General features: G+C 72.4%; 53 protein-coding genes (1 of these 53 only partly in view). 26 read left to right on the top strand and 27 right to left on the bottom strand.

The genetic code is table 11. From position 1 onward, the window contains the following. The 3 genes from ACYVK7_RS07930 to ACYVK7_RS07920 form a co-directional block, all read left to right on the top strand. Nucleotides 1-1,080, top strand: a 1,080-nt coding sequence (locus tag ACYVK7_RS07930) for a zf-HC2 domain-containing protein (protein WP_460887146.1), incomplete at its 5' end; no start/stop codon positions are given. Between the two features lie 366 nt (nucleotides 1,081-1,446). Then, entirely contained in the window at nucleotides 1,447-2,247 is an 801-nt protein-coding gene (locus ACYVK7_RS07925; RefSeq protein ID WP_460887145.1) for a CHAD domain-containing protein, read from the top strand. A gap of 188 nt (nucleotides 2,248-2,435) precedes the next feature. Next, a complete protein-coding gene (locus ACYVK7_RS07920) occupies nucleotides 2,436-3,608 on the top strand; it encodes a MarP family serine protease (RefSeq protein WP_460887144.1) in 1,173 nt (390 codons plus the stop codon). Here ACYVK7_RS07920 and ACYVK7_RS07915 read toward each other — a convergent pair. Then, nucleotides 3,557-4,273: an NADPH-dependent F420 reductase gene (locus ACYVK7_RS07915; RefSeq protein ID WP_460887143.1), complete on the bottom strand. Its 717-nt coding sequence runs from the start codon at nucleotides 4,271-4,273 to the stop codon at nucleotides 3,557-3,559. The genes ACYVK7_RS07920 and ACYVK7_RS07915 overlap by 52 nt on opposite strands. Continuing rightward, nucleotides 4,270-5,331, bottom strand: coding sequence for an LLM class flavin-dependent oxidoreductase (locus ACYVK7_RS07910; protein ID WP_460887142.1), 1,062 nt, complete (start codon nucleotides 5,329-5,331; stop codon nucleotides 4,270-4,272). Before ACYVK7_RS07910 ends, ACYVK7_RS07915 begins: the two co-directional genes overlap by 4 nt. An 89-nt stretch (nucleotides 5,332-5,420) precedes the next feature. Here ACYVK7_RS07910 and ACYVK7_RS07905 point away from each other — a divergent pair, with 89 nt between their 5' ends. After that, a complete protein-coding gene (locus ACYVK7_RS07905; protein ID WP_460887141.1) occupies nucleotides 5,421-5,900 on the top strand; it encodes a MarR family winged helix-turn-helix transcriptional regulator in 480 nt (159 codons plus the stop codon). Between the two features lie 71 nt (nucleotides 5,901-5,971). On the opposite strand, the gene ACYVK7_RS07900 is transcribed toward ACYVK7_RS07905, so the two are convergent. Together ACYVK7_RS07900 and ACYVK7_RS07895 are read right to left on the bottom strand one after the other, a co-directional pair. Next, nucleotides 5,972-6,475: an SRPBCC family protein gene (locus tag ACYVK7_RS07900; protein WP_460887140.1), complete on the bottom strand. Its 504-nt coding sequence runs from the start codon at nucleotides 6,473-6,475 to the stop codon at nucleotides 5,972-5,974. Between the two features lie 13 nt (nucleotides 6,476-6,488). Beyond that, on the bottom strand, nucleotides 6,489-6,872 hold the full coding sequence (locus ACYVK7_RS07895; RefSeq protein WP_460887139.1) for an ArsR/SmtB family transcription factor: 384 nt from the start codon (nucleotides 6,870-6,872) through the stop codon (nucleotides 6,489-6,491). Nucleotides 6,873-7,014: 142 nt separating this feature from the next. On the opposite strand from ACYVK7_RS07895, the gene ACYVK7_RS07890 reads away from it, so the two are divergent. Together ACYVK7_RS07890 and ACYVK7_RS07885 are read left to right on the top strand one after the other, a co-directional pair. Further along, nucleotides 7,015-7,302 (top strand): hypothetical protein, encoded by a 288-nt coding sequence (locus tag ACYVK7_RS07890; protein WP_460887138.1) that lies wholly within the window; start codon nucleotides 7,015-7,017, stop codon nucleotides 7,300-7,302. Nucleotides 7,303-7,341: 39 nt separating this feature from the next. Next, complete coding sequence (locus ACYVK7_RS07885) at nucleotides 7,342-7,887, top strand: ferritin (RefSeq protein WP_460887137.1); 546 nt, start codon at nucleotides 7,342-7,344, stop codon at nucleotides 7,885-7,887. A gap of 7 nt (nucleotides 7,888-7,894) precedes the next feature. On the opposite strand, the gene ACYVK7_RS07880 is transcribed toward ACYVK7_RS07885, so the two are convergent. The 3 genes from ACYVK7_RS07880 to ACYVK7_RS07870 all read right to left on the bottom strand — a co-directional run bounded on the left by ACYVK7_RS07880 (nucleotide 7,895) and on the right by ACYVK7_RS07870 (nucleotide 9,661). Beyond that, nucleotides 7,895-8,740, bottom strand: coding sequence for a glycosyltransferase family 2 protein (locus tag ACYVK7_RS07880; protein WP_460887136.1), 846 nt, complete (start codon nucleotides 8,738-8,740; stop codon nucleotides 7,895-7,897). A gap of 88 nt (nucleotides 8,741-8,828) precedes the next feature. Then, entirely contained in the window at nucleotides 8,829-9,323 is a 495-nt protein-coding gene (locus tag ACYVK7_RS07875) for an SRPBCC family protein (protein WP_460887135.1), read from the bottom strand. Then, nucleotides 9,320-9,661, bottom strand: a complete 342-nt coding sequence (locus ACYVK7_RS07870; RefSeq protein ID WP_460887134.1) for an ArsR/SmtB family transcription factor — start codon at nucleotides 9,659-9,661, stop codon at nucleotides 9,320-9,322. The genes ACYVK7_RS07875 and ACYVK7_RS07870 overlap by 4 nt, the downstream gene beginning before the upstream one ends. A gap of 145 nt (nucleotides 9,662-9,806) precedes the next feature. Here ACYVK7_RS07870 and ACYVK7_RS07865 point away from each other — a divergent pair, with 145 nt between their 5' ends. Continuing rightward, nucleotides 9,807-10,208 carry a zf-HC2 domain-containing protein gene (locus ACYVK7_RS07865; RefSeq protein ID WP_460887133.1) on the top strand — a complete coding sequence of 134 codons (402 nt, stop codon included), beginning with the start codon at nucleotides 9,807-9,809 and terminating at the stop codon, nucleotides 10,206-10,208. A gap of 74 nt (nucleotides 10,209-10,282) precedes the next feature. Here ACYVK7_RS07865 and ACYVK7_RS07860 read toward each other — a convergent pair whose 3' ends face one another. Then, nucleotides 10,283-11,803 carry an MFS transporter gene (locus tag ACYVK7_RS07860; RefSeq protein WP_460887132.1) on the bottom strand — a complete coding sequence of 507 codons (1,521 nt, stop codon included), beginning with the start codon at nucleotides 11,801-11,803 and terminating at the stop codon, nucleotides 10,283-10,285. A gap of 78 nt (nucleotides 11,804-11,881) precedes the next feature. Here ACYVK7_RS07860 and ACYVK7_RS07855 point away from each other — a divergent pair, with 78 nt between their 5' ends. After that, the gene (locus ACYVK7_RS07855; protein ID WP_460887131.1) at nucleotides 11,882-12,442 is read left to right on the top strand and encodes a TetR/AcrR family transcriptional regulator; all 561 of its coding nucleotides are present in this window, start codon (nucleotides 11,882-11,884) and stop codon (nucleotides 12,440-12,442) included. Between the two features lie 37 nt (nucleotides 12,443-12,479). On the opposite strand, the gene ACYVK7_RS07850 is transcribed toward ACYVK7_RS07855, so the two are convergent. From ACYVK7_RS07850 to ACYVK7_RS07825, 6 genes are read right to left on the bottom strand one after another with little or no spacing between them, the layout of a single operon-like run. Continuing rightward, on the bottom strand, nucleotides 12,480-13,268 hold the full coding sequence (locus ACYVK7_RS07850; protein WP_460887130.1) for an HpcH/HpaI aldolase family protein: 789 nt from the start codon (nucleotides 13,266-13,268) through the stop codon (nucleotides 12,480-12,482). Continuing rightward, entirely contained in the window at nucleotides 13,253-14,038 is a 786-nt protein-coding gene (gene hpaH / locus ACYVK7_RS07845; protein WP_460887151.1) for a 2-oxo-hept-4-ene-1,7-dioate hydratase, read from the bottom strand. The genes ACYVK7_RS07850 and hpaH overlap by 16 nt, the downstream gene beginning before the upstream one ends. A gap of 11 nt (nucleotides 14,039-14,049) precedes the next feature. Beyond that, nucleotides 14,050-15,195 carry a 3,4-dihydroxyphenylacetate 2,3-dioxygenase gene (hpaD, locus tag ACYVK7_RS07840; RefSeq protein WP_460887129.1) on the bottom strand — a complete coding sequence of 382 codons (1,146 nt, stop codon included), beginning with the start codon at nucleotides 15,193-15,195 and terminating at the stop codon, nucleotides 14,050-14,052. Nucleotides 15,196-15,197: 2 nt separating this feature from the next. Next, entirely contained in the window at nucleotides 15,198-16,706 is a 1,509-nt protein-coding gene (gene hpaE / locus ACYVK7_RS07835; RefSeq protein ID WP_460887128.1) for a 5-carboxymethyl-2-hydroxymuconate semialdehyde dehydrogenase, read from the bottom strand. Next, nucleotides 16,703-17,431, bottom strand: a complete 729-nt coding sequence (locus tag ACYVK7_RS07830; RefSeq protein WP_460887127.1) for a GntR family transcriptional regulator — start codon at nucleotides 17,429-17,431, stop codon at nucleotides 16,703-16,705. Before ACYVK7_RS07830 ends, hpaE begins: the two co-directional genes overlap by 4 nt. Then, nucleotides 17,428-18,981 carry a fumarylacetoacetate hydrolase family protein gene (locus ACYVK7_RS07825; RefSeq protein WP_460887126.1) on the bottom strand — a complete coding sequence of 518 codons (1,554 nt, stop codon included), beginning with the start codon at nucleotides 18,979-18,981 and terminating at the stop codon, nucleotides 17,428-17,430. Before ACYVK7_RS07825 ends, ACYVK7_RS07830 begins: the two co-directional genes overlap by 4 nt. A 164-nt stretch (nucleotides 18,982-19,145) precedes the next feature. On the opposite strand from ACYVK7_RS07825, the gene ACYVK7_RS07820 reads away from it, so the two are divergent. From ACYVK7_RS07820 to ACYVK7_RS07805, 4 genes are all read left to right on the top strand, one after another. Next, on the top strand, nucleotides 19,146-20,525 hold the full coding sequence (locus tag ACYVK7_RS07820) for an MFS transporter (protein WP_460887125.1): 1,380 nt from the start codon (nucleotides 19,146-19,148) through the stop codon (nucleotides 20,523-20,525). Nucleotides 20,526-20,566: 41 nt separating this feature from the next. Then, entirely contained in the window at nucleotides 20,567-22,549 is a 1,983-nt protein-coding gene (locus ACYVK7_RS07815) for an FAD-binding monooxygenase (protein WP_460887124.1), read from the top strand. Next, a complete protein-coding gene (locus ACYVK7_RS07810; RefSeq protein WP_460887123.1) occupies nucleotides 22,546-24,009 on the top strand; it encodes an NAD-dependent succinate-semialdehyde dehydrogenase in 1,464 nt (487 codons plus the stop codon). The genes ACYVK7_RS07815 and ACYVK7_RS07810 overlap by 4 nt, the downstream gene beginning before the upstream one ends. Before the next feature lie 248 nt (nucleotides 24,010-24,257). Next, nucleotides 24,258-25,595 (top strand): hypothetical protein, encoded by a 1,338-nt coding sequence (locus tag ACYVK7_RS07805; protein ID WP_460887122.1) that lies wholly within the window; start codon nucleotides 24,258-24,260, stop codon nucleotides 25,593-25,595. On the opposite strand, the gene ACYVK7_RS07800 is transcribed toward ACYVK7_RS07805, so the two are convergent. After that, nucleotides 25,573-26,853, bottom strand: coding sequence for a multidrug effflux MFS transporter (locus ACYVK7_RS07800; protein ID WP_460887121.1), 1,281 nt, complete (start codon nucleotides 26,851-26,853; stop codon nucleotides 25,573-25,575). The two genes, ACYVK7_RS07805 and ACYVK7_RS07800, sit on opposite strands and share 23 nt — an antisense overlap. Before the next feature lie 101 nt (nucleotides 26,854-26,954). Here ACYVK7_RS07800 and ACYVK7_RS07795 point away from each other — a divergent pair, with 101 nt between their 5' ends. Then, nucleotides 26,955-27,836, top strand: coding sequence for a helix-turn-helix transcriptional regulator (locus tag ACYVK7_RS07795; RefSeq protein WP_460887120.1), 882 nt, complete (start codon nucleotides 26,955-26,957; stop codon nucleotides 27,834-27,836). 11 nt (nucleotides 27,837-27,847) lie between these two features. On the opposite strand, the gene ACYVK7_RS07790 is transcribed toward ACYVK7_RS07795, so the two are convergent. Further along, nucleotides 27,848-28,756, bottom strand: coding sequence for a LysR family transcriptional regulator (locus ACYVK7_RS07790; RefSeq protein ID WP_460887119.1), 909 nt, complete (start codon nucleotides 28,754-28,756; stop codon nucleotides 27,848-27,850). 166 nt (nucleotides 28,757-28,922) lie between these two features. On the opposite strand from ACYVK7_RS07790, the gene ACYVK7_RS07785 reads away from it, so the two are divergent. The 3 genes from ACYVK7_RS07785 (at nucleotide 28,923) to ACYVK7_RS07775 (ending at nucleotide 33,190) form a co-directional block, all read left to right on the top strand. Next, entirely contained in the window at nucleotides 28,923-29,969 is a 1,047-nt protein-coding gene (locus ACYVK7_RS07785; RefSeq protein ID WP_460887118.1) for an MBL fold metallo-hydrolase, read from the top strand. Nucleotides 29,970-30,024: 55 nt separating this feature from the next. Continuing rightward, nucleotides 30,025-31,377 carry an MFS transporter gene (locus ACYVK7_RS07780; protein WP_460887117.1) on the top strand — a complete coding sequence of 451 codons (1,353 nt, stop codon included), beginning with the start codon at nucleotides 30,025-30,027 and terminating at the stop codon, nucleotides 31,375-31,377. Between the two features lie 151 nt (nucleotides 31,378-31,528). Beyond that, nucleotides 31,529-33,190: a thiamine pyrophosphate-binding protein gene (locus ACYVK7_RS07775; protein ID WP_460887116.1), complete on the top strand. Its 1,662-nt coding sequence runs from the start codon at nucleotides 31,529-31,531 to the stop codon at nucleotides 33,188-33,190. Between the two features lie 367 nt (nucleotides 33,191-33,557). Here the strand turns inward: ACYVK7_RS07775 and ACYVK7_RS07770 are convergent, their stop codons facing one another. From ACYVK7_RS07770 to ACYVK7_RS07760, 3 genes are read right to left on the bottom strand one after another with little or no spacing between them, the layout of a single operon-like run. Then, nucleotides 33,558-34,493 carry a carbohydrate ABC transporter permease gene (locus tag ACYVK7_RS07770; RefSeq protein WP_460887115.1) on the bottom strand — a complete coding sequence of 312 codons (936 nt, stop codon included), beginning with the start codon at nucleotides 34,491-34,493 and terminating at the stop codon, nucleotides 33,558-33,560. Then, complete coding sequence (locus ACYVK7_RS07765; RefSeq protein ID WP_460887114.1) at nucleotides 34,490-35,425, bottom strand: carbohydrate ABC transporter permease; 936 nt, start codon at nucleotides 35,423-35,425, stop codon at nucleotides 34,490-34,492. Before ACYVK7_RS07765 ends, ACYVK7_RS07770 begins: the two co-directional genes overlap by 4 nt. Beyond that, nucleotides 35,422-36,846 (bottom strand): type 2 periplasmic-binding domain-containing protein, encoded by a 1,425-nt coding sequence (locus ACYVK7_RS07760; RefSeq protein WP_460887113.1) that lies wholly within the window; start codon nucleotides 36,844-36,846, stop codon nucleotides 35,422-35,424. The genes ACYVK7_RS07765 and ACYVK7_RS07760 overlap by 4 nt, the downstream gene beginning before the upstream one ends. 66 nt (nucleotides 36,847-36,912) lie before the next feature. On the opposite strand from ACYVK7_RS07760, the gene ACYVK7_RS07755 reads away from it, so the two are divergent. Beyond that, entirely contained in the window at nucleotides 36,913-37,062 is a 150-nt protein-coding gene (locus ACYVK7_RS07755; protein ID WP_460887112.1) for a hypothetical protein, read from the top strand. Then, nucleotides 37,059-37,628: a hypothetical protein gene (locus ACYVK7_RS07750; RefSeq protein WP_460887111.1), complete on the top strand. Its 570-nt coding sequence runs from the start codon at nucleotides 37,059-37,061 to the stop codon at nucleotides 37,626-37,628. Before ACYVK7_RS07755 ends, ACYVK7_RS07750 begins: the two co-directional genes overlap by 4 nt. A gap of 21 nt (nucleotides 37,629-37,649) precedes the next feature. On the opposite strand, the gene ACYVK7_RS07745 is transcribed toward ACYVK7_RS07750, so the two are convergent. Further along, nucleotides 37,650-39,038 (bottom strand): FAD-binding oxidoreductase, encoded by a 1,389-nt coding sequence (locus tag ACYVK7_RS07745; protein WP_460887110.1) that lies wholly within the window; start codon nucleotides 39,036-39,038, stop codon nucleotides 37,650-37,652. On the opposite strand from ACYVK7_RS07745, the gene ACYVK7_RS07740 reads away from it, so the two are divergent. The 3 genes from ACYVK7_RS07740 (at nucleotide 39,037) to ACYVK7_RS07730 (ending at nucleotide 41,251) form a co-directional block, all read left to right on the top strand. After that, on the top strand, nucleotides 39,037-39,195 hold the full coding sequence (locus ACYVK7_RS07740) for a hypothetical protein (RefSeq protein WP_460887109.1): 159 nt from the start codon (nucleotides 39,037-39,039) through the stop codon (nucleotides 39,193-39,195). The two genes, ACYVK7_RS07745 and ACYVK7_RS07740, sit on opposite strands and share 2 nt — an antisense overlap. Continuing rightward, the gene (locus tag ACYVK7_RS07735) at nucleotides 39,192-39,713 is read left to right on the top strand and encodes a PH domain-containing protein (RefSeq protein WP_460887108.1); all 522 of its coding nucleotides are present in this window, start codon (nucleotides 39,192-39,194) and stop codon (nucleotides 39,711-39,713) included. The genes ACYVK7_RS07740 and ACYVK7_RS07735 overlap by 4 nt, the downstream gene beginning before the upstream one ends. A gap of 161 nt (nucleotides 39,714-39,874) precedes the next feature. Beyond that, complete coding sequence (locus ACYVK7_RS07730) at nucleotides 39,875-41,251, top strand: PH domain-containing protein (protein WP_460887107.1); 1,377 nt, start codon at nucleotides 39,875-39,877, stop codon at nucleotides 41,249-41,251. Between the two features lie 32 nt (nucleotides 41,252-41,283). Here ACYVK7_RS07730 and ACYVK7_RS07725 read toward each other — a convergent pair whose 3' ends face one another. The 3 genes from ACYVK7_RS07725 to ACYVK7_RS07715 all read right to left on the bottom strand — a co-directional run bounded on the left by ACYVK7_RS07725 (nucleotide 41,284) and on the right by ACYVK7_RS07715 (nucleotide 43,686). Next, nucleotides 41,284-41,607: a DUF5808 domain-containing protein gene (locus ACYVK7_RS07725; RefSeq protein WP_460887106.1), complete on the bottom strand. Its 324-nt coding sequence runs from the start codon at nucleotides 41,605-41,607 to the stop codon at nucleotides 41,284-41,286. 107 nt (nucleotides 41,608-41,714) lie between these two features. Further along, nucleotides 41,715-42,662 (bottom strand): diacylglycerol/lipid kinase family protein, encoded by a 948-nt coding sequence (locus tag ACYVK7_RS07720; RefSeq protein WP_460887105.1) that lies wholly within the window; start codon nucleotides 42,660-42,662, stop codon nucleotides 41,715-41,717. A gap of 28 nt (nucleotides 42,663-42,690) precedes the next feature. Further along, nucleotides 42,691-43,686, bottom strand: a complete 996-nt coding sequence (locus ACYVK7_RS07715; protein ID WP_460887104.1) for a helix-turn-helix transcriptional regulator — start codon at nucleotides 43,684-43,686, stop codon at nucleotides 42,691-42,693. Between the two features lie 102 nt (nucleotides 43,687-43,788). Between ACYVK7_RS07715 and ACYVK7_RS07710 the strand changes: the two genes are divergently transcribed. Further along, nucleotides 43,789-44,238 (top strand): SRPBCC family protein, encoded by a 450-nt coding sequence (locus ACYVK7_RS07710; protein WP_460887103.1) that lies wholly within the window; start codon nucleotides 43,789-43,791, stop codon nucleotides 44,236-44,238. A gap of 8 nt (nucleotides 44,239-44,246) precedes the next feature. On the opposite strand, the gene ACYVK7_RS07705 is transcribed toward ACYVK7_RS07710, so the two are convergent. Continuing rightward, nucleotides 44,247-44,819 (bottom strand): dihydrofolate reductase family protein, encoded by a 573-nt coding sequence (locus ACYVK7_RS07705; RefSeq protein ID WP_460887102.1) that lies wholly within the window; start codon nucleotides 44,817-44,819, stop codon nucleotides 44,247-44,249. 184 nt (nucleotides 44,820-45,003) lie between these two features. On the opposite strand from ACYVK7_RS07705, the gene ACYVK7_RS07700 reads away from it, so the two are divergent. After that, nucleotides 45,004-45,687 carry an alpha/beta fold hydrolase gene (locus tag ACYVK7_RS07700; RefSeq protein ID WP_460887101.1) on the top strand — a complete coding sequence of 228 codons (684 nt, stop codon included), beginning with the start codon at nucleotides 45,004-45,006 and terminating at the stop codon, nucleotides 45,685-45,687. Between the two features lie 31 nt (nucleotides 45,688-45,718). Next, entirely contained in the window at nucleotides 45,719-46,153 is a 435-nt protein-coding gene (locus ACYVK7_RS07695; protein ID WP_460887100.1) for a VOC family protein, read from the top strand. Between the two features lie 69 nt (nucleotides 46,154-46,222). On the opposite strand, the gene ACYVK7_RS07690 is transcribed toward ACYVK7_RS07695, so the two are convergent. Beyond that, on the bottom strand, nucleotides 46,223-46,816 hold the full coding sequence (locus ACYVK7_RS07690) for a hypothetical protein (protein WP_460887099.1): 594 nt from the start codon (nucleotides 46,814-46,816) through the stop codon (nucleotides 46,223-46,225). Nucleotides 46,817-46,952: 136 nt separating this feature from the next. Here ACYVK7_RS07690 and ACYVK7_RS07685 point away from each other — a divergent pair, with 136 nt between their 5' ends. Then, nucleotides 46,953-47,162, top strand: a complete 210-nt coding sequence (locus ACYVK7_RS07685) for an EF-hand domain-containing protein (RefSeq protein WP_460887098.1) — start codon at nucleotides 46,953-46,955, stop codon at nucleotides 47,160-47,162. 27 nt (nucleotides 47,163-47,189) lie between these two features. Here ACYVK7_RS07685 and ACYVK7_RS07680 read toward each other — a convergent pair whose 3' ends face one another. Further along, on the bottom strand, nucleotides 47,190-48,041 hold the full coding sequence (locus tag ACYVK7_RS07680; protein ID WP_460887097.1) for a class II fructose-bisphosphate aldolase: 852 nt from the start codon (nucleotides 48,039-48,041) through the stop codon (nucleotides 47,190-47,192). Beyond that, a complete protein-coding gene (gene melA, locus ACYVK7_RS07675; RefSeq protein WP_460887096.1) occupies nucleotides 48,038-49,354 on the bottom strand; it encodes an alpha-galactosidase in 1,317 nt (438 codons plus the stop codon). Before melA ends, ACYVK7_RS07680 begins: the two co-directional genes overlap by 4 nt. 99 nt (nucleotides 49,355-49,453) lie before the next feature. Between melA and ACYVK7_RS07670 the strand changes: the two genes are divergently transcribed. After that, nucleotides 49,454-49,726: the beginning of a DeoR/GlpR family DNA-binding transcription regulator gene (locus tag ACYVK7_RS07670; RefSeq protein ID WP_460887095.1), read on the top strand. The gene runs 534 nt beyond the window's last position; 273 of the gene's 807 nt are visible here — the first part of the coding sequence; it begins with the start codon at nucleotides 49,454-49,456; its stop codon lies beyond the right edge, outside the window.

Below are 49,726 nucleotides of genomic sequence, written 5' to 3'. Positions count from 1 at the left end.
GCCGACCTCGCCGACGACGACCGCAACATCCTCCTCGAACGCCACGTCCACGACCGCGCCGTCAGCGACATCGCCACCGGCCTCGGCGTACGCCCCCACGCCGTAACCATGCGCCTACGCCGCGCCGAAGAACGCCTCGCCGGAGCATTCGCCGCCGCCCACGCACACGCCGTCAACGAACCCGAGTGCCGCACCACCCGCGCCGCCATGCACGACTACCTCAAGGACCGGCTGCTCCCCCGGCGCCGAGGGCGGTTCGAGGCCCACATGGACGCCTGCGCCGAGTGCACCCGCGCGTTCGTCGACGTGCGCGAGGTCTCCTGGATGCTGCGCGACCTCGGCCAGCACGTCGTCGCGGGCGCCATCGCCACCGGGGCGCTCGGCGCGGCGGCGGGTGCGGTCGCCGCTGGTGGTGCGGCAGGCGCCGGTGGTGCGGCAGCCGGAGCGAGCGCGCCGCGCTCGTTCGGCAAGAAGGAGGCGGCCATCGTCGCGGGGGTCCTCGCGATGCTCGCGATCGGTGGTGGCGCGGCGGCGCTCGTCGCGGGTCAGGCCGACGAGCCGCCCGCCGCGGAGTCTGTCGCCGACCCCGGCGCGGGCGGCGGCACGGAGGGCGGCGCGGGAACCGGTGGTAGCGATGGTGGCGGTAGCAGCGGGAACAGCGGCGACGGTGAGGGTGGTGACGGCGGTGGCGGATCCCGAACGGACAGCGACCCCGGCACGGACGTCGCGGACTGGCTCGCTCAGCTCGGTATCGGGAACGGCCCGTCGGACGGCGGCGCGGGCGGCTCCTCGGACACCGCACCCGAAGGCAGCGACGTAGAAGGCAGCGACGTAGAAGGCAGCGACGCTGACGGCGGCAACGTAGACGGCAGCGAAGCCCGCGACGAGCCGGGTGGTGGCAGGGCGAGCGACGGCGACACGGGCGGCGACGGGCCCGCGTCCGCCGACGGCGCGCGCCCCGGCGTCGGTGCCGAGCTGACGGACTGGCTTGCCGGGCTCGGCGCCATCGGGATACCCGGGTTCCTCCTGATCGTCTTCCTGCTGTGGCTCTGGGAGCGCTGGTCCCGGGCCGAGGAGTGAGCGCGTGTCCAACCGGCAGCACGTGGCCAGGCTTGGGATGCCGTGCGCAGGCCGTGGGCGCCACCTTGGCTGAACGACGTTCGCCCGAGACCCCGTGATGCGGGCTGAGCTGGACTGTTCAGCCAGGCCAGCCTGCATCCGGCCACGGTGGACGAAAATCACCTGACCCGGCACCTCCTGCCGACGCTTACGTCACCCCCTGCTCGTGGTCACCTCGCACTGCCGGACGCCGCCGTTCAGGCGAACCGCGCAGACGTGGACCCGCCGACCCGCGCGACGGCCGGACCTGCGAGATAGCCTGGCCGCATCGCCGCCGACACCACCACCACACCTCCCGAGACCGCGGGCGACCTGCTGACCCTCGCGGTGACCGACCTCGTGCGCCGGATCCACGACCGCGTACCACCGGCGCTCGCCGACGAGCCGGACGGCGTGCACCGCCTGCGCACCTCCGTCCGCCGCCTGCGCAACGTGCTCGCCGCGTTCCGCAGGTACCTCGACAAGGAGGCGACCGCGGAGCTCAGATCCCTGCTCAAGGAGTGGGGCAGCGTGCTGGGCCACGCCCGTGACCTGGAGGTGCGCGCCCTGGAGGCCTCTGCCGCCGCCGAGGCGGCCGGCCTCGGCGACGCGGACCGGTCCGCCCTGATCAGCCCCCTGGAGCGGGAGCGCGGCCGCGCACACGCCGACGTGGTCGACTGGACACGGTCCGACCGTTGGCGCGACCTCGATCGGTTGCTGAGCAGTTGGGCCGCCGAGCCACGACTGGGCGAACGAGCGTCGCAGGCGGCCAAGAAGGCGGCCCGTCGCGCCGTCCGCCGGCAGGCGGAGCGCACCCTCGGTCGCACCGGCGAGCTCACGGACCTCGAGAGCGCCCACGAGCTGCGCAAGGCGGCCCGCCAGCTGCGACACACCGCAGAGGCCATCACCCGCAAGCCGGTCGACCTGCTCGGCCGCCGGACCAAGGACCTCGGCGCGGCGGGACACCGGATCCAGGCACTGCTCGGTGACCATCGCGACGCCCTGCTCCTCGCCGAGCACGTCCAGGCCCGCTCGAACGGCTCCGCGGCGCACGACGCCGTCGTCGGCCGGTGCCACGAACGAGCCCTCGCCGCGCTGGCGGACCTGCCTGCCGCGCTGGGCGAGCTGGAGACGCGCACGCGGCGTTAGCCGGCAGGCTCCGTCCCGCATTCGAGTACTACCGCGCGTTCCTGGCGTGACCCGTGAACTTCTGGGGCATGTGTCGGCGGATCGCGTGATGGAGGCGGGTCGCGGGCCGCATCGCTCAGGTTGAGCGCATACCGTCATCTCGTCCTGCCCGATACCGCCGACCACCTACCGTTCCCGAAGGAGCCCCCGTGCAGCTGTTCGACCTGGTGCTTCTCGTGGTGCTGTTCCTCGCCCTCATGGCCGGTCTCAGCCGGGGCCTGCTGGCGACGCTCGGCGGCCTGATCGGCCTCGTCGTCGGTGGCGTCGCGGCGTTCTGGGCAGTTCCGGCCGTCAACGACATGCTGCCCACCTCCGAGTGGCGCGCCCCGGTGTCCGTCGCCGTGGCCGTCCTGCTGCCGCTGTTCTGCGCCTCCGTCGGCGCGGGGCTGGGCCGCAACCTGCGCCAGGGAGTCGACCGCACGTCGCTCCGGCCGCTCGAACGCCTGCTCGGCGGGGTCGCGAACGTCGGCGTCGTCGCCCTGGCCCTCTCGTTCGTCGGCAACGCGGTCAGCGCCACGGGCGCGCCGGGCGTCGCGTCGGCGGTCTCGTCGTCCGCCGTCCTGCGCACCATCGACGACCTGACGCCGCCGGCCGTGGGGCGTCCGCTCGCCGAGATGCGCTCGATCGTGCTGGACGACGGGCTGCCGCGCCTGAACATCCTGATGGTGCCGCGGCAGACGCCGGTGGTGCCCGCCGTCGATCTCGACAACGCGCAGCTCGAGGCGTCGGCGCAGTCCGTGGCCCGGATCTCGGGCATCGCGTACGCGTGCGGCAAGAGCTCGACCGGGTCCGGGTTCGTCGTGGCCCCCGACCGGCTGGTGACCAACGCGCACGTCGTGGCCGGTGTGGACCGGCCGGTCATCGAGCTTCCCGGCGGCACGGTCCGCGAAGGACGGGTCGTCTACTACGACCCCGAGGACGACCTCGCCGTGGTCGCGGTCGACGACCTCGGCGCGGACGCGCTGGGCATCGCACCGACGCTCTCCGTCGGCGACCGGGCCGTCGTCCAGGGATACCCGTACGGTGGCCCGTTCACCTCCGGCAGCGCCGGGGTGCTGAGCGTCAGCACCACACGCGTCCCGGACTCCTACGGCGCGGGCGGCGCCGACCGAGAGGTCTACTCCCTCGCGGCCGTCGTCCGCCCGGGCAACTCCGGCGGGCCGCTGCTGACGACCGGCGGCGAGGTGGCCGGCGTGATCTTCGCGCGCGACGACTCCGACCGCGACATCGGCTACGCCATGACGACCGCCGAGCTGATGCCGGTCGCCGCTCAGGCTTCCGACCTGGAGGCCGCTGTGTCGACCGGCCGGTGCGCGAGCTGACGGTCGGGTACCGACACCCCCAGCAGGTCGCCCAGGTCCCGGGCGCCGACGTTCGCGCCGAACGCCGGGGAGCCGGGCTCCATGCGGACCCCTGCCGCGAGCGCGCCGACGACCACCGGGTCGAAGCCGAGCGCGTCCACGACGCCGGCCGCCGCCGCGACGTCGGCCGGGTCGTCACCGGCGATCCCGATCGCCTTGCGGCCCGGCGACCCGGACGGCCGGGCCTCGCCCTCGAGGTCGTGGTAACCCATGTGGTTGAACGCCTTGACGACCCGGGCACCGGGCAGCGCGGCCCGGACCAGCTCGCTCGTCGACTCTCCCGCCCGCAGGATCCCGTCACGCGGGCCGTCGATCTCCCACCAGTGGTTCATGGAATCGAGCACCAGCTTGCCGTCCAGGGCCTCACCCGGGATGGTCCGGTACCTGCCCAGCGGCAGGGCCAGGACGACGGCGTCCGCCTCGCGGGCCGCCGTCTCCGCGTCGACCGCGTGCGCGCCCGGGGCGAGCACCTCCACCGTGAGCGCTATGCGCGCCGGTTCGCGGGAGCCCGCCACCAGGACCCGGTACCCGGCCGCGACAGCGAGACGGGCCAGCACGGTGCCGACCTTGCCGGCACCCAGGATGCCGAGCGTGCGCACGGCGCCCGTCATCGCGGTGCCCGTCATCGCGACACCGCCAGCTTCGCCGGCTCGTCGGCCAGCAGCTCGCGAACCATCGGTATGACCCGCGTGCCGTACAGCTCGACGGCGCGCAGCCGGTCGCTGGCACGCAGGGCGCCACCTGCCGAGTAGATGAGGTCGAACCGGCCGACGTCCAGGGCCCGGATGGCCGCGGCCATCTTGCGCGCGACGGTCTCGGGCGATCCGATGTAGAGGGAGCCCTGGGCGACCTCGGCCTCGAACTCCTCCCGGCGCAGGGGCGGCCAGCCGCGCAGGGCGCCGATGCGGTCCCTGACCACCTTGTAGCCCGGGTAGAACAGCTCCATCGCCTCCTCGTCCGTGTCGGCGACGAAGCCGGGCGAGTGCATGCCCACGGGGTGGGCGGTGGTACCGACCTCCGCGGCCGCCCTGCGGTACAGGTCCACGTAGGGCGCGAACCGCTCCGGGGCGCCACCGATGATCGCCAGCATGAGACGCAGCCCGTAGGTGGCGGTCCGGAGCACCGACTGCGGCGATCCGCCCACGCCCACCCAGGTGGTCAGCCGGCCCGAGTCGGTCTTGGGGAAGACGTCGGCGTTCTCCAGCGACGGCCGCAGGGTGCCCTCCCACGTGACGGGCTTCTCGTCCAGGAGGTGGACGAACAGGTTGATCTTCTCCTCGAAGAGCTCGTCGTAGTCGCGCAGGTCGTACCCGAACAGCGGGAACGACTCGGTGAACGAGCCGCGGCCGAGGATGACCTCCGCCCTGCCGTTCGACAGCGCGTCGACGGTCGCGAAGCGCTGGAAGACCCGCACCGGGTCGTCCGAGCTCAAGACGGTCACCCCTGAGGCGAGCTTGATGTTCGAGGTCCTGGTCGCGATGCCGGCGAGCACCGTCTCCGGCGTCGAGATCGCGAACTCGGGCCGGTGGTGCTCGCCGACCGCGATGACGTCCACGCCCGCGTCGTCGGCGAGTACCGCCTCGTCGACGGTGCGGCGGATCGCCTCGCCGTGGGACACGACCTCGCCACGGTCGTTCCGCGGCAGGTCGCCGAAAGTGTCGATGCCGAACTCGATGCCGCCCATGAGGACTCCTCCACGACTCGCCTACACATCTGATTGACGTGTCAATCATGCCTCCGATATGGTTGATACGTCAATCACTGGAGGTCGTCGTGACAGAGCACACGCCGCTCCGTTCCCGGCAGTCGCCGACGGCGGACGAGCTACGCGTCTGGCGAGGGTTCATCGAGACCGCGCAGGCCCTGAACGCGCGGCTGAGCAGCCGTCTGCACGAGGAGTCGGGCCTGTCGCCCGGTGACTACGCGGTCCTGCTCGCCCTCAGCGAGGCGGACGGACGCCGCATGCGCTCCTCCGAGCTCGCGGACGCCGTGGGCTGGGAACGCAGCCGTCTGTCCCATCACATCCGGCGCATGGAGGGGCGCGACCTCATCCGCCGCGACGACTGCGCCGTCGACTACCGCGGCGCCGAGGTGGTCCTCACCGACCACGGGGCGCAGGCTTTCCGGAGCGCCTCGGTACCGCACCTGCGGGCGGTGCGGGAGCTGTTCGTCGACGCCCTGACCCCGGAACAGCTCGCCGAGGTGGAGCACCTGACCGCGGCCCTCCGGACCCGCCTCACCCCTCTGCGCTGAGTGCTGGATATTTGTCGGCTCGCAGGCCGAGGAACGACGAATACCCAGCACTCAGCGAAGGGACGAGTGGGTCAGGACTCGTCAGCCAGGCCGGCCGCCAGCTCCTCCAGCAGGTCGTAGGCCTCCTGCATGCCACCCTCCATGCCCGTGGCGATGATCCCGTCCCTGACCTCCTTGCCGGACACCACGGTCCGGACGGTCAGCGTGGTGCGGCCGTCCAGTTCGGTGAGCGTGTAGTGGTTCAGGCTCGGCTCGGAGTCGCCCTCGGGCATGCCCTCGAAGATCTCCGTCTGCACCATGCTCGCGGGCGCGTCGATCTCGCGGAACTCGCCGTGGAACGCCACCTCGAACCCGCCGTCGGCCGTCATGACGTAACGCCACGCACCACCGACGCGCAGGTCGACGGCGACGTCGGTCACGGTGCCGCGCCGCCCCGCCCACCAGCGCTTGATCAGCTCGGGCTCGGTGAGCACCTTCCACACGAGGTGGCGCGGGGCGTTGAACTCCCGCGTGACCAGGATCTCGGTGTCGCTCGGCAGCGTCAGCACTGCGCTGCCCTTGGTCGTCGTAGCCATGTCGGTCTCCTCTTCAGGCTTCAGGTCCGGATCGGGTTTCAGTTCCGGCCGCTGCCTGGCTCTCGGCATCGGCACGGGTGAGCTCGTCGAGCACGTCGTCGACCAGGTCGAACCGCTCGCTCCAGAGGCGTTCGTACCCGGCGACCCAGTCGTGCACCGCACGCAGCGGTGCGGCGTTGACCCGGTAGAGGCGGCGACGACCGTCGTCGCGCACCTCCACCAGCCCGACCTCTCGCAGGACCCGCAGATGCTTGGACACCTGCGGCTGGGTGATCCCGAGCAGCTCGGTGAGGTCGCCCACCGCGAGCTCGCCGCCGGCCAGGGCGTCGAGGAGCTCGCGACGGCGCGGCTCGGCCACCGCGTTGAACGCGTCAGTCGTGGTCGCTGCTCGTGCCATGAGTCAAACATATGCCCATATGGGAATACGTCAAGAGGCAGTGCCAGGACGGCGGCGTGCACACCCCGGGTTGCGAGCGGCTCCGGGCGGCACTTGCCTGGACGAGCGCCCGACCGAGCGCGCGAGACGTGGAGATGCCGACATGGAGAACTACCTCATTCCTGTGACCTTCCCTGACCTGGACTCGGCCCAGCGCGACGCCGCATCGCTCGTGGACGCGTTGCGGGCCGCCGGCCTGCAGGTCCGGATGATCGACGACCCCGGCCTGGAGTCCCCCGACGACTCGGCACGGCCCGACCCGGGCCCGACCACCAGGGAGCTGCGCCTGCACGCGGGAAGCGCCGACGAGGCACGGCGACGCGTCCAGGAGGTGACGGACGGCCGGTTCCCGCGAGGGATGGTGCTGCTGGGCGAGCCGACACCCCTCTGACACGGGGTGCGCACGGGACCGGAGCGGTAGCGTGGGCGCATGACGACGACCTCGGAGAACTCCCAGTATCTGCGGCTGCTGGGCGAGCAGGTGGGCCACGAGCTGGCGGCGCACCTGCAGTACATGGCCATCGCTGTCTGGTTCGACAGCCACGACCTGCCGCAGCTCGCCGCGCACTTCTACCGGCAGGCGCTCGAGGAGCGCAACCACGGCATGATGATCGTCCAGTACCACCTCGACCGGTCGCTGCCAGTCAAGATCCCCGCGACCCCCGAGGTGCGCAACGACTTCGACGACGTGATCGAGCCGCTCCAGCTCGCACTCGACCAGGAGCAGGAGGTCACGCGCCAGATCGAGGCGATCTTCCGGGCCGCGCGCGCCGAGGGCGACGCCCTCGGCGAGCAGTTCCTGATGTGGTTCCTCGAGGAGCAGGTCGAGGAGGTCGCCGCCGCGACCACCCTCGTCACCGTCGCCAAGCGCGCGGGCGACAACCTGTTCGACCTGGAGAACTACGTCGCGCGGGAGACGATCGGGGACGCGGGCGAGTCAGCCGCCGCTCCGCGTGCAGCAGGCGGGGCACTCTGAGCCCGGGTCACCCGGACAGCATCCTGCGCAGGGCAAGCACCTCGCCGGGGATCGGCCGGCGGCGCCGGAGCGCCGCCGGCGCTTCCAGGAGCCCCCGGAGCACGCCCGAGCGGTGACTGGGGCTGCGCGCCGCCACGCCACGGAGCTCACCGACGGCGTCGCGCCACGGCAGCCGCATCAGCGCGGTGAGGGTCGCGGCGCGGGCGATCCCGTACTGCCGCCTGCCCGGCGCCTGCCGGTTCGGCGACGGATGATGGTGCACCACCACGTCCTTGAGGTAGGACATCGCCCAGCCGGCCGCCGCGAGGTCGAGCGCCAGCCGCTCCTCCTCGCCGGGAAACCGCACGACGGGATCGAACCCTCCCGCGGCGAGGAACGCGCTGCGGCGGACCATCGTCGCGCAGGCCACGAAGCCGAGCAGCGCCGCACCGGGCACCGAGTCGGCGTGCGGCAGCGGCGATACCGCCATCAGATCGCTCACCGAGTCCGTACGCTCCTCGGGACCGACGAGGATCCTGGCGCAGACGAGACCGAGCCGGGGATGTTCCGCCAGCACCTCGGCCGCCTCGTGGAGCGCGCCCGGCGCCCACCACGAGTCGTCGTCGGCGAAGGCGACGAAGGGCGTGGTCGCGGCCCGCACCCCGACGGTCCTCGCCACGGCGCCCACGTTCCGCGACAGGCGGATGACACGCACCTCTGGGCGAACCGCCGCGACTGCGTCGGCGCTGCCGTCGGTCGAGTCGTTGTCCACCAGGATCACCGGCCCCCGATGGACGGGCAGCGTGGCAAGCAGGTCGTCCCGGCGGTTCCGGCTCGCAACCACGACGGTGACGCGGTCGTCCTCGACACCCATCGGATCCTCCCCGCACGTCGACGTCGTCGGGCCCTCCCAGCGTGCGGTCGGCCAGGTCCAGCCGCATCCGGGCAGGGCAGCCGGCGATTCAGCGGCCCGCCGCGTACCGCTCCGCGACGGCGCGGTAGCGCTCGAGGTAGAGGGGCCAGCCGTTTCCCACGCCGAGGCTCGTGAAGCCCTCCCAGCCCGCACCGTGCCGGTCGAGGTGGCGGTGCTCCAGCACGACCCTGGTGCGGTCCGGCGCCTCGGCGACGAACCGCACCTCGACCTCGCTCGCACGCTCGGGGTCCGGCTCCACCTCCCACCGTGGAGTGATGTCCCAGGAGATGACGAGCCGGCGGGGCGGCTCGTGCACGAGGACGCGCGCCCAGGTGCAGACGCTGCCGTCCACACCGACGTCGTAGACGGTGCCGCCGGGGCGTGGTTCGAGGACCGTGCGCTCGATCGGCACGGACAGGAGGTTGTGCTCACGGGGCTTGATCTCGTCGAACCGTTCGGTGAACACGCGGAAGGCGTGCTCCACCGGTACGTCGACGACGATGTCGACCTGCAGTCGGGTCTGGTCCTGCGACGTGGTGCTCATCGGGATGTTCCCTCCGGTGTCGAGGCGGCCGGCTCGTAGCTCTGCTCGGCCACGTTCTTGAAGGTGGACAGGGTCTGGCTCCAGTAGGACTCCAGCTCGCGCCGGAGCCCTTCGAGGCCGCTGAGGCGAGGCTGGTAGAGGCGCTCGCGGCCCTGCTGGTGCACGTCGACCAGCCGCGCGTCCAGCAGTACCCGCAGGTGCTGGGACACGGCGGGCCGGCTGACCGGCAGGTCACGGGCGATCTCCGTCACCGAGCACCGTCCACGGGCGACACGTGCGAAGACCTTGCGGCGCGTCGGATCAGCGAGCGCGTGCCACGGGTCGGCAGCCTTCTCCATAACCCGTAAGTTACTACTTACGCGTTGCTCTGTCGAGAGACAGCCGAACCTCGCACGTATCACGCCCGCGTTCCGTGGCTCCCGACCAGTAGTGAAAACTGGTGCCCACGAGCGGGCCGGCCGACGCGGAGAGGAACGGGTACGCGTGATCAGCAGCGGCGACCAGCGCGTCGACGACCGGCGCGTCGCCCAGGTCACAGACCGCCGGGACGGCGTCTCGACGCTCCGTTCCGTTCTCGCCGGTCTCGCCGACCTGGACGACGCCGGCGCACCCACGCTCGCCCCCGGCCGAGGCCTGGACCGGCCCCGGTGCCGCGCCACCCGCGCCGCCCTGCACGACTACCTCGCCGGCCGCCTGCTCCCCAGCCGACGGCGCCGCGTCGAGGCCCACCTGGACGGCTGCGCCGAGTGCACGCGCGCGTTCATCGACGTCCGGGAGGCGTCCTGGGCCATCGCCGGCACCTGGCGGCGGCTCGCGGCCGAGGGCCACCGTGGCGGGCGGCACCGCCGGCCGGCCCGCCGTCGTGTCGTGGCGGCGGGCGCCTGACGCCTCCGTCAGCCTCCCGTCACGTCCGGCGCGCCGGGACCGTCAGCCCATCGACACGACGATCCCGGCGGATCTCACCGGTCACGGTCGCGCCTTCCGTCGTCCGGGATGAGGCGCCAGGCGACCACCGCGGCCACGGCGGTCAGCACGGCCGCGACGACGCACGCCACTTGCAGGGCGGCGACGAACGCCTCCTGCGCCGCCGCCAGCACGTCCGCCCGCTCGCCGGCCACCGCCACCGCCGACGCCAGCGAGTCGGCGGCCTGCGCCCGCACCTCCGCCGGCACGCCGGCGGGAAGCGCGATCCGCGCCTGGTAACCGAGCGTGACCAGTGATCCCAGTACCGCGACACCGAGCGCGACGCCCAGCTCGTAGGCCGTCTCGGAGATCGCGGACGCCCCACCCGCCTTGGCCGGCGGTACGGCGGAGACGACCGCGTCCGTGGTCAGGGTCATCGCCAGCCCCACGCCCAGCCCGGCGGGGACCAGCGCGAGCGCGAGCCAGCCGTAGTGGTCGGCACCCTCGGCAGCCGCGATGGCCACCATCCCGAGCGCGGTGACCGCGAGGCCGAGCGCGATCGCGGGACCGCGGCCGAACCGCGTGATGGACCAGCCCACCACCACGACCACCACGATGGACGCGATGGTGGCCGGAAGCTCGGCGACGCCCGCCAGCAGCGGCGAGTACCCGCGCACGAGCTGCAGGTACCGCGAGAAGAAGAACAGCATGCCGGTGAGCGCGAAGATCGCGATCAGGTTGGCGGCCACCGCACCGCTGAACGCGGGGATCCGGAACAGCCCGACGTCGAGCAGCGGACCGCGACCGTCGGCGACGAGCCGGGCCTGGCGCCTGACGAACCCGAACCCCGCGAGCACCGCCAGCACCAGCACCCCGACCGCGAGCAGGTCGACGCCCTCGGAGGCCGCGTGCTTGATGGCCCACACCAGCGGCATCACCGCGGCGAACGACAGCACCACGGACAGCACGTCCAGGCGGCCCGGGTCCGGGTCCTTGGCCTCCGGAAGGAGCACCGCCCCCGCGACCACGAGCACCACGACCACCGGGACGTTCACGAGGAAGACCGATCCCCACCAGAAGTGCTCGAGCAGCGCGCCACCGACCAGCGGGCCCACAGCGGCGCCACCGCCGGCAGCCGCCGACCACACCGCGATGGCGCGGCTGCGCTCTCCGGCGTCCGGGAACAGGGTCCGGATGAGCGACAGCGTCGACGGCATGATGGTCGCGCCGGCCACACCGAGCAGCAGGCGGGCGGCGATGAGCACCTCGGCGCTCGGCGCGAACGCCGCCAGCACCGAGGCTGCGCCGAACGCGCTCGAGCCGATCAGCAGGAGCCGCTTGCGCCCGATCCGGTCGGCGAGGGTGCCCATCGCGACGAGCAGGCCGGCGATGGCCAGCGAGTAGATGTCCCCGATCCACAGCACCTGGGTGGCTGTGGCCGCGAGGTCGCGGGTCAGCGACGGGACCGCCAGGTACAGGACGGTCCCGTCGATGGCGAGGAGGCCCACCGCCAGCACGAGGACCGCGAGCGCGGCCCAGCGGCGACGTGTGGAGAGGGCGGGAGCAGAGACGTTCACCGCACAACTGTACCGTCCAGCCGGTACAGTTCGGTACGCCTGGCTCTATAGTGCGAGCCGAGGGAGAGGTGATGGCGAGTGGGGCGAACGGCGGGCAGAGACCCGGAGCAGACGCGGTCCGCGCTCCTGCAGGCCGCGGGTCAGCTGGTCCGCGAGCGCGGGATCTCGGCCACCCTGGACGACGTCGCCCGCCGTGCGGGGGTGTCCAAGGGTGGGCTGCTGTACCACTTCGGGAGCAAGCAGGAGCTGCTCCTCGCGATGGCGCACGAGTGGCTCGAACGCTTCCGGTCGGCTGTCCTCGACGCGGTCGACCCGGAGGACGAAGCCCCCGGACGCCTGGTGCGTGCCTACGTGCGCACGTCGATCGACGACGCGCTGGACGCGGCGGCGACGCGCGACGCCCTGGTGGTGATCGCGCACCTGTCCACCGTCGAGGCGGTCACGGAGCTCGCCCGCGCCGACGCGCTGCGCTGGCAGGAGGACCTGCGGGCCGACGGCCTGCCCGACGACGTGCTGCTGCTCGTCCTCGCCGCGGCGGACGGCGCCAGCGCGCAGCCGGTGTGGGGCATGGAGCCCGCTCCGGAGGAGCTGGAGCGTCTCCGCGAGCAGCTGCTCGCGCTGACGGTCGTCGACGGGTAGGGACCGTCCTCGATCGGTAGGTGGGGGCGGCTGTCGCCTACTCGCCGTCGCCGATCCAGCGGTCCGCCAGTGCCTCGGAGCCCCGGGCGAGCAGCGCGACGTCCGCCCCGACCAGGACGAAGGACGCCCCGGCATCGAGATAGGCCTGGGCCACCTCCGGGTCGAAGGCGTTGACTCCGACGGGCTTGCCCGCGGCCCGCACCGCCTCGAAGGTCGCGCGCACCGCCGCGGTGACGTCAGGGTGGGTCTGCTGCCCGAGCAGGCCGAGCGACGCGGCCAGGTCGGACGGTCCCACGAAGACGCCGTCCACGCCGTCGACGGCGGCGATCTGCGCGGCGTTCTCCACGCCGGTCGCCGACTCGACCTGGACGAACAGCGAGACGTGCCGGTCGGCGTCGGCCATGTAGCCCTCGACGCGGTTCCAGCGCGCCCCGCGGGACAGCGCGCTGCCGACGCCGCGGACCCCGCGCGGCGGGTAGCGCACGGCCCGCACCACGGCGCGGGCCTGCTCGGGCGTGTCGACCATGGGGACCAGGACGTTCTGGGCGCCCAGGTCGAGCAGCTGCTTGAGCCCCACCGCGTCGCCGGACGGCGCCCGTACCACCGGGGTGACCGGATAGGGCGCCACTGCCCGCAGCAGCTCCGACGTGGTCTCCAGGCCGATCGGCGAGTGCTCGCCGTCGATCAGGAGCCAGTCCAGGCCGCCGCCGGCGCAGATCTCCGCCACCACCGGGCTGCCGCTGCACACCCACATGCCCAGCTGCGGCCGGCCGGCCCCGGCGATGCGGTCGCGGAAGGTGGGCGGGAGGGTCAGACGAATCGGCACGATACGGTCCCCAGCTCTCGGTAGTCGGCCAGCACGGTGTCCCCGGGCCGCACCCACACGGGCCGGGTGAAGGATCCCGCCAGGATGATCTCGCCCGGTTCCAGCGCGTCGTCGTGCTGGGCCAGCTTGTTCGCGAGCCAGGCGACGCCGGTGGCGGGATGGTTCAGCACGGCGGCCGCGACGCCCGACTCCTCGATGGCCTCGTTGCGGTACAGCAGGGCGGAGACCCACCGCAGGTCGGTCTCACCGATCTTCACGGGGTTGCCGCCGTAGACCATGCCGCCCATCGCGGCGTTGTCGCTGATGGTGTCGACGATCGTGCGACCGGCCATCTCGATGCGGGACGACAGGATCTCCAGGGCCGGCACCACGAACTCGGTGGCGCGCAGCACGTCGAACACCGTGACGTCCGGTCCCTTGAGGCCCTCGCGCAGCACGAACGCCAGCTCCACCTCGATCCGCACGTTCGAGAACCGCGAGTGCTCGATGACCGACCCGTTCTCGAACACCATGTCGGAGAAGATCGCGCCGTAGTCCGGCTCCGTGATGCCGGTGGCGGCCTGCATGACCTTGGAGGTGAGCCCGATCTTGCGACCCACGGGGCGGCGCCCCGCCTCGATGCCGCGCCGGCGCCACGTGTTCTGCACGGCGTACGAGTCCTCGACGGTCATGCCGGGGTGCCGCGCCGTCAGGAGCGGCACCGTCGTCCGCTCCGCCTCGGCGCGGGCCAGCTCGTCGGCGATCGTCGTGATCGTCGCGTCGTCCAGCATGCGCTCCCCCATCAGAGCTGGTGTCCCAGCTTGTACTCGCCCTGCTTCCAGGAGGGCAGCGCGTCCGCGTCGTCCTCGGGGCGGGTGTACGAGAACCCGTCCGCGCCGATGGTCACCGCCATCTCGGAGGTGTCCGTCCGGGCGACGACCGGCTGCGGGTTGCCGTCCAGGTCCAGGACGAGGGACGCCTCGGTGTACCAGGACGGCACCACCGGGTTGCCCCACCAGTCGCGACGCTGGTTGTCGTGCACGTCCCAGGTGACCACGGGGTTGTCGGGGTCGCCCGTGTAGTAGTCCTGCGTGTAGATCTCCACGCGGTGCCCGTCCGGGTCCCGCAGGTAGAGGTAGAAGGCGTTGGACACGCCGTGCCGGCCCGGTCCGCGCTCGATGTGGTCGGACAGCCGCAGCGCGCCGAGCTTGTCGCAGATGGCGATGATGTTGTGCTTCTCGTGCGTGGCGAACGCGACGTGGTGCATGCGTGGGCCGTCGCCGCCCGTCATCGCGGTGTCGTGAACCGTCGGCTTGCGGCGCATCCAGGCTGCGTAGGTGGTGCCCTCGGCGTCCTGGATGTCCTCGGTGACCCGGAAGCCGAGGTCCTCCATGAACTGCACGGCACGCGGCACGTCGGGGGTGACCTGGTTGAAGTGGTCCAGGCGCACCAGCGCTCCGGGCGTGTGCAGGTCGTAGCGCCACGCGAGCCGCTCGACGTGGTCCACGTCGTAGAAGAACTCGTAGGGGAAGCCGAGCGGATCGGTCACGCGCACGGAGTCGCCGACACCGCGGGTGAAGCCGTCGGCGCGACGCTCCACGCGGCAGCCCAGCTCGGTGTAGAAGTCGACGGCGCGGTCGAGCTCCTGCGGGCTGCGCACGCGGTAGGAGAACGCCGCCACGGCGGCCACCGGCCCCTTGCGCAGCACGAGGTTGTGGTGGATGAACTCCTCGAGGCTGCGCAGGTAGACGGTGTCCTCGTCCTCCTCCGTGACGACCAGGCCGAGCACGTCGACGTAGAAGTTCCGGGACGCGGTCAGGTCGGTGACCACGAGCTCCATGTACGCGCACCGCAGGATGTCCGGCGGCGGCGCGGCCGGCGTGGGGACCGGGTCGGTTGCGGTGATGGGCGCGTCGCTGGTCACGACGGGTCCTGTCGGGTCGGTCATCTTCAGGCTCCCTTGCCAAAGGTCGGGTTGTGGACCTTGCCGAGCGTGATGTGCACGGCCTGCTGGTCGGTGTAGAAGTCGATCGAGCGGTAGCCGCCCTCGTGCCCCAGGCCGGACGCCTTTACCCCGCCGAACGGCGTACGCAGGTCGCGCACGTTGTTCGAGTTGAGCCAGACCATGCCCGCCTCGATCGCCTGCGAGAAGTTGTGCGCGCGCTTGAGGTCGTTGGTCCACACGTAGGCCGCCAGCCCGTACCGCACGCCGTTGGCCAGCGCGAGGGCCTCCTCCTCCGTGTCGAAGGGCGTGATCGCCACGACCGGGCCGAAGATCTCCTCCTGGAAGATCCGGGCCGACGCCGGCACGTCCGCGAACACCGTCGGCGCCACGTAGTTGCCGCCGTCGAAGCCCTCGGGGCGCCCGCCGCCCGCCACGAGCCGGCCCTCGGACCTCCCGATCTCGATGTACGACATGACCTTGTCGTAGTGCTCGGGGTGCACGAGCGCGCCGACCTCCGTTCGCGGGTCCTGCGGGTCACCGACGACCACGCGCTTCGCCTGCTCGGCGTACCGCTCCACGAACTCGTCGTAGACCGCGCGCTCGACGAGGATGCGGCTGCCCGCGGTGCAGCGCTCACCGTTGAGCGAGAAGACGCCGAAGATCGTCGCGTCGATCGCGGCGTCGAGGTCTGCGTCGGCGAAGACCACGGCCGGGGACTTGCCGCCCAACTCCATCGAGAGCCCCTTGAGGTAGGGCGCGGCGTTGGCGAAGATGAGCTGCCCGGTGCTGCTCTCCCCCGTGAACGAGATGAGCGGGACGTCGGGGTGCTTGACCAGCGCGTCTCCCGCCTCCTCGCCCAGGCCGTTGACCAGGTTGAACACACCCTCGGGCAGGCCGGCCTCCTCGAAGATGCCCGCCCACAGCGACGCGGAGAGCGGCGTGAACTCGGCGGGCTTGAGCACCACCGTGTTGCCGGTCGCGAGCGCGGGGCCCAGCTTCCAGGACTCGAGCATGAACGGCGTGTTCCACGGCGTGATGAGGCCGGCGACGCCGATCGGCTTGCGGTTGACGTAGTTGACCTGGCGGCCGGGCACCTTGAAGGTGTCGTCCGACTGGGCGACGACCAGGTCGGCGAAGAACCGGAAGTTCTCGGCGGCCCGGCGCGCCTGGCCGAGCGCCTGCGTGATCGGCAGGCCCGAGTCGAAGCTCTCCAGCTCGGCCAGTCGTGCGTCGCGGGACTCGACGAGGTCGGCGATCCGGTGCAGGATCCGCGAGCGCTCGCGCGGCAGCATCCGGGGCCACGGCCCGTTCAGGAACGCGTCGCGCGCCGCGGCGACGGCGCGGTCCACGTCGGCCTTCTTGCCGGCCGCCGCCTGCAGGTAGACGTCGTTGGTCACGGGTTCGAGCACGTCGAACGTCGCACCGTCGGCCGAGTCGACGAACGCGCCGCCGATGTAGTGCTGGATGCGGCCGGGCAGGTCGGCCGGCACGTGGCGGGTCGGCTGGTCGGTCATCGTGTCTCCCTGTGAGGTGTCTGGCGGTTCGGGGTGCCGTCGGCGCGTGCGTCGAGGAAGGCGCTCATGGTCGCCCAGCGGTGGTTGCGTGCGGCGATCTCGATCTCGAGCGGGTCGGCCCGGCGGGCGATCAGGTCGAGGATGTGGGCGTGCTCGGCCACGGATTCCTGCGCCCTGCCGGGGACGAACGCGAACGTGGAGTCACGTAGCCCGGACAGCTGCGCCCAGCCGCGGTGGACCATGTCGAGCAGAAGGGGGTTGGGGCACGACTCGAACAGCACGGAGTGGAACTGGCGGTTCAGCGCCGTGAACGCGTGCGGGTCGAAGTGGTCGAGCAGGGACCGCAGGTGCTCGTTCACCTCGGTGGCCCGCTGGAGGTCCGCGGCCGAGATGGTGCGTGCCGAGAGCCCGGTCGCCGCACCCTCGACGACACCGAGGGCCTGCATGGCGTGGACGTAGCCGTCCTCGTCGACCATCGCGACCCGGGCACCGACGTTCCGCTCGTAGGTGACCAGGCCTTCGGCCTCCAGCCGGCGGATGGCCTCGCGGACGGGCACGACGCTCATCGCGAGCTCGTCCGCGATGCTCTGGAGCACGAGCCGGTAACCCGGGCTGAGCTCGTGGCGAGCGATGCCGTCACGCAGGTAGTCGTAGGCGAGCTGGGACTTGCTGAGCGCCCCGGCGAACGCGACCTCTACGGGCGACTCCGTATCCTCGGCCGTCATCGCGACTCCCGCTGCGGCTGGGAGCCCTGCGCCGGAGAGCCCTGCGCCTGGGACCGCCAGGACTCGTAGCGCGCGAGCCACTCGGCGTTCGGGGGGAACAGCCCGTCGACGGGGTGGCCGGCGGCCACCTGCTGCGCCACCCAGGTGTCCTGCTCCTCCTGGGCGATGGTCGCGTCGGCGACCTCCTCGACCAGGTGCGGGGGGATCACGACCACGCCGTCCGCGTCGCCCACGACGACGTCGCCCGGGAGGACGGACGCCCCGCCGCAGGCCACGGCGACGTCGGTGTCCCACGGGACGTGCCGGCGGCCGAGCACCGCGGGGTGGGCACCCTGGGAGAAGACCGGCAGCCCGGTCTCCGCCACGGCGTCGAAGTCGCGCACGCCGCCGTCGGTGACGACGCCCGCGGCGCCACGCACCCGGGCACGCAGCGCGAGGACGTCGCCGAGAGTCGCCGAACCGGTCTCGCCGCGTGCCTCGATGACGATGACCTCACCGGCGGCGACGGCGTCGAACAGCCGCTTCTGCGCGTTGTACCCACCGCCGTGCGAGACGAACAGGTCCTCCCGGTTCGGCACGAAGCGCAGCGTTCGCGCCCTGCCGATGATCGTCGCGCCCGGGACGTTGGGCCGCACGCCCTCGATGAGCACGTTGTTCAGGCCGCGCTTGCGCAGCTGGGCAGACAGCCCGGCGACCGGCGCGCGACGCAGCTTGTCGACGAGCTCGTCCGTGAGCACGAAGGGCTCCGGCTCGGGCGCCAGGCCGGCGGCCGCCCGGCTGCCCCAGGCCTCGGTGCGCTGGGTGTCGTCGACCCTCGGGCCCGCCCCGACGTCACCGAAAGGTACGTCGCCCTGGACCACCGTGGTCACCAGACGGCCCGACGTCGGCGCACCGGGCGCCGTCGGGGCGTCCACCTCGACCTCGACGACGTCGCCCGGCGCCACGACGCTCGACCCGGCGGGCGTGCCCGTCAGGATGATGTCGCCCGTCTCGAGCGTGAGGTGCTGGGACAGGTCGGCCACGATCTGCGCGAACGGGAACAGCAGTGCGTCGTCACCGGTGGTGTCGTGCTGCACGAGCTCACCGTTGACCCAGGTACGCACCCGCAGTGCGGTGGGGTCGATGACGCGGGCGTCGAGGAGTTCCGGGCCGACCGGCGTGTAGCCGTCGCGGCCCTTGGAGCGCACGTTCGAGCCCTTGTCGGCCCAGCGCAGGTCGTAGACGCCGAGGTCGTTCGCCGCGGTCACGGCGGCGACGTGCTGCCACGCCCGCTCGACCGGCACCCGACGAGCGGGTTCGCCGATGATCAGCGCGACCTCGCCCTCGAAGGCGAGCAGCTCCGTGCCCGCGGGACGCTCGACCACGCCGCCCGTCGCGGCGAGCGAGCTGGCCGGCTTCAGGAAGTACGAGGGGGCGGCGGGCCGTCGGCCGCGCTGCTCGGCACGTGACACGTACGCGAGGTGGACGGCCACGATCTTTCCCGGTCGTGCCGTGAGCGGCCCGGGCGGGGGCAGCTCCCGTGCCGTGGAGGCGTGCGCTTCGGTACCCATGAGCTCCCTTGCCCGTCGTTTCCACCGGTCTTCGATGACCCTCTGGCATTTCGTATCTCAGATCGTATATGGTCTGAGGGAACACGGCAAGGTCGCCCTTCCGGCCGAGCACACACGACGGGCCCTCCGACGACGGCGGGCCCGGATGACAAGGGAGTCATGCGATGTCACGCCTCACCCCCGACGGACCCACAGCGGCCCGCTCCCCCTCCGCTCGTGAGCGGCGCCGCGTGGTGCTCGCCACCGTCGTCGGCACGACGGTCGAGTGGTACGACTTCTTCATCTACGCCTCCGCGGCCGGCCTGGTCTTCGGCCAGCTCTTCTTCGAGCCCGCCGGCGCGAGCCTCGGTACGCTCCTCGCCTTCGGCTCCGTGGGCGTCAGCTTCCTCTTCCGTCCGTTCGGCGCCTTCGTCGCCGGGCACCTCGGCGACAAGTACGGGCGGCGCGTCGTCCTGGTGCTCACGCTGGTCCTGATGGGCGTGGCGACCGCGCTCATCGGCGTGCTGCCCACCTACGGTCAGATCGGCGTCGCCGCGCCGGTCCTGCTGGTCCTCCTGCGGATCCTGCAGGGCATCTCGGCAGGCGGCGAGTGGGGTGGGGCCGTGCTCATGTCCTGCGAGCACGCACCGGTCAAGCGCCGCGGACTCTTCGGCGCGTCCCCCCAGATCGGTGTGCCGCTCGGCCTGCTGCTCGCGTCCGCCGTGCTGGGCGTCATGAACGCCGTGGCGCCCGGCGACGCCTTCCTCACGTGGGGCTGGCGCATCCCGTTCCTGCTGAGCGTCGTGCTCATCGGCATCGGCTACTGGGTGCGCCGCAGCGTCGAGGAGAGCCCGGTGTTCGTCGAGATCGCCGAACGCGCCGAGACCACACGCCAGCCGCTGCTGCAGCTCTTCCGCAAGCACACGCCGCTCGTGATCGTGGCCGCCCTCGTGTTCGCGGGCAACAACGCCGTCGGCTACATGACCACCGGCGGTTACATCCAGAGCTACGCCTCCGACCCCGAGGGTCCGGTCGGGCTGGACCGGGGTCCGGTGTTCTGGGCCGTGACCATCTCGGCCGTCGTGTGGCTCGCCGCGACCTGGTTCGCGGGCGCGCTGTCCGACCGGCTCGGCCGACGCACCACCTACGCCCTCGGCTTCGTGGTGCAGCTCGTCGGCGTTCTCACCCTGTTCCCGCTGGTCAACGGTGCGACGTTCGGCTCGCTGCTGCTCGGGCTGGCCCTCCTCTCCGTGGGCCTCGGGTTCACCTACGGGCCGCAGGCCGCGCTCTACGCCGAGCTGTTTCCAGCGTCGATCCGGTTCTCCGGCGTCTCGATCTCGTACGCGATCGGGTCCATCCTGGGTGGCGCGTTCGCGCCGACCATCGCCACAGCGCTCGTCCAGGCGACCGGCACGACCGCGGCGGTGACCATGTACCTGGCGGGCATGACGGTGATCGGGCTGGCAGCGACGCTCATGCTGCGCGACCGTACGGGTATCCCGCTGGGCCCCGACCACGAGGAGCTGCAGGCCGCCAGCCCCATCTACGGCCTGGCCAAGGCCTGAGCCTCGACAGCAGCACGCCCACCGAGCAGAACGGACGAACAATGCAGTTCCACCACCACGGTTACGTGTCCGGCGACCCGCGCGTCCGGCCGGCCGAGGGCTACGGTCTCGAACGGCCCGCCGAGCTGCCGGACGAGGTCGACGTGCTCATCGTCGGCAGCGGTCCGGCCGGCATGATCGCGGCCGCCCAGCTCGCGCAGTTCCCGGGGATCCGCACCCACCTGGTGGAGCGACGGTCCGGCCGTCTCGAGATGGGCCAGGCCGACGGGATCCAGGCGCGCAGCGTCGAGACGTTCCAGGCGTTCGGGTTCGCCGAGCGGATCATCGCCGAGGCCTACCGGATCACGGAGATGGCGTTCTGGAAGCCTGACCCCGAGCACCCGGAGAACATCGTCCGCGGTGCCGTCCCGCCGGACGACCCCGACGGGATCAGCGAGTTCCCGCACCTCATCGTCAACCAGGCGCGCGTGCTCGACTACTTCGCCGAGGTGGCCGCCACCGGGCCTGCCCGCCTGACGCCTGACTACGGTCTGGAGGCCGTCGGGCTCACGATCGCCGACGGCACCGACGGCGGTCACCAGGAGCAGTACCCCGTCACCGTGACCCTGCGGCACACGGCCGGCCCGCACGAGGGCACGGAACGCACCGTGCGAGCCCGCTACGTCGTCGGATGCGACGGGGCGCACAGCACGATCCGGGAGTCGATCGGCCGCAAGGCTGTCGGTGACCGGGCCAACCACGCCTGGGGTGTCATGGACGTGCTCGCCGTGTCCGACTTCCCCGACGTGCGGACCAAGTGCGCCATCCAGTCGCACGACGGCGGGTCCATCCTGCTGATCCCCCGCGAGGGCGGGCACCTGGCCCGCTGGTACGTCGACCTCGGCGAGGTGCCGTCCGACGACGCCGGCCGCATCCGCGCGACCCCGCTGGACCAGGTCATCGAGAAGGCCAACCGCATCATCCACCCCTACACGCTGGACGTGAAGGACGTGCCCTGGCACAGCGTGTACGAGGTGGGCCACCGGGTCACCGACGGTTTCGACGACGTCCCGGACCACCTCACCGGCACGCGTACGCCCCGGGTGTTCCTCACCGGCGACGCCTGCCACACCCACAGCGCGAAGGCCGGCCAGGGCATGAACGTGTCCATGCAGGACGGCTGGAACATCGCCTGGAAGCTGGCGCACGTGCTCACGGGCCGTGCCCCGGAGTCGCTGCTGGCCACCTACTCGGCAGAGCGGCAGGTCGTGGCGCAGAACCTCATCGACTTCGACCGGGAATGGTCGCGGCTCATGGCCACCCCGCCGGAGGACCTGCCCGACCCGACGTACCTCGAGGACTTCTACGTCAAGACCGCCGAGTTCCCGTGCGGGTTCATGACGCAGTACCAGCCCTCGATGATCGTGGCCCCGCCCGCCCACCAGGAGCTCGCCACGGGCTTTCCCGTCGGCAAGCGGTTCAAGTCCGCGCCGGTGGAACGCGTGGCCGAGGGCAACCCCGCGCACCTGGGCCATCATGCCCGCGCCGACGGGCGCTGGCGCGTGTACGCGTTCGCCGACGCCGCGGCGCCGGCCGAGCCGTCCGCGCTCCGGGAGTGGGCGCAGTGGATGGGCACCTCCCCCGACTCCCCCCTGCTGCGACACACCCCGGCGGGAACCGACCCGGACTCCGTGCTCGACGTCAAGGTGGTCTACCAGCAGGACCACTTCGGTGTGGAGTTCGCGGACGTGCCCGAGGTCTTCAAGCCCCGCGTGGGCCCGTTCAGGCTGGTCGACTACGAGAAGGTGTACGCGACCGATCCGACCCAGGACATCTTCGAGCAACGCGGCATCGATCGCGGTGGCGCCGTCGTCGTCGTGCGGCCCGACCAGTACGTGGCCGCCGTCCTACCGTTGAGCGCGCGGGACGAGCTCCGGGAGTTCTTCGCCGGGGCGTTGTTGCCGCAGGACGTGCCGAGCACCAGGGCACACACCACACCGAGCACCACCACGAACACCACCACGAACACCGAGGAGTACGCATGACCAGCACCCGCGAGTCCGACCTGCTCGCCGCCGTCCCCGGCGGGCTCCTCATCGGCGGCCGGTGGCGGCCCGCCGCCGAGGGCGCCACGCTCACGGTCGAGGACCCGTCGACCGGCGAGACCATCAAGACCATCGCCGACGCGAGCGCCGACGACGGCAGGGCAGCGCTCGACGCGGCCGTCGCCGCGTCGGCAGCATGGGCGGCCACGCCGGCCCGTACCCGGGGCGAGATCCTGCGCCGCGCGTTCGACCTGCTGCAGGAGCGCCAGGAGGACGTCGCCCTGCTCATGACGCTGGAGATGGGCAAACCGCTCGCGGAGTCCCGCGGCGAGGTGGCCTACGGCGGCGAATTCCTGCGCTGGTTCTCCGAGGAGGCGGTGCGGGCCACGGGCCGCTACGGGACCAACCCCGAGGGGACCGGGCGCATGATCGTCACGCAGCATCCCGTGGGGCCCTGCTACCTGATCACCCCGTGGAACTTCCCCCTGGCCATGGCGACCCGCAAGATCGCGCCCGCACTGGCGGCGGGCTGCACCGTGGTCGTCAAGCCCGCGGCGCTGACGCCGCTGACCACCCTGTACCTCGCGGAGCTGCTGCAGGAGGCCGGCCTGCCCGACGGCGTGGTCAACGTGCTCACGACATCGAGCTCGGGCACCGTCTCGGCCCCGATCATCGCCGACCCGCGACTGCGCAAGCTGTCCTTCACGGGGTCGACCCCCGTGGGCCAGAAGCTCCTGGAGCAGGCGGCGCCCGGCGTGCTGCGCACCTCGATGGAGCTCGGCGGCAACGCCCCCTTCGTCATCTTCGAGGACGCCGACCTGGACCAGGCGGTCAAGGGCGCCCTGGCGGCGAAGTTCCGCAACATCGGGCAGGCCTGCACGGCCGCCAACCGCTTCATCGTGCACAGCTCGGTCGCCGACGAGTTCGCGCGCCGCGTCACCGCTGCGGTGAACGACTTCGTGATCGGCCGCGGCACCGAGTCCGGCGTGAACATCGGCCCCCTGGTGGACGACAAGGCCGTCGGCAAGGCCGAGTCGCTCGTCCAGGACGCGGTCTCCCGCGGCGCCCAGGTGACCACGGGCGGCGCCCGCGTCGACCGAGCGGGCAGCTTCTTCCAGCCGACGGTCCTCACCGGTGTCGCGCCCGGCAGCGACATCCTGCGGGAGGAGATCTTCGGCCCGGTCCTCGCGACCGCCACCTTCGACACCGAGGACGAGGCCGTCGCCCTCGCCAACGACACGGAGTACGGACTGGTCTCGTACGTCTACACCGAGAGCCTGTCGCGCGGCCAGCGCATGATCGAGCGGCTGGAGACCGGGATGATGGGCCTCAACGTCGGCGTCGTCTCCAACGCCGCGGCGCCCTTCGGCGGCTGGAAGATGTCCGGCCTGGGCCGCGAGGGTGGCGCGGAGGGCATCCACGAGTACCTGCAGACCAAGTACACGCTGACGCCGGCCTGACCTGAGCGGGCCGGCCGCCGGTCGGCCCACCTCATGGCGGCCAGTAGAATTTCTCCCCGCGGGACGAAGGCGACCGACCGCTGACCACGTTCCAGGAGCGAAAACTGAACCACGCAAGCCCGCAGCGCACCACGCTCAAGGACTATCTGACCGAACGCTCGGGGTTCTACACCGCCGAGATGGTCGGACTCATCGCCGCAAAGCTGTTCTGTCTGGGGTTCGCAGGGCTCCTCGGTTGGGCAGTCGCCATGATCGTGGACGATGGCGAGCTCGCCGGCTGGTTCCTCGGCCCGATCGTGGGCCTCGCCGCGATCTTCACGGCATGGATGGGGCTCTTCCTGTTCAACCGTCACATCGTCGAACGGCTGCGGCCGGCAAACCGCTTCCACCGGCTCGGCAGGTCCCCCGGCCGACCCCGGAACGCCGAGCGTGAGGCCGAGTCGGCCCCCGCACCCGGGCGTCAGCGGACCAGGACCCGGGTTCTCCTGGCCCTCAGCGTGCCTGCGCTCCTCATCCTCGTCCACATCCTGTCGGCGTACGTCGAGGAGCTCACCAGTGGTGGGCGCTTCCGCTGGCTGGCCTGGGGATATCAAGGGATTGCGATCGATCCGCTGTTCTACGTGACGGACCGGTGGCCCGTCCCCGTGCTCATCGTGCTGGGGATCTCGCTGGCCAGCCTGATCGCGCTCCTCTGGACGGGCCTGCGTACCGCCGGACGGCGTCTCCGTGCGCGCCGCCGCGCCCGCCTGGCGGACCGGGCCGCGCTGCCGGAGCTACCGGACCTACCCGAGCGGGTGCTGCGGTCCGCCCCGCGCGGGCAGGCGGACCTGCTCCGGCGGGCCGGGTTGTTCCTGCCGCTCGGACTACCTGCGGCGTACCTGCTCGGTTACTGCCTGCTTGCCTACCTGGCCCACCTGTGGTCGATGGTGACCAGTCCGGTCATCGACGAATGGGCCTGGAACGCGCCGGAGAACTTCGGCGCCTTCGGTGAATGGTTCTTCACCGAGGAGTGGATGACCATGCGGGTGCTGGCGCTCACGCTCTCCGTCATCTTCCTGTCGGCGGGGATCGCGCTGGCGGTGCTGGCCGTCCCGTTGCTGGTCCGGCGGGGCGCGGACGCGATCGATCTGGCCGTCACCGAGACGGGCGTCGTCGTCCGTGGCGGTCTGGCCATCGGCTGGGACGAGATCGCCGAGGTCCTGGTCGTCCGGGACACGCGGATCACCTCGTGGTCCGGGGCCCGGAGGCTCCGCGCTCCGGGCCAGCCGCGCTCCGTCCTCAACCCGACGTACATCGCTGGGCACTCCCGCACCCGGATCGCCCTGGTGCTGCGCGACCTCCCCGACGTCGCCACGAGGTCCTCCCGCTCCCAGCGACGCGCCCTCCGGGCGGACCACACGGGCGCCTACGGGTACGCGCTCTGCGACCTGTGGGTCCATTCCGCGGACGAGGTGAGCACGAGCCTCGCATCGCTCCAGAAGCGCGCCACACGGGAACGCGTCCCCGTCACCAACCTGGAGCGTGTCACGAGCGACAGCATGCCGGAGGGGACCCCCCGATGGTTCAGTGCTCTGTTCGTACGGTAGCTGACTCGATCGGCCGCTGGTCGGCCCTGGTGTACCTGCCATGAGCCGCTCCGCGGCCGTGGACAACGCTCCGAGCCCGCACCGTGAGCAGCACGGCGGCGCCCGAGGCCGCCACCGCTACCGTCGTCACGATGCCGAGCGGGAGGCTGCTCAGGGCACCAGCGACGCCGACGAGCGGCGCGGCGACAGCACCGAACGCGAACCGCGCCAGACCGAGCAACGACGATGCCGTCCCAGCGATCTCCGGGTAACCGACGAGGGCGAGCGCCGTCGCGGGCGCCGAGCTGATGGCGACGCCGCTGGCCAGAAGGAAGAGCGAGACGACGACGAGCGTGAGCGGCATCGGGGCGAGGCCCGTGAGCAGCAGGCCGGCCGCACCCAGCCCCGCGACCCCGACACCGACGGTGAGGGTGCCTCGCACGCTCCAGCGTTCCGTGGTGAGGCCGGAGAGGTAACCGAAGACCATGAACCCCGCGGAGTTCGCCCCGAAGGCCAGTGCGTAGCCCTGTGGGGTCAGCCCATAGACCCCCTGCAGCACGAAGGTCGATCCTGCCAGGTACGCGAAGAGCGCGGCGTACAGGAAGCCCTGGTTGAGCACGGCGCCGACCAGCCTGCGGTCCGCCAGCAGCACCCGGAAGTCGCGGACGATCTGCGCGAAACCGCCGGTCGAGCGGTTCTCGCGCGGCAACGTCTCGGGGAGCGCCGCGATGCTGACCAGGAGCACCGCCGCCCCGGCGGCGGCGAGGAACAGGAAGAGGCCGCGCCAGTCGGTGACCCGGGCGAGCTGCCCGCCCAGCAGCGGGCCGACGATCGCGGCCAGGCCCGTGACGACCGTGAGCCGCCCGTAGAACCGGATGAGCGCGCTGCCGTCGTAGATGTCCCGACCGGCGGCCTGCGCGATGACGACGCCGACGCCCCCGGCGACCCCCTGGACGAACCGGGCAGCGATCAGCAGCTCCACGCTCGGGCTCAGGGCACACAGCACCGAGACGACGACGAACGCGGCCACACCGGTCAGCAGCACGCCCCGTCGGCCCAGCCGGTCGGAGAGCGGCCCCGCGACCAGCTGACCGAGAGCGAGCCCGACCAGGCACGCGGTGAGGGTCAGCTGTGCCACCGACGTCACCGCGTCGAGCTCCGCCGTGAGCGCGGGCAGTACGGGCAGGTACAGGTCCAGCGAGATGGGCCCGAAGATGGTCAGGAGGAGCAGTATCCAGGGCAGCAGACTGGTGCGCCGTGGGCTTCGTGGAGCATTCATGGGCTCCACCCAAACCGCGTCCGCACCGATGCGGGAGACCCTGATATGACGTGCCCTGACAGGCCACCCCTCGTCCGCCCGCCCGGTCCTAGCATGGCGGGATGGACAACCGATCCGAGGTGCGCACGTTCCTCGTCTCGCGCCGGGCACGGCTGACCCCCGACGCCGTCGGGATGCCGACGAGCTCGAACCGCCGCGTAGCGGGCCTGCGCCGCAGCGAGGTCGCGGCGCTCGCGGACATCAGCGTCGAGTACTACGGGCGCCTCGAACGCGGCGCGATCGCGGGCGCCTCGTCGTCGGTCCTCGACGCCATCACCCGCGCCCTGCGGCTCGACGACGGCGAGCGCGCGCACCTGTTCGACCTCGCGCGGGCGGCCGACGGCATCCCGGCGTCAGGTCGGCCGCGACGCCGCGCCGACCGCCCGCAGCAGACCCGCCCGAATCTGGGCTGGGTGCTGTCCGCGATCACCGGCGGCGTGGCCTTCGTGCGCGACCAGCACCACAACATGCTGGCCATGAACGACCTCGCGCGGGCTTTCTACACCCCGATCATCGGCGACGGCGGACGTACCCCGAACCTCGCGCGCTTCCAGTTCCTCGATCCCGCCGCGCGCGACTTCTACCCGGACTGGCAGCACTTCGCCGAGATGTGCGTCGACATCATGCGCGCGGAGGCCGGGCGCGACCCGCACGACAAGGGTCTGCAGGACCTCGTCGGGGAGCTCTCGACCCGCAGCGAGGCGTTCCGCGCGCTGTGGGGCGCGCACAACGTGCGCGCCCCGGGAGCGGGCACCAAGCGCTTCAACCACCCGCTCGTCGGCGAGGTGTCGCTCGCCTACGAGGAACTCGACATCACCGCCGAGCACGGTCACGTGATGATCATCTACACGGCCGAGCCGGGCTCGCCGTCGGCCGAGCGGCTGGGGCTCCTCGCGTCCTGGAACGCCGGGGCGCCCGACGTCCGATCGGCACCGAGCCGCTGACGGGGCCCGCCTCAGGCGCCGGCGCCCCCGGCCTCCTCGCGCAGGAGGTCCAGTGCCGCCTGGACACGCCGCGGCACGTGTCGCCCGGGCGAGAGCACGGCGACGATCGTGTTGATCGACTCCGTACCCGCGATCGGACGGAAGACGATCAGGTTGTCCTCGTAGGTCCGCCCGTGCGCGGGCGGGCTGTTGATCAGCGAGTACCCGAGACCCCGCGAGACCATCGAGTAGATCGTGTCGATGTTGCTGCTGGTCCACCGGATCGTGGGCCGAACGCCCGCGGACCGCAGGGTCTCGGTGAGTCGCTCGATCGTCGGTGGGATGTTCAGCAGGATCGCCGGCTCGTGGGCGAGGTCGGCGAACGACACCGACTCCCGCGCCGCGAGCGGGTGCCCGGCGGGCAACGCGGCGTGCAGCACGACGTCGGCCAGGTGCACCTGCGCCAGGTCGTCGTCGGCCTGGCGTCCGTAGACGAGACCGAGGTCGATCGCACCGCGGCGGATGCTCTCCTGGACGGCCGCCGGGTCGTCCTCGGAGAAGCTCACGTCCACCGCCGGGTGCTCGCTGTCGAAGCGGGCGACCAGCGGCGGGACCAGACGAGGCGACAGGGTGTGGCTGCACCCCACGCGCAGCGGCCCGCTCATCGCACTCATCGACTCGGCGACGATCTCGCGAGCCTCCCCGACCCGGTCCAGGACACCGCGCGCGTGCCGGGCGAACTCGACCCCCGCCGGGGTCGGCACCACCCGCCGCGACGCGGACCGGACGAAGAGGTCCGCTCCGAGCGCCTTCTCGAGCTGAGCGATGGCCATCGACGCCGCCCCCTGGGACACGTGCGAGGCCTCGGCCGCTGCGGTCACCGAGCCGTGGTCGACGGCCGCGACGAAGTACTGCATCTGGCGGAGCGTGATCTCTGACATCAGTTCCCCTTATGGCCACCATGACATCTATCGACTGTTCAGATCATGAGGGATGTGACCACACTGGGACAAGCCCCGGAGTCCTGGGACACCGACGGGCACCGACGCCCGCCCGTCCGGGCGACCCACGCCCCATCCGGCAACCAATGCAAGGAGCACCATCCTCGTGACCGACGACGCCCACGACCTGCACCCCCGTGTGATCACGCTCGGCACCGCCGGCGGACCCCGATGGTGGTCCCGAGGCGAGCCCACGCGCCGCAGCGGCATCGCGACCGCGGTGGTGGTCGGCGACACCTTCTACCTGGTCGACTGCGGCCACGGCGTCGGACGGCGGATCGCCGAGGCAGGCCTGCACCTGCGGGACCTGCGCGGTATCTTCCTGACGCACCTGCACTCCGACCACACCGTCGACCTCGCCAGTCTGGCCGTCTTCGGCCTGTACGAGCTCGGCGGGCGCCTGGAGCACCCCGTGCCGATCATCGGGCCGGGCGACCGCGGCGCCCTCCCACCGGTCTCGCCCCGTGCCACCGTCCCGCCCCGGCCGGTCGCACCCGACCACCCGACTCCCGGCACGGCCGCCATGTTCGACAGCCTGGTGCGCGCCTTCGCGACCGACCTCAACGACCGGGTCATCGACGGCCTGCGCCCCAGCCCCACCGAGCTGTTCGCCCCCCGCGACATCACGATCCCGGCCGGGCTGGGCTACCACCCGAACGCCCGCCCGACCCCGCCCATGGACCCGTTCGTGGTGCACCAGGACGACCTGGTCACCGTGTCGGCGATTCTCGTCGAGCACCCTCCCGTCGCACCCGCGTTCGGGTTCCGCTTCGACACACCCGGCGGCTCCGTGACCTTCTCGGGCGACACCACATACACCCCGAACATGGTCCGGCTGGCACGCGGAACCGACCTGCTCCTGCACGAGGCGATCGACGTCGACTTCATCGAGCGCACGTACGGTGGTCGGCTCGACGACGAGTCCCGCGCCTCGCGCGACCACCACTACAAGTCCCACACGACGGTCGCCGACGCCGCGCGGGTCGCCACCGAGGCCGGCGCCGCACAGCTGGCCCTGCACCACCTGGTGCCGGGCACCGCGGACGCGTCGGTGTGGCGGCGCGCCGCCGCGCACTTCGACGGCACGTTCCACCTTCCGGACGATCTCGACGTCATCGAGCTCCGGCCCGCGACGGACCGGATCCCCGTGTGACCGCGGACCGGACTCCCGCCTGACCCACGCACCACCGACGATTCAAGGAGGAATCGTGACGCTGCAGAACCATGAGGACGGGACCAGCACGGTCCCCGCCCCGCCCAGGCACGACGAGCACGGTCAGCAGCCGTCTCTGCACACCACCCAGATGCGCCGGATCCTCGCGTCCGGGTTCATCGGCAGCGCGATCGAGTTCTACGACTTCATCCTCTACGGGACCGCGGCGTCGATCGTCTTCAACAAGGTCTACTTCACCGCCCTCGACCCCGCCGTCGCCATCTTCGCGTCGTTCGTCACCCTGGCGGTCGGATACGTGGCGCGCCCCATCGGCGGCGTCGTCTTCGGCCACTTCGGCGACCGCATCGGGCGCAAGAAGATGCTCGTGCTGTCGATGCTGCTCATGGGTGTCGCCACCACCCTCATCGGTATGCTCCCCACGACGGCGCAGATCGGCGTCGCCGCGCCGATCATCCTGGTGCTGCTGCGGCTCGTCCAGGGCATCGCCGTCGGCGGCGAGTGGGGCGGCGCCGCCCTCATGGCGCTCGAGCACGCGCCCACCCGGCGACGCGGCTTCGCCACGTCGTTCGCCTCGGCCGGTGGGCCCGCCGGGGCTCTCCTGGCCACCCTTGTCGTGACGATCATGTCCGCGACCACGGGCGACGCTTTCCTCACCTGGGGCTGGCGCGTGCCGTTCCTGCTGTCCGCCGCACTGATCGTGGTGGGCCTCGTCGTCCGCCTCAAGGTCACCGAGAGCCCCATGTTCCAACAGCTCGAGAAGGTGAACGAGGCGCGCAAGGTCCCCATCGTCGAGGTCCTGCGGCACCACCGCCGGGCGGTGGGCCTCGCCCTCGTCGCCGCGCTCGGATTCCCTGCCTGCCAGGGACTGCTCACCGTGTGGGGAGTCTCCATGGCCGTCGAGAACGGCGTGGAACGGACCGACGTCCTCGTCTGGAAGGCGGTGGGCGCCGCGCTGACCCTGGCCGTCACCTTCTGGTCCGCCCGGCTCAGCGACCGCTTCGGCCGGCGGCGCATGCTGGTCGCGGGCGCAGCCCTGGGCGTGGTCGGCGCCTACCCCCTGCTGACGCTCCTGACCAACGGCACCCTCTGGGGTTTCGCCGTGGCGATCGTCGTCGGCAACGGCATCATCCAGGGCATGCTCTTCGGGCCCCTCGGCGCCTTCGTGGCCGAGCAGTTCCCGACCCGGGTCCGCTACACCGGCGCGTCGCTCGCCTACCAGGGCGGCTCGACCCTCGGCGCGGGGTTCGCCCCGATGATCGCCGCGGGCATGATGGTGCTCTCCGCCGGAGCCGTCTGGCCCGTCGCCCTGTTCTGGGCGCTCGTGCTGGTTGCCGGGGCGGTATGCGTCCTCGTGCTGCGCGAGAGCAGCCGCACCACCCTGGAATGACCCGAGGGCTATACTCCCGATCGTCAAGGCGGACAGCACCGACACCACCGCCTGCGCTCGAAAAAGGGGCGCGCGACGGGCCTCGCACCACGCCCGCACGGGACACATACGGACCGCACGACTCATCCGTCACTGTTTCCCTGGAGGCCCCGTGCCCACCGTTTCCGCCCACGTCGCCCGTACCGTCGCCCGCCACGTCGACCACGTCTTCGGCGTGATGGGCAACGGCAACGCCTGGTTCCTCGACGCCCTCGAGCGCTCGACGACGGCGCGCTTCACCGCCGTCCGTCACGAGGCGGGCGGCGTGGTCGCCGCGGACGCCCACTTCCGTGCATCGGGCCGCATCGCCGCCGCCACGGCCACCTACGGAGCCGGGTTCACCAACGCGCTCACCGCGCTCGCCGAGGCCGCGGCGGCCCGCGTGCCACTGGTCCTGCTGGCGGGCGACGAGCCGACGTCGGGCCCGCGCCCGTGGGATGTCGACCAGATCGCGCTCGCGGCCGCCGTCGGGGCGCGCACCTATACGGTGGGCCGCGCGGACGCCGCCGCCACGAGCGTCATCGCCATCGAGCACTCGCTCACCTACCGCGTGCCCGTGGTGCTGGCCATCCCGTACGACGTCGCAGCGCTGGAGGCCGGTCCGGTCCCCGACGCGCCGGAGCCCACGCTCCCCGAGCCGATGGCGCCTGCGGGCCCGTTCGACGCCGCCGCCATCGCCGACCTCGCCAAGCACCTCTCCACCGCCGAGCGGCCGCTGCTGCTCGCCGGCCGCGGTGCCTGGCTCGCCGGCGCTGGCCGGGCGCTCGGCGACCTCGCGGACGTGACCGGAGCCCTGACGGCGACCACCGCGCTGGGCCGCGGCGTCTTCCCCGACGGCCGCTACGACCTCGGCGTCGCGGGCGGGTTCGGCGCCCAGCGGGCGATGGAGCTGGTGCGCGAGGCCGACGTCGCGGTCGTGGTCGGGGCCTCGCTCAACCAGTTCACCATGCGCTTCGGCGACCTGTTCGCGCCGGGCACGCGCGTGGTCCAGGTCGACACCGCCGCCGCGGCGACGCACCGGCACGTCGGCGGCTTCGTCCGGGGCGACGCCGCCCTCGTGGCCCGCATCCTCGTGGACGAGCTGCACACGCTGGGCGCCAAGCCGTCCGGTTGGCGCGAGACCGTCGACGTCGCGGCGGCCCGCCGCTACGAGACCGGCCCGGCGGACGGGATCGCCCCCGACGGGCGCCTCGACCCGCGCACGGTCGCGCACCGCCTCGCGGGCATGCTGCCCGCCGACCGGGTGGTCGTCTCCGACGGCGGGCACTTCATCGGCTGGGCGAACATGTACTGGCCGGTCGCCTCCCCCGACCGGATGGTCATGGTCGGCACGGCCTACCAGTCCATCGGGCTCGGCTTCCCGAGCGTCGCAGGCGCCGCGGCGGCCCGCCCCGACGACGCCGTCGTGCTCACCACCGGCGACGGCGGCGGGCTCATGGCGCTGGCCGACCTCGAGACGGCCGTGCGCACCGCCGGCGGGCGCGGCGTCGCCGTCGTCTGGAACGACGCCGCCTACGGCGCGGAGGTGCACGTGTACGGGCGACAGGGCATCACCAGGGAACCGATGCTCATCCCCGAGACGGACTTCGCCGCCCTCGCCACCGCGGTCGGCGCGGAGGGCGTGGTCGTACGCTCGCTGACCGACCTGGACCGGCTGGCCCGGTGGGCGGCCGAGCCCGTCGCGGACCGCCGCTTCCTGCTGCTCGACTGCCGGGTCTCGGGGGACGTCGTCGCTCCGTACCAGGAGGAGATCCTGCGGGCGAACCGCCGCTAGCCCGTCGGCACTGTCGCCGCGGCCCACGCCGGTGCGCGGGACGTCGACCGGAAACGGTGCCCGACGGCGATCGGTACCGGTCCCGATCAATATCGATCACCTCGCACACCCCGGCCTTCGAGTACGTGCCGGACACCGGGTCGACCCCTCGTTCGCGAACGAGCTGCTCGACGCGTCGACCACGGCCCACGAGGCGGCCGCGGAGCTCTACCTGACGACGGGCGCCGCCCCGTACCGGCGCGACGTGACCGCCAGTCCGCTGCACCGGGCCGAGGTGTTCTCCCCGGACGGCTTCTACCGGGGCTCGGTCGCCGCACTGGGCGCGAGCCCCGCAGGCCGGGTCAGGAACGGGCCTGACCCGGCCCGCTCAGCCCTTCGACCCCGTCGTCGCGATCCCCTGCACGAAGTACCGCTGGCCCGCGAAGAACAGGAGGATCATCGGCACGGTCGTGATCACCGACGCCGTCACCACCACCTCCCACTGGGACTCGCCGCCCGGGCCGAACTGGTCGATCAGCGCCTTGAGCCCGCGCGGCACCGTGAAGGTGGCGGTGTCCTGCAGGTAGACCAGCGGGCGCAGCAGGTCGGTCCAGGAGGCCTGCGCCTCGAAGAGGAACGTCAGCACCAGCGCCGGCCGGCACAACGGCACCGCGATGAGCCAGAACAGCTTCCACTCGCTCGCACCGTCGAGCCGGGCCGCCTCGAAGGGCTCGCGGGGCAGGCTCAGGAAGAACTGCCGCAGCAGGAACACGTAGAACGCGCTCGCGAACAGGTTGCCCGCCCACAGCGGCACGGTGGTGCCGACGAACCCCAGCCGGTGCCAGATCAGGTACGTAGGGATCAGCGTGACCGCGCCCGGCAGCATCATCGTCGCCAGCACCACCCCGAACAGCGGACCTCGTCCGCGGAACCGGTAGTGGGCGAACCCCCACGCGACCAGCGCGCTGGAGACCGTCACCGCCGTGGCCGCGAGCGCCGTCACGACCAGCGTGTTGCCCAGCCACAGGGCCAGGGGCGCCGACTCCCACACCGTGAGGTAGTTCTCGAGCGTCGGGTGCTGGGGCACCAGGCGGTTGTCGAAGATCTCGGCGCGTGGCTTGAACGAGGCCGACAGGAGCCACACCAGCGGGTAGACGAACACGAGGGCGAGTACCGAGAGGGACGCCACCACGAGCCAGCGCAGTCGGCGTCGGCGGCGGTGCGCCTCGCGCCGGTCGTCCGGCGTCGGTGCGCCGGTGCCGCCCACCCCGCCTGCCGTGCCGTCCGGGACGGCGCCCGCCGGGACGGCGTCCACGACCGTCATCGCTGCTCCCCCTCGTAGTAGACGAGCCTGCGGGACACGAGCAGCTGGACGGCGGTGACCAGCATGATGACGACGAACAGGAGCCAGGCGAGCGCTGACGCGTACCCCATGTGCAGCTCGGCGAAACCCTCACGGAACAGGTAGATCACGTAGAAGAGCGCGGCGTCGTTGGAGTAGGTCGAGTTCCCTGCGCCGAAGTACGCCGAGTAGGCCTCCGTGAACATCTGGAACGCGGCGATGGTGTTGACGACGGTCACGAAGAACAGGGCGCCGCTGATCATGGGGATCGTCACGGTCCGGGTGCGGCGCCACCAGCCGGCGCCGTCGACGCGGGCGGCGTCGTACAGCTCGGCGGGCACGTCCTGCAGCGCGGCCAGCAGGATCACGACGGCGGCGCCGACGGACCAGAGGCTCACCAGTGCGAGACCCGGTTTGATCCAGTCGGGGTCGGTGGTCCAGCTCGGACCGTCGATACCTATGGCGCCGAGCGCCTCGTTGACGAGGCCGTATTCGCCGTTGAACAGCAGGAGCAGCAGCACGCCGACGGCGACGGGCGGAGTCATCTTCGGCACGAAGAACGCGGTGCGGAAGAACCCGGAGGCCCTGCCCGCCTGGTGCAGCAGCAGGGCCAGCGCGAGGGCGACCAGCACGTACAGGGGCACCTGCAGCAGCGTGTACTGCAGCGTGTTCCAGAGCGCCAGGCGCACCTGCGGGTCGCCGACCATGCGTTCGTAGTTCTCCAGGCCCACGAACGACGGGTCGCTCAGCACGTCGTAGTCGGTCAGGGAGAGGTAGCCGCTGTAGAAGATGGGCCAGGCCGTGAAGACCAGGAACCCGAAGATCCAGGGGCTGATGAACGCCAGGCCGGCGGTGCGCTCGCGGCGGGCACGGGCGCTGGGGCGGGTGCGCGTGCCGGGACGCGCTGCCCTCACTGCTTCTCGTCCCACGTCGCCCACGCCTCGTCGAGGGCGGACTGTGCCTCTTCCTGTCCCTGGGCCATCGCCGCTGCGGGTTCCTGCTGGCCGTTGAGCACCCGGTTGACGGCGTCCTGCCAGGCGGTCTCGAACTCGGCTCCGGCGGGGTTGGCCGGGAGCGTGAAGGTGTGGTCGTTCGCCTCGTACATCGCGTCGATGGCGTCGTCCCACGGTGCGGGCGGGTCCTCGGCCACGAGGGTGTCCCGGATCTGGGCATCCGCCTCCTCGTTGCCGGTCAGGACGCCGGTGAACACCAGGCCGTCGGCCGCGCGCGCGTCCGCCCTGGCCTGTGCGGCTTCTGTCCAGGCCTCGGTCTCGGTCATGCGTGCGGCGTACGCGCAGGCGGCGGCCGGGTCTCCGGCCCCGACCGGGATCGCCCACGCTGACCCGGTCGCGAAGGCGTGCGTCTCTCCGTCGGGCCCGTGGACGGGGCCGAAGGCCATGGGCGCGTCCGGGGAGGTCTCGTTGAGGACGTTGACGTACCACTGCTCCATCGCCATGGCACCGAGCTGCCCGGTCGCGAACTGGTTGCCCGCACCGAAGAAGTCCGCCGAGTCGCGGTACGTCTTCACCGCGGGGAAGCCGCCCTGTGCGTCGTAGACGGCGACGGCCTGTTCGAGTGCCTCCACCACCGCTTCGTCGTCCAGCTGCGCGGTGCGGCCGTCGTCGGACAGGAGGTCGGCGCCGTTGCCCTTGGCCCACAGCGGCAGGAACTCGGGCAGCTTGGAGTCGACGCCGATGACCGACAGCTTGCCGCCGTCACGCCGGGTCATGGCCTCGGTAGCGGCCAGGACGGCGTCCGGGTCGGACCCGTCGACGTCGGCAAGGCTCAGGTTCGCTTCAGCGAGCAGGTCGGCGTTCGCCATGGTGATCTGGACCATGTTGAACTCGGGGATGCCGTAGAGGTCGTCCCCGAACGTCACCTCGGCCAGCGCCGGGTCGACGAACGCGTCGGTGTCGATGCCCTGCTCCTCGACGCATGCCGACAGTGGCAGGATCGCCCCACGTGAGGCGAAGGTACCGATCTGGTCGCGCTCTGCGTAGACGAGGTCTGGCGGATTTCCCGCGGCCGCAGCGGACAGGAACGCCTGCGGGTCGAGCGCACCCTCGGACAGCTTGACGTCGGTGCCGAGCGCCTCGGTGGCCCGCTCGTGGCGTACCTCGCCGATCTCGTCGCCCATGCCGAACCCCATCACCTGGAGGGTGCCGCCCGGCGACGGCGACGCCCCGAAGTCGACCTCGGCACCGGCGCCGGCACCGTCCTCGGCGCCGATCCCGGTAGCACAGCCCGTTGTCCCGAGCGCCGCGAGGAGCGTGGCAGCCAGGAGCGCGCCGGTTGCGCGAAGCCGACGGGGGCTGCGCTGGCGTGGGTCGGACATGGCGGGCCTCCTCGGTGCGGGCTGCCGGCTTCGCTCGACCAGCCGGCTCCGGTTCATCGTGTGCCGGTGCGCACGCACTCGCACGAGAAGCGGTTCGTCGAGCTCGTCGCGTGCGTGACGGCGCCCGGCCCGCGCTCGCCCGGAGCGCCGTGCCGGACGCGCTCGCCGGGCCTCGCCGAGAGCCGAAGCACCTCGCCTGCCATGATGAACGGGTGACCGCCTACGACCTGCGTGTCGAGCAAGCGGACCCGGCTCGGGTCGTCACGGTCCTGCCCGGGAGCGGCTACACCGCGATGGCGCCCCTGCTCTGGTACACCCGGTCCGCGCTGAGCGACCTGGGCTGGACGGTCCGCACGCTGGAGTGGGCGGACCGTCCGTCGTTCGGTTCGGCGCGTGCCGCTTACGCGGAGGTGCTCGGGGACGACCCGGGGGACGACGCGCTGCACCTGGTGGTGGCCAAGTCCCTCGGCACTCTCGCGATGCCGCTGGCGGTCCGGCTGGGCCTGCCCGGGGTCTGGCTCACACCGGTGCTCACCAGCGAGCAGGCGCCCGACGTGCGCGAGACGGCGGCCGACCTGGACGAGAACCACCTCCTGATCGGAGGCACCGCCGACCCGCTGTGGGACGGCGACCTCGCCGACGGCTCGGAGGCCGACGTGCTCGAGGTGGAGAACGCCGACCACAGCCTCGAGGTGCCGAACGACCGGACGGAGAACCTGGCGATCCTCGAGGAGGTCGTCTCGGCGATCGAGGACTTCGCGCTGTCCTTCGGCGACGAGTGACCGTTCGTCGGGACATGCCCCTCACGACGCAGTCAGCGGTGCTGTCGCCGTAGTCGTCGTAGTCGTCGTAGTTGTCGTAGTCGTCGTATTCGTCGTATTCGTCGCCGGCAGGATGTTCTGGTTCAGGTGGAACACGTTGTCCGGGTCGTAGGCGGCCTTGACCGCCGCGAGCCGGGCCAGCTTCTCCGGCGGGTACGCCCGCCGCACACCGGCGGCCCCGTCGTCGCCCAGCACGTTGACGTAGACGCCGCTGGCGAAGGGGTCCAGCCGGGCCGCGCTCGCCCGTGCCGCCGCGATCTGCGCCTCGTCCTCGCCCGGGTCGGTCCAGCCCGTGGCCGCGACGTACTCGAACCGGGTGTCGCGCCGGCTGAACGCGGTCTCGTCGGCCGGCACGTCGGCGATGGCGCCGCCGTAGGCCTGGAGGCCTGCCCGCACGCCGGGATCGGTGGCGAGCAGCGCCTCGATCGCGCCGAGCGACAGGTCGCGGACGTAGTGGCCCTTCCAGTAGCGGCGCACGGCGTGGCCCCGCGTGCTGTCCTCCCGCGTCTGGAGGTCGAGGTAAGACAGCTCCTCGACCCGGCGGGCCGTCGGCACGCCCAGCGACTCGAGCTCCGCGGCGTGCGCCCGCCCGAGGCCGGGGTCGCCGACCCAGACGAGGCCGAGCGTGACCACGCCGTCGTGCACGCCAGCCGTGTACGTCGCCGCCCGCGGCGCGCTCTCGCTGAGATCGCGCCACCGCAGGACGGCCGGCACCGCGTCCTCGACCGGGAAGTCGAGCTCGACACCGAGCGCACGGGTCCCCGCATCGTGCAGCCGGAACTCGAACTCGGTGACCACACCGAAGTTCCCGCCCCCGCCGCGCAGCGCCCAGAACAGCTCCGGCCGCTCGTCGGCCGCGGCCCGGAGCACCTCGCCCGCCGCCGTCACCACCTCGAACGAGACGACGTTGTCGCAAGCCAGGCCGTACTGGCGGGCCAGCCAGCCCATCCCGCCGCCCAGGGTCAGGCCGCCGACGCCGGTGTGGGACACGTTGCCGGCCGTCGTGGCCAGGCCGAGCGGCTGGGTGGCCGCGTCGAGCGCGCCCAGCAGCGCACCGCCCTGCACCCACGCGCGTCTGCGCTCCGGGTCCACGCGGACGGCGCCCATCGGCGTGAGGTCGACCATCAGTCCACCGTCCGGGACGCCGTGCCCCACCACGCTGTGTCCCCCGCAGCGCACACCGACCTCCAGACGTTCCCGCCGTGCCAGCGCCAGGGCCGCCGCGACGTCGGCGGCGTGCCGGCAGCGCACCACCAGGGCGGGCCGGTGGTCCACCATCGCGTTCCACACCGTGCGCGCCTCGTCGAACCCGGTGTCACCGGGGCGGAGCACGTCCAGCCCGGACATCGCGGAGTCCTCGATGGTTTCCATGCGCTCGCTCCTTCTGGACCAGGGCCTCCTCGACGAGTCCCGCTCCCACGACAGACTGACCCCGGCCGCGGGACTCATCGCACAGGACTCGTCGCGCCGCGCCGCACGTGGAAAGGCGTTGCTGCGCCGCGTGCGCCTTGCGAGCATGGTGCGGTGACCGCGCCGACCGTCGACGAGAGTCCTGTCCCTCCCCTGCGACTACGTCCGCCACGGCATGCCGTGGATCCGCGCGCCGTCGGCTGGTGGTCGTTGCAGCTCGTGCTACTGACGGCCGTGCCTGTGGTGCCGCTGGTCGTGCTGGGCCTGCTGATCGCTCCGGCGCGCCTGTGGCTCCTCCTGCCCGCCGCCGTCCTGGCGGCCGTCGGGGTGCTCGCCATCCTCGTCCTGCCCAGGCTGTGGTTCCGCCACCACCGGTGGGAGGTCACCGAGGAGGCCGTCTACACGCGCACCGGATGGTTCTTCCAGCAGTGGCGGGTCGCACCGCTGGCCCGCGTGCAGACCGTCGACACGGTCCGCGGACCGCTGGAGCAGCGCTTCGGCCTGGCGACCCTCACGGTGACCACGGCGTCCGCCAAGGGTGCCGTGAAGGTCGAGGGGCTGGACGCGGAGACGGCCGCAGGCCTCGCCGCGGACCTCGCCCTCGCCACCCAGGCCACGCCAGAGGACGCGACCTGAGCGCCGACGGCGCGGCGTGGGAGCGGCTCGACCGACGGGCCGCTCTCGCCGGAGCCGCGTATACCGCCGGTCCTGCGGCGGGCGCGGCGCTCGTCACGGGGTACTGGCTCGCCGTCGGCGGCTCGGTCGGGACGGCGCTGGCCTGGGTACTGCCGGGATTCGTGGTCGTCGTCGCGGCGGGCGCCGCGGCGGGCGAGTGGATGTGGCGCGTCACCAGGTACCGCCTCGACGCGGAGCGGCTCCACGTGCACACCGGCGTCGTCTTCCGCAAGCGCCTCGCCCTGCGGCGGGAGCGGATCCGGTCGGTGGACGTCACCGCCGACCCCGTGCTGCGCGTGCTCGGCACCGTGACCGTGCGGGTGGGCACCGGCGAGCACGCCGGCGCGGAGGGAACCGTCACCCTGTGGCCGGTGCGACGAGCGTCCGCCGACGCGCTGCGGTCCGCCCTGCTGGCGCACGCCGCGCGCCCCGGCGACGCGGGACCCGGCGACGCGGGATCCGGGGACGGGACGCTGGCCAGGTTCGACCGCCGGTGGCTCCGGTTCGCCCCGCTGTCGTTCCTCACGCCGACGCTGGGTGCCGCCGCGGCCGGCGGCACGCTCCAGGTGGCCGAGTGGTTCGGCCTGCAGAACGACGTGATCGCCGCGGTCGGGTCGTGGTTCGGTCTCGCTCCGGCGCTGCTCGTCGCCCTGGCACTGGCCGTGGGGCTCCTCGTCGCCGGCGGGGTCGCGACGCTGGCCATCTGGGTCGAGCTGTGGTGGAACCACACGCTGGACCGCAGGCCCGACGGCACGCTGCAGGTGCGCCGCGGGCTGTTGACCACCCGGTCGATCTCGCTCGAGGAGTCCCGGCTGCGCGGGGTGGAGGTCGTGGAGCCGCTCGCCGCCCGGCTGGCCGGCGGCGCGCGGGTGGACGCGGTCGCCACCGGGCTGGCGACGGGCGAGGAGGACAAGGCCGAGAGCCGGACCCTCCTGCCCACCGCGCCGAAAGAGCTGGCCGACCGGGTCGCGGCGGACGTGCTCCGTGCGCCGACCGCCCCGCCGACGGCCGCGCCCCTCGCCCCGCACCCGCTGGCGGCTCGCGGACGCCGCCTGCGCTGGGCAGTCGGCACCGTGCTCGCGGGCGAGGCCGTCGTGGTGGTGCTCGGCCTGCTGCTCACGCCCGTGCTGCTCCACGTGGCCTGGATCAGCACCCTCGTGCTCGTGCCCGTGGCGGTGCTGCTGGCCCTCGACGCCTACCGCTCGCTGGGCCACACGCTCGCCGGCGACTACCTGGTCGCGCGCAGCGGCACGGTACGCCGTGCGACGGTGGCGCTCCAGCGGCGCGGCATCGTGGGCTGGACCGTACGCCAGTCGGTGCTGCAGCGCCGAGCCGGGCTCGTCACCGTCCTCGCCACCACCGCGGCGGGCTCCGGCGCCTACGCCGTCCGCGACGCGGCGGAGGCGCACGGCCTCGCCCTCGCCGACGCCGCCGTCCCCGGCCTGCTGCGGCCGTTCCTCATCGGCGCCGACGAGCCGGAGGTCTCACCCAGGGGATGAGGTGGCGCCGGGCGGGGTGGCTCGGCGCCGCGTCAGACGCCGATCTTCTGCCGCACCACGGCGACGACCTTGCCCAGGTTGACGGTCCAGCCGACCCCGAACACGCGGGGCCCGACGACCCGCTCGGCCTGTGGGTTCCACAGCCGGTCGCGGGCGCGCTCCAGGGTCGGGACCCGTAGCTCGTACGGCACCACCGAGGCCAGCTTGCCGTGCCACGTGCGCTCCGCCTGCGGGGTGCGCAGTTCCTTCACGACGGCAGCGACGGTCAGCCCGATCGTGATGAGCGTGATCAGCCCTCTCAGGCCGTTCTCCCGCTTCGACCGTCCGCCGTGGCTCACGTCCTTCGTCCGCGTCATCTCGTTCTCTCCCGTGCTCTCGGTGTCGGCCCCCCTGCGACCATCTTGGGGCATCCGCCGCCGGACGGCGCGGACGACCCGCCAGGCTCCCGCCGGGGCTCCTGCGCTCAGCGGACCCGCACGGCGCCGGGCTGCACGGACACGGCGACCCGGGTGGTCTCCCCCAGGTCCTCGCCGTCGATCTCGAAGACGCGTGGCTCCAGCAGCTCGATGCTCACCTGTCGCAGGCGGAGGTGCGTCGCGCTGTCGCTGCTCTCCGCCGTCGACCCGCCCGTGGCGAGCCGCTTGACGCCGTTGTCCCAGACCATGTTGCGCAGCGTGTCGGCCCACCCCGCGGCGTCGGCGGCGCTCAGGACGAGCAGGTCGAGCTCACCGTCGGCGGGATCGGCGTCCGGCAGCAGGTTGATCCCGCCCTGGAGCGTGCCGCAGTTGCCGATCAGCAGCGTGTGCACGCTCTCCTCGCCCAGCGGCTCGTCGTCGGCGGTGATCCGGACGTCGAGGGTGTCGCTGGCGGTCAGGGCCCGGCCCATCGACTCGACGTAGGCCAGCCAGCCGACCTTGTCCTTGAGGTCGTCGTCCGTCTCGGTGATCATGTGCGCGTCGAGCCCGAACCCGGCGAGCACCGCGAACGCGTGCCGTTCGGTCCCGCCCTCGAGGTCGATCTCCAGCCAGCCCACGTCGATGGCCCGCGCCTCGGCGGTGAGCGCCCTCGTGAAGGCGGCGGCGACGTCGCCGAGCGGGACCGAGAGGTTGCGGGCGAGAAGGTTGCCGGTGCCGAGAGGGACGATGCCCAGCTCGACGTCCCCGCCCGCCTCCGCGAGGTGCTCGGCGACCGCGCGCACGGTCCCGTCGCCGCCCGCGACGACCAGCACGTCGGCACCCGCCTCGATCGCGGCCGCGGCGGCGCCCTGGCCGGCGTCGTCCTTGCTCGTCTCGAACCAGCGGGCCTCCGTGCGCCGGCTCTCCGCGGAGACTGCCTTGCCCAGCCCGGACTCCAGGTCCTGCCTGCTCGTCTTGGACGGGTTCCAGATGATGCCCACGCGTCGTGCGGTCATGGGCTGATGCTTGCACACCGGGTCGCCGTCATCGACCCCTGATCTCCGGGACCTCCTGCCGGCCCTCCGCGGGGTGGGCGACAGCGGCCGCCAACCGCTCCGCCAGCGCCCCGACGGCGGTCCGGAGCTCCGGCCCGCCCTCCACCCGGAACGGGTACGGCACGCTCGCGAGCCACTCCTGCGCGTACATCTGCGGGTTCCGGGTGCTGCCCACCAGCACGCATCCGTCGCCCGCGGCCTCGAGCCGTCCCTTCTGGGCGCCGACCCAGGGCGCGACGTCGGCGAGCGGGGCGTCGAAGACGACACGGGTGGCGAACTGCCACCCGGTGCCCAGGTGCTCCTCGAGCGCCGTCACGGGGTCGAGGCCCGCCGGGGGCTCGAAGCGACGCTCGGTGTGCTCGACGGCGACGATCCGGTCGACCCGGTAGGTCCGGGTCGCCCCGGCGCGGTGGGAGTGGCACAGGAGGTACCACCGCCCGTAGCGCACGACCACGGCCCACGGGTCGACCTCGGCGACCCACTCGCTGCCGGACTCGCCGCGGTAGGTGACCAGCACGCGCCGTCGGGCGGCGACCGCCGCGACCAGGTCGCTGGTGACGGCGGTCCCGGGACGGGCCGCGTACCGGTCCGGCGCGGCGGACGCGTGCTCGCGCAGCGCCGCCGCCTGGCGACCCACGTCCTCGGGCAGCGCCCGGACCACCTTGCCGAGCGCGGTGTCGACGAGGTCGTCGCCTTCGGCGGCGGGGTGGCTGTCGAGCACCGCCATGACCAGCCCGAGCGCCTCGGTCTGCGTGAAGCTGACCGGGGGCAGGCGCGTGCCGCGCCCGAGCCGGTAGCCGCCGTGCGGCCCGCGGGCGGACGAGACCGGGATGCCGGCCTCGCGCAGGATCTCGACGTACCGGCGGGCTGCTCGTTCCGTGACGCCCAGCCGTTCGGCGAGCTCGTTCGCCGTCGTGCCGGGGCGGGTCTGCAGCACCTCGAGGGCGCGCAGCGCGCGTGCGGTGGGGCTGATCTCGGACGGCATCCCAGCAGGCTATGCCCCCGGCACGCGAGTGGGCCGAGCCTCGACGGGCGAGTGGGCCGAGCCCAGGTCACGGTGGTCACACGCCAACGAAAGGAGAGGCTCGTGGCCAGCATCACGAAGTCGATCGACGTGGACGTCCCCGTACGCACCGCCTACAACCAGTGGACGCAGTTCGAGGAGTTCCCCCGGTTCATGGAGGGCGTCGAGGAGATCCGCCAGCTCGACCCGACACATACCCACTGGAAGACGAAGGTGGGCGGGGTCGAGCGGGAGTTCGACGCGGAGATCACCGAGCAGCACCCGGACGAGCGCGTCGCGTGGGCGAGCCGCACCGGTCCCGACCAGGCCGGAGTCGTCACGTTCCACAAGCTCCACGACGCCAAGACCCGGGTCACCGTGCAGATGGACTGGGACCCCGGCAGCGCCACCGAGAAGGTGGGCAGCGCGCTGAACTTCGACGACCGGCGCGTCGAGGGTGACCTCGGGCGGTTCAAGGAGTTCATCGAGGCCCGCGGCGCCGAGACAGGTGCCTGGCGCGGCGACGTGAGCTGACCGGCAGGTCAGCGCAGCACCTCGAAGACCTGCTTCTGCACGCCGTTCCTGTACGCGTCGTGCTCGACCAGCCGGAGCTTCTGCGCCACCTTGTCGGCATCGCTGAACAGGGGCTTGCCCTGGCCCAGCAGCACCGGGAAGACCAGCAGGTGGTAGGCGTCGATGAGGTCGGCGTCGGCGAGCGCCCGGGTGAGGGAGACGCTCCCGTGCACCTGGAGCTCGCCGGCGTCGGACTCCTTGAGCCGCGCGACCTCGTCCAGCGAGCGCAGGATAGTGGTCTCGCCCCAGCCGTCGGTCAGGTCGTCGTCGGTGAGGGTCGTGGAGACGACGTACTTGGGCAGGGTGTTGTACCGCGTGAACTCGGCCATGCCGGGCCAGACGGGCGCGAACATCTGGTAGCTCGCGCGGCCGAGCAGCAGCCCGCCGGCCTCCTCCTGCTCGCGGCCCTTGAGCTCGAAGGCCTCCGGTGCGGGGGCGACCGTCTTAAAGGTCCACGCGGTGTCGTGCAGCTCGGGGTCCCCGCCGGTCGGGTCGACCTTGCCGTCGAGCGAGACGAAGTGGGTGGCGACGATGGTGCTCATGTCGGGTTGTCTCCCTGGGTGGTGGTGGCCGGTCGGTCGCCCGGCCTCTGCCAGCTCAGACGACCGGGCGCGTGAAACTCATCGCACTTCCGTTCAGTCGCCCTTATACCGGAAGTAGAACGTCCGGAACTGGCTCTAACGTGGGACGCAGCGGCACGTCGCCGCACCGACCACGGGAGAGATCATGGACATCCTGCTCATCGGGGGCCTCTGGCTCGACACGACCGCCTGGGACCATGTGGTGCCGGAGCTCGAGGCGCTCGGGCACCGGCCCGTCCCGGTCGCGCTCCCCGGTCAGGGCGACGGCTCGACGTCGGCCACGCTCGACGACCAGGTCGCGGCAGTGCTCGCGGCGGTCGACGCGGCGGACGGGAAGCCGCTCGTCGTCGGCCACTCGGCCGCGTGCACGCTCGCCTGGCTCGCCGCCGACGCGCGGCCGGACGAGGTGGCCGGGGTGACCCTGGTCGGCGGCTTCCCCTGGGACGACGGCAAGCTCTACGCCGACCTGTTCGAGATCACCGGCGGTGTCATGCCGTTTCCCGGCTGGGGGCCGTTCGAGGGTCCGGACTCCGCCGACCTCTCCGACGCCGTCAAGCAGACCGTGGCGGACGCGGCGGTCCCCGTGCCAGAGGGCGTCGCCCGCGGCGTGGTGCACCTGGCCGACGAGCGCCGGTTCGACGTCCCCGTCGTGGTGGTGTGCCCGGAGTTCACCGCCGCCCAGGCTCAGCAGTGGATCGACGCCGGCGACGTGCCGGAGCTCGCGCGGGCCAAGCACGTCGACCTGGTCGACATCGACTCGGGCCACTGGCCGATGTTCACGCGGCCCGCCGAGCTGGCCCGGCTGCTGGCGGGCTCGATATCTCGATGACCGGATCGGCACGCGTCGTTATGGTGGCCCGATGCCAAAGGTCCAACACTTCCAGGTCACCTTCGACTGCGCCGAGCCGGAGCGGGTCGCCCGGTTCTGGTGCGAAGTTCTGGGGTACGTCGTCCCGCCGCCCCCCGAGGGGTTCGCCTCCTGGGACGAGTACACCGGATCGCTGCCGCCCGAGGAGCGGGACGCGGCGTTCGCGTGTGTCGACCCGACGGGAGTCGGTCCGCGCCTGTACTTCCAGCGCGTACCCGAGGGCAAGATCGTCAAGAACCGGGTGCACCTCGACGTGCGGGCGGGCGCCGGCCTCGTGGGCGCGGAGCGACTCGCCGTGCTCGAGGCGGAGGCCGCACGGCTGATCGCACTGGGCGCGACGCACGTGCTGACGCAGTACGCCGACGAGGAGAACGAGTCCTGCATCACCCTGCAGGACATCGAGGGCAACGAGTTCTGCGTCGACTGAGACGCACAGCCCCGCTGAGTGCTGGATCTTCGCCCCTCTACCGCGCGCGGAGGGGCGAAGATCCAGCACTCAGCGCTTCAGGCCGAGGCTGCGCAGCTCCAGGTCGGCCAGGCGGCGCACCGTGTCGGGGTCGCCGTCCCGCCAGGCGCCGACGGGGTCGTCCGTGACGCGGGTCAGGGTCCGCAGCGGCTGGTTGGCGAGGGCGCGCAGCGCCAGGAGCTCGGGGTCAGCCCCCACGAACCGCCGCGCGGCGCCCGCCCGGCGCGCGAACCGGACGCGGAACGGCACGTAGAGCACGGCCACGAGCAGCACCGGGACGAGGAACACCCCGACCCCGGCGAGCAGCGCGACGTCGGCCACCGTCTCCGCCTGGGAGCGTCCCGCCGCGGCCAGGCTCTCGGCCGCCTCGGCGGCGCCCTTGAACGGGGCGGCCAGGTCGTCCCCCACGGCCGGCAGGCCGCCGATCCGTCCCTCGACGTCGTGGAACCGGCCCGCCAGGTCGTCGCCGGCCGATGCCGTCGCCAGGCCGGGCCGCCCCAGCGTCAGGGTCACGTCGTGGACCTCGCGCCCGGCCCAGGCCCACGCCGTGATCCAGGCGAGGAGCAGCAGGTCGCCCAGCACCTGTCGGGCCGCTCGTGCGGGTGCGGCGGCGTACAGCCTCATGGTCTGGTCCTCCGGGCGTCGACGAGTGGCACGCCGCACGGTATCGGACAGGGACCGACATTCGGGGCGCCACGACGCCACCGTTGTGTGGTTGCATACTCCCCGACGTGTTCCCGGCATCGCGGAGGTACTGCCCATGACCACCAACGACGAGCTCACCCGTACGTTTGTCGAGTTCGACGGCGACGGCGACGGCCGGATCACCGCCGACGAGTTCCGGCAGGCGATGGCCACCCGCGGCGAGGAGACCAGCGACAAGGACCTCGAGGAGATCTTCGGCAAGGCCGATCACGACCACGACGGCCGCATCGACCTCGCCGAGTTCACGGAGGCCTGGGACGCCTGACCCACCCCTGGTTGCCGACCAAAGGGGTCAGGGGGCCAGGATCGCCTGGGACAGGCGGGTCACCGTGTCGCGGACCGCGTCGCGGGCCGGGGTCAGATACTTGCGCGGGTCGGTCACGGCACCGTCGGCCGCGAGGTACTGGCGCACCTCGGCCGTGTAGCCGACGTTGAGCGCGGTCCCGACGTTGATCTTGCGGACGCCGCGGGCGACGGCGGCGCGCAGCGTCCCGACGGGCACCCCGGACGACCCGTGCAGCACGAGCGGTACCGGCAGCCGGTCGGTGAGGCGGCCGACCAGGTCCAGGTCGAGCTCGGCGGTCGCCGTGGTCATCGCGTGCGAGCTGCCCACGGCGACGGCGAGACCGTCCACGCCGGTCCGCTCCACGAACGACGCCGCCTCGTCCGGGTCGGTGCGTACGCCCGGCGCGTGCGCACCGTCCTTGCCCCCGATCTCCCCCAGCTCGGCCTCGATCCACAGCGAGGTGCGGTGACCGGCCTCGGCGAGCTCCGCCGTCGTCGCGACGTTCTTGTCGTACTCGAGGTGGGCCGCGTCGACCATGAGCGACGAGATGCCGAGCTGCCACGCGGACGCGACGACCGACCTGGCCAGGTCGACGTCCTGCACGTGGTCGAGGTGCACGCTGACCGGCACGCCCGCCGACGCCGCCACCTCACGGCAGCCGGCGACCAGCGGCGCCATCCGCCCGCCGTGGAACCGCACCGCGTTCTCGCTGACCTGGAGGATCCCGGGCAGGCCCGCTGCCTCGAGGCCCTGGACGATGCCCTCGGCGTGCTCCAGCGTGATGACGTTGAACGCGAGGACCGCGCTGCGCGACCGCACGGCGTCGGCGACGAGGGCGCCCGTCGCCGCGAGCGTCATGGCGCGCTCGCCGGGACGGGACCGCGCAGGGCCTCGGGCAGCAGGTCGCCGTGCGCGGCGGTGAGCTCGTCGCACACCGCCCAGATCTGCTCGGGGGTCAGGGTCGACGACGCGTTCGGGTCCAGGAGCGCGGCCTGGCGGACCAGGAGCTGGTCGCCCGTGCGCGCCGCCTCGACGGTCAGCCGCCCGACCGAGACGTACGCCTGGTTGACGGCGGCGCACTGGATCGGCAGCGACCCCATCGGCACGGGCGCGATGCCCGATCCGTCGACGACGGCGGGCACCTCGACCACGGCGTCCGGCCCCAGGTTGTCGATCAGGCCCCGGTTGGGCACGTTGACGTGCACCTCGCGGCGCGTGCCGGTGACCAGGGAGTGGATGATCTGCGGCGCGTACTCGCTCGCGCCGTCCTCGAGCTCGAGCTCGCCGCCGGCGGCGAGGGTCCGCCTGGCCCGGTCGAGCTCGGCGAGGTTCTCGCGGCTGATGCCGACGTACTCCAAGGGCTCCAGCCGGTAGCGCTCGATCTGCGCGTCCGAGCGCAGGAACCACGACAGGTACTCCGACGAGTGCTCGCTCGTCTCCGTGGGGTAGTAGCCGAGGCGCCGGAAGATCTCGACGCGCACGCGGCGCTCCAGCTCGGGGTCGGCAGCGATGCGCTCGCGCAGCAGCGGGTAGAGGTCCTTGCCGTCGTGCTCCCACTCGAGCAGCCAGGCCTGGTGGTTGACGCCGGCCGCGCGGTAGCGGGTCTCCTCGACGGGGACGCCCACGAGCTCCGCCAGGTCGTGCGCGGTCCAGTAGACGCTGTGGCAGAGGCCAGCGACCTTGAGCTCCGGGGCGACGACGGACAGCCACCACACGTTCATCGCCATCGGGTTCGTGTAGTTGAGCAGCCACGCGTCTGGGCACAGCTCGCGCATGTCGGCGGCCAGCGCGCTCAGCACGGGGAACGTCCGCAGCGCGCGGAAGATCCCACCGACGCCGGTCGTGTCGCCGATCGTCTGCCGCAGTCCGTGACGGGCCGGGATCTCGAGGTCGGCGACGGTGGCATCCACTCCCCCGACCTGGATCATGTTGATGACGAAGTCCGCGCCGTCGAGCGCCGTCCGGCGGTCGAGCGCCGCGACGACGGTCGCCCGGCCGCCGAGCTGCCGGTTGACCTGGCGCGCGGTCGCCTCGGCGACGTCGAGCCGCTCGGGGTCGATGTCGTGGAGCACGAGGCGGGCCTCGACGAGCTCGGGGAAGCGCAGGATGTCGGCGACGAGCTGCCGGGTGAAGACGACGCTCCCGGCGCCGATGAACGCGATGCTGACCATGCCGTCGATCATCAGGGCGTCCGCGCGAGATGTGCAAGAATACGATCAGAATTGGCGGTAACCGATCAGTTTGAGTGAGCGGTTCGAGAAGGGAACGGCATGGCGACCACGGCGGAATCGGCACCACGCGCCATCTCGCACAAGCGCACCGAGCGCATGATGCGCACCCTGACCTACGTCAACGAGCACGGCACCACGCGGCTCACGGACCTGGTCCGGGAGCTCGACGTGTCGTCCGCGACGATGCGGCGCGACCTCGCGGCCATGGAGGAGCAGGGGCTGCTCGTGCGCACCCACGGGGGCGTCCGCGCGCTCGACCCGACCACGGAGGTGCCCGTCCTGCTGCGGGACAACCGGTTCCGGGACGCGAAG

This window comes from Promicromonospora xylanilytica, assembly GCF_054782895.1.
The sequence above is the reverse complement of the archived record's forward strand: the minus strand, read 5'-3'. Positions and strand labels throughout refer to the sequence as shown.

Bases quoted from the DNA above. Each gene is read 5' to 3' on its own strand.
- ACYVK7_RS07915 (WP_460887143.1), bottom strand. From the start codon at position 4,273: ATGACGGGCACCGCGATGACGGGCGCCGTGCGCACGCTCGGCATCCTG.
- ACYVK7_RS07910 (WP_460887142.1), bottom strand. From the start codon at position 5,331: ATGGGCGGCATCGAGTTCGGCATCGACACTTTCGGCGACCTGCCGCGG.
- ACYVK7_RS07900 (WP_460887140.1), bottom strand. From the start codon at position 6,475: ATGGCTACGACGACCAAGGGCAGCGCAGTGCTGACGCTGCCGAGCGAC.
- ACYVK7_RS07895 (WP_460887139.1), bottom strand. From the start codon at position 6,872: ATGGCACGAGCAGCGACCACGACTGACGCGTTCAACGCGGTGGCCGAG.
- ACYVK7_RS07890 (WP_460887138.1), top strand. From the start codon at position 7,015: ATGGAGAACTACCTCATTCCTGTGACCTTCCCTGACCTGGACTCGGCC.
- ACYVK7_RS07885 (WP_460887137.1), top strand. From the start codon at position 7,342: ATGACGACGACCTCGGAGAACTCCCAGTATCTGCGGCTGCTGGGCGAG.
- ACYVK7_RS07880 (WP_460887136.1), bottom strand. From the start codon at position 8,740: ATGGGTGTCGAGGACGACCGCGTCACCGTCGTGGTTGCGAGCCGGAAC.
- ACYVK7_RS07875 (WP_460887135.1), bottom strand. From the start codon at position 9,323: ATGAGCACCACGTCGCAGGACCAGACCCGACTGCAGGTCGACATCGTC.
- ACYVK7_RS07870 (WP_460887134.1), bottom strand. From the start codon at position 9,661: ATGGAGAAGGCTGCCGACCCGTGGCACGCGCTCGCTGATCCGACGCGC.
- hpaH (WP_460887151.1), bottom strand. From the start codon at position 14,038: ATGCTGGACGACGCGACGATCACGACGATCGCCGACGAGCTGGCCCGC.
- hpaD (WP_460887129.1), bottom strand. From the start codon at position 15,195: ATGACCGACCCGACAGGACCCGTCGTGACCAGCGACGCGCCCATCACC.
- hpaE (WP_460887128.1), bottom strand. From the start codon at position 16,706: ATGACCGACCAGCCGACCCGCCACGTGCCGGCCGACCTGCCCGGCCGC.
- ACYVK7_RS07830 (WP_460887127.1), bottom strand. From the start codon at position 17,431: ATGACGGCCGAGGATACGGAGTCGCCCGTAGAGGTCGCGTTCGCCGGG.
- ACYVK7_RS07825 (WP_460887126.1), bottom strand. From the start codon at position 18,981: ATGGGTACCGAAGCGCACGCCTCCACGGCACGGGAGCTGCCCCCGCCC.
- ACYVK7_RS07820 (WP_460887125.1), top strand. From the start codon at position 19,146: ATGTCACGCCTCACCCCCGACGGACCCACAGCGGCCCGCTCCCCCTCC.
- ACYVK7_RS07815 (WP_460887124.1), top strand. From the start codon at position 20,567: ATGCAGTTCCACCACCACGGTTACGTGTCCGGCGACCCGCGCGTCCGG.
- ACYVK7_RS07810 (WP_460887123.1), top strand. From the start codon at position 22,546: ATGACCAGCACCCGCGAGTCCGACCTGCTCGCCGCCGTCCCCGGCGGG.
- ACYVK7_RS07805 (WP_460887122.1), top strand. From the start codon at position 24,258: ATGATCGTGGACGATGGCGAGCTCGCCGGCTGGTTCCTCGGCCCGATC.
- ACYVK7_RS07800 (WP_460887121.1), bottom strand. From the start codon at position 26,853: ATGAATGCTCCACGAAGCCCACGGCGCACCAGTCTGCTGCCCTGGATA.
- ACYVK7_RS07795 (WP_460887120.1), top strand. From the start codon at position 26,955: ATGGACAACCGATCCGAGGTGCGCACGTTCCTCGTCTCGCGCCGGGCA.
- ACYVK7_RS07790 (WP_460887119.1), bottom strand. From the start codon at position 28,756: ATGTCAGAGATCACGCTCCGCCAGATGCAGTACTTCGTCGCGGCCGTC.
- ACYVK7_RS07770 (WP_460887115.1), bottom strand. From the start codon at position 34,493: ATGACGGTCGTGGACGCCGTCCCGGCGGGCGCCGTCCCGGACGGCACG.
- ACYVK7_RS07760 (WP_460887113.1), bottom strand. From the start codon at position 36,846: ATGTCCGACCCACGCCAGCGCAGCCCCCGTCGGCTTCGCGCAACCGGC.
- ACYVK7_RS07740 (WP_460887109.1), top strand. From the start codon at position 39,037: ATGCGCTCGCTCCTTCTGGACCAGGGCCTCCTCGACGAGTCCCGCTCC.
- ACYVK7_RS07745 (WP_460887110.1), bottom strand. From the start codon at position 39,038: ATGGAAACCATCGAGGACTCCGCGATGTCCGGGCTGGACGTGCTCCGC.
- ACYVK7_RS07725 (WP_460887106.1), bottom strand. From the start codon at position 41,607: ATGACGCGGACGAAGGACGTGAGCCACGGCGGACGGTCGAAGCGGGAG.
- ACYVK7_RS07720 (WP_460887105.1), bottom strand. From the start codon at position 42,662: ATGACCGCACGACGCGTGGGCATCATCTGGAACCCGTCCAAGACGAGC.
- ACYVK7_RS07715 (WP_460887104.1), bottom strand. From the start codon at position 43,686: ATGCCGTCCGAGATCAGCCCCACCGCACGCGCGCTGCGCGCCCTCGAG.
- ACYVK7_RS07705 (WP_460887102.1), bottom strand. From the start codon at position 44,819: ATGAGCACCATCGTCGCCACCCACTTCGTCTCGCTCGACGGCAAGGTC.
- ACYVK7_RS07700 (WP_460887101.1), top strand. From the start codon at position 45,004: ATGGACATCCTGCTCATCGGGGGCCTCTGGCTCGACACGACCGCCTGG.
- ACYVK7_RS07695 (WP_460887100.1), top strand. From the start codon at position 45,719: ATGCCAAAGGTCCAACACTTCCAGGTCACCTTCGACTGCGCCGAGCCG.
- ACYVK7_RS07690 (WP_460887099.1), bottom strand. From the start codon at position 46,816: ATGAGGCTGTACGCCGCCGCACCCGCACGAGCGGCCCGACAGGTGCTG.
- ACYVK7_RS07685 (WP_460887098.1), top strand. From the start codon at position 46,953: ATGACCACCAACGACGAGCTCACCCGTACGTTTGTCGAGTTCGACGGC.
- ACYVK7_RS07680 (WP_460887097.1), bottom strand. From the start codon at position 48,041: ATGACGCTCGCGGCGACGGGCGCCCTCGTCGCCGACGCCGTGCGGTCG.
- melA (WP_460887096.1), bottom strand. From the start codon at position 49,354: ATGGTCAGCATCGCGTTCATCGGCGCCGGGAGCGTCGTCTTCACCCGG.